At 56.6% G+C, this 41,583-nt stretch carries 45 protein-coding genes, 1 tRNA gene and 1 other RNA gene (1 of these 47 cut by a window edge); 33 read left to right on the plus strand and 14 right to left on the minus strand.

The window, feature by feature from the left end; all coding sequences use genetic code 11:
• Together Q0778_RS15935 and Q0778_RS15940 are read right to left on the minus strand one after the other, a co-directional pair.
• Nucleotides 1-241, minus strand: partial view of a glycosyltransferase gene (locus tag Q0778_RS15935; protein ID WP_298337526.1) — the start only. It extends 956 nt beyond the left edge of the window; the window shows 241 of its 1,197 coding nt (coding positions 1-241); its start codon is at nt 239-241; its stop codon lies off the left edge, out of view.
• 87 nt (nt 242-328) lie between these two features.
• On the minus strand, nt 329-925 hold the full coding sequence (locus Q0778_RS15940; RefSeq protein WP_298337528.1) for a helix-turn-helix transcriptional regulator: 597 nt from the start codon (nt 923-925) through the stop codon (nt 329-331).
• Between the two features lie 125 nt (nt 926-1,050).
• Between Q0778_RS15940 and Q0778_RS15945 the strand changes: the two genes are divergently transcribed.
• The 3 genes from Q0778_RS15945 to Q0778_RS15955 all read left to right on the plus strand — a co-directional run bounded on the left by Q0778_RS15945 (nt 1,051) and on the right by Q0778_RS15955 (nt 2,664).
• Complete coding sequence (locus Q0778_RS15945) at nt 1,051-1,533, plus strand: DUF6456 domain-containing protein (RefSeq protein WP_298337530.1); 483 nt, start codon at nt 1,051-1,053, stop codon at nt 1,531-1,533.
• A gap of 38 nt (nt 1,534-1,571) precedes the next feature.
• Nucleotides 1,572-1,997, plus strand: coding sequence for a LuxR C-terminal-related transcriptional regulator (locus Q0778_RS15950; RefSeq protein WP_298337533.1), 426 nt, complete (start codon nt 1,572-1,574; stop codon nt 1,995-1,997).
• A 121-nt stretch (nt 1,998-2,118) separates the two neighbouring features.
• Nucleotides 2,119-2,664 carry a DUF4199 domain-containing protein gene (locus Q0778_RS15955; protein WP_298337536.1) on the plus strand — a complete coding sequence of 182 codons (546 nt, stop codon included), beginning with the start codon at nt 2,119-2,121 and terminating at the stop codon, nt 2,662-2,664.
• Nucleotides 2,665-2,703: 39 nt separating this feature from the next.
• On the opposite strand, the gene Q0778_RS15960 is transcribed toward Q0778_RS15955, so the two are convergent.
• Together Q0778_RS15960 and Q0778_RS15965 are read right to left on the minus strand one after the other, a co-directional pair.
• Nucleotides 2,704-3,297, minus strand: coding sequence for a uracil-DNA glycosylase family protein (locus Q0778_RS15960; RefSeq protein WP_298337539.1), 594 nt, complete (start codon nt 3,295-3,297; stop codon nt 2,704-2,706).
• A complete protein-coding gene (locus Q0778_RS15965) occupies nt 3,294-5,111 on the minus strand; it encodes an ATP-binding cassette domain-containing protein (protein ID WP_298337542.1) in 1,818 nt (605 codons plus the stop codon). Before Q0778_RS15965 ends, Q0778_RS15960 begins: the two co-directional genes overlap by 4 nt.
• Nucleotides 5,112-5,211: 100 nt before the next feature.
• On the opposite strand from Q0778_RS15965, the gene Q0778_RS15970 reads away from it, so the two are divergent.
• The 5 genes from Q0778_RS15970 to Q0778_RS15990 all read left to right on the plus strand — a co-directional run bounded on the left by Q0778_RS15970 (nt 5,212) and on the right by Q0778_RS15990 (nt 9,127).
• Nucleotides 5,212-5,955, plus strand: a complete 744-nt coding sequence (locus Q0778_RS15970) for an SIMPL domain-containing protein (RefSeq protein ID WP_298337545.1) — start codon at nt 5,212-5,214, stop codon at nt 5,953-5,955.
• Between the two features lie 79 nt (nt 5,956-6,034).
• Nucleotides 6,035-6,382 carry a PepSY domain-containing protein gene (locus Q0778_RS15975; RefSeq protein ID WP_298337548.1) on the plus strand — a complete coding sequence of 116 codons (348 nt, stop codon included), beginning with the start codon at nt 6,035-6,037 and terminating at the stop codon, nt 6,380-6,382.
• A 126-nt stretch (nt 6,383-6,508) separates the two neighbouring features.
• Nucleotides 6,509-7,186, plus strand: a complete 678-nt coding sequence (locus Q0778_RS15980; RefSeq protein ID WP_298302535.1) for a response regulator transcription factor — start codon at nt 6,509-6,511, stop codon at nt 7,184-7,186.
• Between the two features lie 136 nt (nt 7,187-7,322).
• Nucleotides 7,323-8,660: a HAMP domain-containing sensor histidine kinase gene (locus Q0778_RS15985; RefSeq protein WP_298337729.1), complete on the plus strand. Its 1,338-nt coding sequence runs from the start codon at nt 7,323-7,325 to the stop codon at nt 8,658-8,660.
• 59 nt (nt 8,661-8,719) lie between these two features.
• Entirely contained in the window at nt 8,720-9,127 is a 408-nt protein-coding gene (locus Q0778_RS15990) for a hypothetical protein (RefSeq protein WP_298337551.1), read from the plus strand.
• A gap of 5 nt (nt 9,128-9,132) precedes the next feature.
• On the opposite strand, the gene Q0778_RS15995 is transcribed toward Q0778_RS15990, so the two are convergent.
• On the minus strand, nt 9,133-9,417 hold the full coding sequence (locus Q0778_RS15995; protein ID WP_298303378.1) for a chorismate mutase: 285 nt from the start codon (nt 9,415-9,417) through the stop codon (nt 9,133-9,135).
• A gap of 66 nt (nt 9,418-9,483) precedes the next feature.
• Between Q0778_RS15995 and Q0778_RS16000 the strand changes: the two genes are divergently transcribed.
• Genes Q0778_RS16000 through Q0778_RS16010 form a run of 3 tightly spaced genes read left to right on the plus strand, consistent with a single transcriptional unit; the run spans nt 9,484 to nt 13,268 of the window.
• The gene (locus Q0778_RS16000) at nt 9,484-10,494 is read left to right on the plus strand and encodes a polyprenyl synthetase family protein (RefSeq protein WP_298302545.1); all 1,011 of its coding nucleotides are present in this window, start codon (nt 9,484-9,486) and stop codon (nt 10,492-10,494) included.
• Between the two features lie 19 nt (nt 10,495-10,513).
• Nucleotides 10,514-12,952, plus strand: coding sequence for an ATP-dependent helicase HrpB (hrpB, locus tag Q0778_RS16005; RefSeq protein WP_298337554.1), 2,439 nt, complete (start codon nt 10,514-10,516; stop codon nt 12,950-12,952).
• Nucleotides 12,953-12,989: 37 nt separating this feature from the next.
• Entirely contained in the window at nt 12,990-13,268 is a 279-nt protein-coding gene (locus tag Q0778_RS16010; RefSeq protein WP_298302551.1) for an ETC complex I subunit, read from the plus strand.
• A 14-nt stretch (nt 13,269-13,282) separates the two neighbouring features.
• On the opposite strand, the gene Q0778_RS16015 is transcribed toward Q0778_RS16010, so the two are convergent.
• The gene (locus tag Q0778_RS16015; RefSeq protein WP_298337557.1) at nt 13,283-13,495 is read right to left on the minus strand and encodes a hypothetical protein; all 213 of its coding nucleotides are present in this window, start codon (nt 13,493-13,495) and stop codon (nt 13,283-13,285) included.
• A gap of 150 nt (nt 13,496-13,645) precedes the next feature.
• Here Q0778_RS16015 and ffs point away from each other — a divergent pair.
• The 3 genes from ffs to Q0778_RS16030 all read left to right on the plus strand — a co-directional run bounded on the left by ffs (nt 13,646) and on the right by Q0778_RS16030 (nt 16,010).
• Nucleotides 13,646-13,740: signal recognition particle sRNA small type (ffs, locus tag Q0778_RS16020), an RNA gene on the plus strand.
• A 60-nt stretch (nt 13,741-13,800) separates the two neighbouring features.
• Nucleotides 13,801-15,651 (plus strand): DNA polymerase III subunit gamma/tau, encoded by a 1,851-nt coding sequence (locus tag Q0778_RS16025; RefSeq protein ID WP_298337562.1) that lies wholly within the window; start codon nt 13,801-13,803, stop codon nt 15,649-15,651.
• A gap of 17 nt (nt 15,652-15,668) precedes the next feature.
• Nucleotides 15,669-16,010 carry a YbaB/EbfC family nucleoid-associated protein gene (locus Q0778_RS16030; protein ID WP_298337565.1) on the plus strand — a complete coding sequence of 114 codons (342 nt, stop codon included), beginning with the start codon at nt 15,669-15,671 and terminating at the stop codon, nt 16,008-16,010.
• Between the two features lie 14 nt (nt 16,011-16,024).
• On the opposite strand, the gene Q0778_RS16035 is transcribed toward Q0778_RS16030, so the two are convergent.
• Nucleotides 16,025-16,462: a hypothetical protein gene (locus tag Q0778_RS16035; RefSeq protein ID WP_298337568.1), complete on the minus strand. Its 438-nt coding sequence runs from the start codon at nt 16,460-16,462 to the stop codon at nt 16,025-16,027.
• A gap of 166 nt (nt 16,463-16,628) precedes the next feature.
• Here Q0778_RS16035 and lon point away from each other — a divergent pair, with 166 nt between their 5' ends.
• Nucleotides 16,629-19,025: an endopeptidase La gene (gene lon, locus Q0778_RS16040; protein WP_298337571.1), complete on the plus strand. Its 2,397-nt coding sequence runs from the start codon at nt 16,629-16,631 to the stop codon at nt 19,023-19,025.
• Between the two features lie 249 nt (nt 19,026-19,274).
• Nucleotides 19,275-19,547 (plus strand): HU family DNA-binding protein, encoded by a 273-nt coding sequence (locus Q0778_RS16045; RefSeq protein ID WP_298302570.1) that lies wholly within the window; start codon nt 19,275-19,277, stop codon nt 19,545-19,547.
• A 120-nt stretch (nt 19,548-19,667) separates the two neighbouring features.
• Here Q0778_RS16045 and Q0778_RS16050 read toward each other — a convergent pair whose 3' ends face one another.
• Both Q0778_RS16050 and Q0778_RS16055 read right to left on the minus strand, forming a co-directional pair.
• The gene (locus Q0778_RS16050; protein WP_298337574.1) at nt 19,668-20,549 is read right to left on the minus strand and encodes a hypothetical protein; all 882 of its coding nucleotides are present in this window, start codon (nt 20,547-20,549) and stop codon (nt 19,668-19,670) included.
• Nucleotides 20,550-20,574: 25 nt separating this feature from the next.
• Entirely contained in the window at nt 20,575-21,372 is a 798-nt protein-coding gene (locus tag Q0778_RS16055; RefSeq protein WP_298337577.1) for an RNA methyltransferase, read from the minus strand.
• 158 nt (nt 21,373-21,530) lie between these two features.
• Between Q0778_RS16055 and Q0778_RS16060 the strand changes: the two genes are divergently transcribed.
• The 3 genes from Q0778_RS16060 (at nt 21,531) to Q0778_RS16070 (ending at nt 23,006) form a co-directional block, all read left to right on the plus strand.
• Nucleotides 21,531-21,616, plus strand: a tRNA-Tyr gene (locus Q0778_RS16060).
• Nucleotides 21,617-21,813: 197 nt separating this feature from the next.
• On the plus strand, nt 21,814-22,167 hold the full coding sequence (locus Q0778_RS16065) for an Arm DNA-binding domain-containing protein (RefSeq protein ID WP_298337580.1): 354 nt from the start codon (nt 21,814-21,816) through the stop codon (nt 22,165-22,167).
• A 278-nt stretch (nt 22,168-22,445) separates the two neighbouring features.
• Entirely contained in the window at nt 22,446-23,006 is a 561-nt protein-coding gene (locus Q0778_RS16070) for a site-specific integrase (RefSeq protein ID WP_298337583.1), read from the plus strand.
• A gap of 143 nt (nt 23,007-23,149) precedes the next feature.
• Here Q0778_RS16070 and Q0778_RS16075 read toward each other — a convergent pair whose 3' ends face one another.
• Nucleotides 23,150-25,162: an EAL domain-containing protein gene (locus Q0778_RS16075; RefSeq protein ID WP_298337585.1), complete on the minus strand. Its 2,013-nt coding sequence runs from the start codon at nt 25,160-25,162 to the stop codon at nt 23,150-23,152.
• Nucleotides 25,163-25,740: 578 nt separating this feature from the next.
• Between Q0778_RS16075 and Q0778_RS16080 the strand changes: the two genes are divergently transcribed.
• Nucleotides 25,741-26,259: an SET domain-containing protein gene (locus tag Q0778_RS16080; RefSeq protein WP_298337587.1), complete on the plus strand. Its 519-nt coding sequence runs from the start codon at nt 25,741-25,743 to the stop codon at nt 26,257-26,259.
• A gap of 109 nt (nt 26,260-26,368) precedes the next feature.
• Nucleotides 26,369-26,611 carry a hypothetical protein gene (locus Q0778_RS16085; protein ID WP_298337588.1) on the plus strand — a complete coding sequence of 81 codons (243 nt, stop codon included), beginning with the start codon at nt 26,369-26,371 and terminating at the stop codon, nt 26,609-26,611.
• Nucleotides 26,612-27,012: 401 nt separating this feature from the next.
• Here the strand turns inward: Q0778_RS16085 and Q0778_RS16090 are convergent, their stop codons facing one another.
• The 3 genes from Q0778_RS16090 to traA form a co-directional block, all read right to left on the minus strand.
• Complete coding sequence (locus tag Q0778_RS16090; protein ID WP_298301295.1) at nt 27,013-27,267, minus strand: cold-shock protein; 255 nt, start codon at nt 27,265-27,267, stop codon at nt 27,013-27,015.
• Between the two features lie 302 nt (nt 27,268-27,569).
• Complete coding sequence (locus Q0778_RS16095; protein ID WP_298337589.1) at nt 27,570-28,328, minus strand: DUF6118 family protein; 759 nt, start codon at nt 28,326-28,328, stop codon at nt 27,570-27,572.
• 10 nt (nt 28,329-28,338) lie between these two features.
• Complete coding sequence (gene traA, locus Q0778_RS16100; RefSeq protein WP_298337590.1) at nt 28,339-31,248, minus strand: Ti-type conjugative transfer relaxase TraA; 2,910 nt, start codon at nt 31,246-31,248, stop codon at nt 28,339-28,341.
• Between the two features lie 173 nt (nt 31,249-31,421).
• Here traA and Q0778_RS16105 point away from each other — a divergent pair, with 173 nt between their 5' ends.
• From Q0778_RS16105 to Q0778_RS16155, 11 genes are all read left to right on the plus strand, one after another.
• Nucleotides 31,422-31,727, plus strand: coding sequence for a conjugal transfer protein TraD (locus Q0778_RS16105; protein ID WP_298337591.1), 306 nt, complete (start codon nt 31,422-31,424; stop codon nt 31,725-31,727).
• Nucleotides 31,705-31,977: a conjugal transfer protein TraD gene (locus tag Q0778_RS16110; protein WP_298337592.1), complete on the plus strand. Its 273-nt coding sequence runs from the start codon at nt 31,705-31,707 to the stop codon at nt 31,975-31,977. Before Q0778_RS16105 ends, Q0778_RS16110 begins: the two co-directional genes overlap by 23 nt.
• A gap of 147 nt (nt 31,978-32,124) precedes the next feature.
• Nucleotides 32,125-32,757 carry a tyrosine-type recombinase/integrase gene (locus tag Q0778_RS16115; protein ID WP_298337594.1) on the plus strand — a complete coding sequence of 211 codons (633 nt, stop codon included), beginning with the start codon at nt 32,125-32,127 and terminating at the stop codon, nt 32,755-32,757.
• Between the two features lie 144 nt (nt 32,758-32,901).
• Nucleotides 32,902-33,228: a metalloregulator ArsR/SmtB family transcription factor gene (locus tag Q0778_RS16120; RefSeq protein WP_298337598.1), complete on the plus strand. Its 327-nt coding sequence runs from the start codon at nt 32,902-32,904 to the stop codon at nt 33,226-33,228.
• Nucleotides 33,225-33,881, plus strand: coding sequence for an SdpI family protein (locus Q0778_RS16125; protein WP_298337601.1), 657 nt, complete (start codon nt 33,225-33,227; stop codon nt 33,879-33,881). Before Q0778_RS16120 ends, Q0778_RS16125 begins: the two co-directional genes overlap by 4 nt.
• A gap of 32 nt (nt 33,882-33,913) precedes the next feature.
• Complete coding sequence (locus Q0778_RS16130) at nt 33,914-34,858, plus strand: TraB/GumN family protein (RefSeq protein WP_298337604.1); 945 nt, start codon at nt 33,914-33,916, stop codon at nt 34,856-34,858.
• A 121-nt stretch (nt 34,859-34,979) separates the two neighbouring features.
• Nucleotides 34,980-35,351 (plus strand): BlaI/MecI/CopY family transcriptional regulator, encoded by a 372-nt coding sequence (locus Q0778_RS16135; protein WP_298337607.1) that lies wholly within the window; start codon nt 34,980-34,982, stop codon nt 35,349-35,351.
• Nucleotides 35,341-36,621, plus strand: a complete 1,281-nt coding sequence (locus Q0778_RS16140; protein ID WP_298337610.1) for a M56 family metallopeptidase — start codon at nt 35,341-35,343, stop codon at nt 36,619-36,621. Before Q0778_RS16135 ends, Q0778_RS16140 begins: the two co-directional genes overlap by 11 nt.
• Nucleotides 36,622-36,682: 61 nt before the next feature.
• Entirely contained in the window at nt 36,683-37,942 is a 1,260-nt protein-coding gene (locus Q0778_RS16145) for a serine hydrolase (RefSeq protein WP_298337612.1), read from the plus strand.
• Nucleotides 37,943-38,126: 184 nt separating this feature from the next.
• The gene (locus Q0778_RS16150; RefSeq protein ID WP_298337615.1) at nt 38,127-38,918 is read left to right on the plus strand and encodes an alpha/beta hydrolase-fold protein; all 792 of its coding nucleotides are present in this window, start codon (nt 38,127-38,129) and stop codon (nt 38,916-38,918) included.
• A 48-nt stretch (nt 38,919-38,966) separates the two neighbouring features.
• Nucleotides 38,967-39,962: an alpha/beta hydrolase gene (locus Q0778_RS16155; RefSeq protein ID WP_298337618.1), complete on the plus strand. Its 996-nt coding sequence runs from the start codon at nt 38,967-38,969 to the stop codon at nt 39,960-39,962.
• 351 nt (nt 39,963-40,313) lie between these two features.
• Here Q0778_RS16155 and Q0778_RS16160 read toward each other — a convergent pair whose 3' ends face one another.
• Complete coding sequence (locus tag Q0778_RS16160) at nt 40,314-41,246, minus strand: LysR substrate-binding domain-containing protein (protein ID WP_366519556.1); 933 nt, start codon at nt 41,244-41,246, stop codon at nt 40,314-40,316.
• 75 nt (nt 41,247-41,321) lie between these two features.
• Between Q0778_RS16160 and Q0778_RS16165 the strand changes: the two genes are divergently transcribed.
• Nucleotides 41,322-41,583: SDR family NAD(P)-dependent oxidoreductase (locus tag Q0778_RS16165; protein ID WP_298337621.1), on the plus strand; the 262-nt coding region annotated here is incomplete at its 3' end.

Here is a 41,583-nt window from a genome sequence, read left to right on the forward strand (position 1 = left end):
TAAAGCGCGGTCGGTAAACGGTCACGCCATTCTCTTCGTTTTTCGTCGGCAGTTTGGCCAGCGCCCTGTATCGGCCGATAGCTACCGGCGGTAGTCCAATCGGATTGACTACGCTCACCCGCCAATCACCGCGCTCTGCGCCGCGTTTCGCAAGAGCTTCCATCGAGCGCGCCACAAACGTCCCAAAACGCGGGTTCACCGCGTTGGGATAGAGCGTGCTGATGGAAAGAACGTGTTTCACTAGGATGGCTTCTCCAGTTCGTACATCGCCAAAATTAGCTGACGAGAATTAACGCAACTTGATTAACGCGGTTTCCGCAAAAGCGTTTCAAAGCGGACGTACCAACATGCAGACAACCGCGATCCAGTCTGGATTGTCGATCACCTGCTGCTTTTGACCAGCCTGTGCGGGCAATATCGCCACCAACGGTCCTTTGCGGTCGATCAGCCGCCCAAAGGCGAAGCGACCACCGGGGCGGGGTACCAGACAATCGCGGTTCATAGCGGCAAGGAAGTCCTTATCCTTCGCGCTCCAGGCATCCAACTGCCTCAGCCAAACTGTGTCGCCTGGCCGATACTCTCCCACCGGGGAGGTCACCTCAAGCACTAACATAGGCTCATCGCCCTCTTGTGCAGCCATCTCGCTAGGCAAGATCGCATCGCGCGGAGCCTTTAGCGCTTCCAGGTCAGAAAGGCCAAGCTCAGCAATAACTTGCGCGCGCGGGGCATTGTCAGACCGAACCAACACCTCTGGATCGACCCTTAAAGCTGTGCCAATCCGATCCATCCATTTGGTGGAGAGATTGCGCATTCCCGTCTCGAGGCGACCGATTGTCTGCGCGGTTGTGGGCGGCTCGCAGGATGCGCCGAGGTCAGCCAGCGTCATTCCCTTCGCTTTCCTAATCTCGCGGATGCGGTTGATCATGGTGGACTCCAGTTCGATTGACGGATTTCGCAAAAATAACCAATTTGGCAATTTGCGCTTTCCTACATCACCGTAATCGATGCAACTCTTCATTTCGTCGCTGTGGTGACAAAGGGAGATTATTCATGCGCAAACTGGCTGAACGCGAACTTACATCCGAAGGCCCCAAGCGGGCGATCGGTGCCAAAGGTACGCATCGAAGCGTCACGGTTAATCTGGGCGAGTCGCCGATTGCCTGGCTGCACTCGCGCGGACATTTGTCCGATCGATTGTTCGATGCCGGAGAGGCCCTGCGCGCCGATTATGAGCGCGCGCAGCTCTCTCCAAACCTTACAATGCGTTGGGACCCGGTACGGATTAAAACCGGCAATTATGGAAGCAGCGAGGCGGGACTGTCTCCGAGCGAAAAGCAGGTTGCCGCCAAGCAGCGCTTCGACGGCGCTCTCGCCGAAGCGGGAAAGGGTTTGGAAGACGTGCTTTGGCGCGTGGTTTGCGCCGGCGAGGGGGTGCCGCAGGCGGAGAAAGCTCTGGGCTGGCCGGCGCGAAGTGGAAAGCTGGTCTTGCAATTGGCGCTCGAACGCGTGGCTGATTACTATCGTACCCGCTGATCTGGATCATTCGTACCGCTTCTGGCATCCTGAGAGCGATGGCCGGGAACACCTTCAAATACGCGTTGCTTTATGGTTTGCCTCTCGCAGGCCTCGTGTTCGTCTTGCAGTGGATCGAATATCGCTATCTCGTCTTCTCCATGCCGGGTGAGATCTACATTAGCCTTGTAGCTGTGATCTTCATTACGCTTGGCATATGGATGGGAATGCGCCTTACAGCCGCTCCTGCCTCCAGCGAGTTTGAGCCCAATGAAAAAGCGATTCAATCGCTTGGCTTAACCAAACGCGAGTTTGAGATTCTGGGCCACTTGGCCAAAGGTGCAAGCAATAAGGAGATCGCCAGAACGCTTGGCGTGTCTCCCAACACAATCAAGACACATGTCGCCAGTCTATTTCTGAAGCTCGAAGTCTCCGGCCGCGGCAAAGCGGTGGAAGCGGCTCGTGGGCTTTCGCTCATTCCTTGAATCCGCCTCATCAGTCAGGGGGATTTGACGAAAATCACCCGTTTGGGTGATGGCTTTACCTGTGAAATTGGTTTCATCCAGGCGAGCTCTTATGGTGGGCAGGATAAGGGGAGACTTACATATGTTTCGCTATGCAATGATTTACGGCGGGATCATCGGAGTGGTGGTTATCGCGCTGATGGCTTCCACGCTTTTTATCTTTGGGCCCAATGAAGTAGGCAGCTCAGAAGTTGCGGGCTATGCGTTCATGATCGCGGTGCTCAGCCTCGTCTTTATCGGGATCAAAAGATACCGCGACGTTGAGCACGGTGGTGTAATCAAGTTCACGCAAGGTGCGCTGATCGGTATTGGGATCGCTGCGGTGGCCGCCATATTCTACACGCTCAGCTGGGAAGGCGTGCTCTATGCGACGGACTTCGCCTTTGTCGAAAACTACGGTCAAAGCCAGATCGATATGATCAAAGCTGAAGGGCTGGATGCGACCACCGAAGCTGCGCGCATTGCCGAAACGCAGGAGTCGATGGCCTCCTATCGGGACAATCCGTTTTTCCGCCTGCCCATTACTTTCATCGAGATTTTTCCCGTTGGGTTTGTGGTGGCGCTCATTTCAGCGGCCATCTTGCGCAGCCCCAAGGTTTTACCAGCCCGAGGAACGGCCAAGACGTAAATTGTACTCATGAGCAAGGCGGTGCCTGCATCGCCTTGCTTAGATTTGCGCAACCCGCTGTCTTAGCGCGGGCAGCACTTCTTCCTCGTACCAAGGATTGCGCTTCATCCACATGCGGACGCGCCATGAAGGATGGGGCAAGGGGATCACCGGGCCAAGCGCCTCGCTTTGGTGTTGACCCTGGCGCACTCGCTCGGTCAGCGAGAGTTTCTTGGCTTGCGGCAGATATTGGGCTTGAGCAAAGGTTCCAACTAATAGGGTAAGGCGACCCCTTGGTAGTTTGCCAAGAATGCGATCATGCCACGCGGGTGCGCATTCTTTTCGGGGCGGGGCATCTCCACCTTTCGTTTTCCCCGGGTAGCAAAAACCCATCGGCATCAATGCGACTTTGTTTGGATCGTAGAACGCCTCTTCCTCAAGCCCTAACCAATCGCGCAGCCGATCACCGCTGTCATCGTCCCATGGAACACCGCTGGCGTGAACCTTGGTCCCAGGTGCTTGGCCGATGATCAGGATGCGCGACCGCGAAGAGAACTGGACTATGGGGCGCGGACCGAGCGGCAAATGTGTTGAGCAAATGGTGCAGGTTTTGATTTCCGCGTGAAGGCTTTCGGTGCTCGGGCAACCGCTCATCCTTCGACCCGCTCTGCCAAATCAAGCCAGCGCTCTTCGGCTGCGTCTTTTTCGCGGCGCGCGTTCTCCAGTCCCTTCGAGATATTGGCAAAACGCTTTGGATCGCTGGTGAAGAGGTCGGGGTCGGCCAAGATGGTTTCCCCCCTTGTGATTGCGGCCTCAAGCTCTTCGATACGGTCTGGGAGCAGCTCGTAGTCGCGCTGATCCTTGTAGGAAAGTTTGTCGGGTGACTTGGGCTGGGTTGCCGCCGGCTTTTGCGAAAGCTCGGCGCGTGGTGTCTTGGTCTTGCCCACGACTGGTTTGCGCCGCTTGGCCTCCCAATCCTGATAACCGCCTGCCACGATATCCACCCGCCCCGATCCATCAAGGCCAAGCGTCACGGTCACAGTCTTATCGAGAAAATCGCGGTCGTGACTAACGATCAGGACGGTGCCGTCAAAGTCAGCGATGACCTCTTGGAGAAGGTCCAAAGTCTCAAGGTCCAGGTCGTTCGTCGGCTCGTCGAGGACAAGCAGATTGGCGGTGCGAGCAAATTCACGCGCCAAAAGGAGACGCGAACGTTCTCCACCCGACAAAATACCGACCTTGGTGTCGACAATCTTGGGATCGAACAGAAAGTCTTTGAGATACGCCTGAACGTGTTTGCGAGTGCCCCGTACATCAATCCAGTCGCCGCCCTCGGCCAGAATGTCGCGCACGCTCATATTGGGTTCGAGCAAGCGGCGCTGCTGGTCGATCATCACCCCTGTAAGGGTGCGGGCGTGGCTGATGCTACCGCTGTCAGGCTCGATCTCCTTGGTGAGGAGCTTCAATAGTGTGGTCTTACCTGCGCCATTTGCGCCCACAATGCCGATCCGATCCCCGTTTTGGATGCGGAGGGTGAAGGGCTTGATCACCGAGCGGTCATCGTAGGATTTGGAGATATCTTCGGCGACAATAACCGATTTGGATTTAAACTCTTCATCATTGGCAAGCTTCAGCTTGGCCGATCCGGTGTCGGAAATCATCGCAGCACGGGCGGCGCGCATCTGGTGAAGCTTTTCAAGCCGGCCCTGATTGCGCTTTCGCCGCGCCGTGACACCGCGCTCCAACCAATGCGCCTCAATCTTCAGCTTCGCATCCATGCGTTCAGCGGCGCGCGCTTCCTCGGCATAGACCTGTTCCTCCCACGCTTCGTACCCGCCAAAGCCCACTTCCTTGCGGCGCAAAGTCCCCCGGTCGAGCCACAGGGTTGCACGGGTCAGGCGTTTAAGGAACGTCCGGTCGTGGCTGATGGTGATGAACGCACCCTTGTAACGTTTGAGCCAATCTTCGAGCCAATCAATCGCGCTCAGGTCCAAGTGGTTTGTCGGTTCATCAAGGAGCAGCAGGTCGGGGTCTTGCGCTAGGGCGCGAGCAATCGCAGCGCGGCGTTTCTCGCCCCCGCTTGCCGTGGCTGCATCAGTAGCCATGTCGATGCCAAGCTGTCCGGCAATCGCCTCCACTTCGTGCGCGGCTGGCGCATCATCACCTGCAAGCGCGAAGTCCATAAGCGTATCAAAGACACCAAAGTCAGGCTCCTGTTCAAGGAACACGATGCGTGTGCCGGGCTTAACTCGGCGCGTTCCGCGGTCGGCTTCGATGCGGTCTTCGATAAGCTTGAGGAGTGTGGTCTTGCCTGCCCCATTTCTCCCGATCAGTGCGAGGCGGTCTCCGGGAAGGATGTGCAGATCAATAGGCTCCGCACCTTCGCCCGGTTGTGGTCCGCCGAAAAGCCAGCGACCGCCTTGTTGCAGGGAAAGACCTTCCCAAGAGAGGATTGGTGGTTGTGCCATGGGTTTTCGCAAGTAGGGGCTTGCATCAAGCCTGCCAAGTCGGTTCACTGCGCGCTCAGGCAGAAAGCTCTATCAAGCTCTGCAATAGGGAGGTTTTTTCATGATCCGCCACACACTTGCGCTTGTCGCAGCCACAATGCTCGTCGCACCCATTTCCGCATCTGCTCAGCAGGTCCAAATCGAGGCCAATGGGCCGGTCATCGAGCTTTCAGTGTTCGAAAGCGTGACCGCTGAACCTGATCTGGTGACGATTGGCGCAGGAGTTACTAGCCAAGCCCGCACCGCCGTAGAGGCGATGCGCCTCAATGCGCGCGAGATGCAGAGTGTGATCGACCAAGTCCGAGCGTTGGGTGTGCCCGATACAGACATTCAGACGACCGGCATCAGCTTGAATGCGCAATATGACTATGATCGCGCCAACCAACGGCAGGTGTTTCGCGGTTATCAGGTATCCAACCGCGTGAGCGTCAAACTGCGCGATGTGCAGGCAACCGGCGCGGCACTTGACGCTCTGGTGATGGCGGGGGCTACCGATCTGTCTGGCCCGTCATTCAGCATCGAAGACGATACACAGGCCAAGGCGACGGCGCGAGAACGCGCGATCAAACGCGCGCAGCAACGCGCGGAAGCCTATGCCACCATGTTCGGCTACGACGGGATCAAAGTCCTCTCGGTCAGCGAGAGCATCCGAGGCCGCGGACCATCAGGTCCCATAGCGCAGCGGTCGGTTGCTGAGTCAGCCGCCGTTGCCACAGCCCCAGTCCAACCCGGCCAGGTGAGCACGGGTGTTAGCCTCTCGATCAAGTATGAAATGATCCACATTGGCGGCTCGGAAGCTGAATAGATTCGTTACTTGTCTGAACACGGCAAAGACCGCGCATTCAGTACTTGTTCAACGCTGGTGAGCTAGGCATGTAGCTACGATGACAACACGTCGCTTTCTTCTTGCCGGTATGGCCGGTGCCGCCCTCACGGTGATGCTAGGCGCGGGCTCTGCCACGTCGGTGGTGGCCGCGGGTGTAGCTGCGCAAGAACAATCTCGCTCTGACCAAGGCACGGCGCGCCGCGAAATGCGTGCTGGCAACCAGTTGTCGCTGAGCGAGATTGAAGACCGGATCGTGCCACGAATGAAGCGCGGTGGTGCCGAATATCTCGGTCCCTCTTACGATAGCACGGCGCGCGCCTATCGGCTCAAATTCATCCGCAATGGCCGGGTTAGCTATGTCGATGTCGATGCCCGCACGGGCCGCATCATAAGTCGCTCTAGGTAGAGAGGCGGATAACCCAATCATGAACCCTTGGGTCACGAACGGTGCATTGCACGTCGAAGCTTGCTTGACGTTGGGCACGCAAACGCTCACTTCCTCTTGGGTCTACTCACGCAAAAATGGTGGAATATGCGCATCCTGATCGTCGAAGACGAACCCACGCTGGGCCAACAACTCAAATCGACGCTTGAGCAAAATGGCTATGCGGTTGACCTGTCAACCGATGGCGAAGACGGGCACTTCCTTGGCAGCACTGAGGACTACGATGCTTGTATCCTCGATCTCGGTTTGCCAGAGATTGACGGCCTTTCGGTGCTCGGCATGTGGCGCAAAGAGGGCCGGACTTTCCCTGTTCTGGTTTTGACAGCGCGGGACAGCTGGTCCGATAAGGTTGCCGGTCTCGACGCGGGAGCGGATGACTATCTCGCCAAGCCTTTCCAGACCGAAGAACTGATTGCTCGATTGCGTGCGCTTATCCGCCGCGCCTCTGGCAATACCTCATCGGAGCTCACCGCGGGCCAAGTGCGGCTGGACACGCGCTCTGGCCGCGTAACTCTCGATGGAGAGCCGGTCAAACTGACCGCTCAGGAGTACAAGCTCCTCTCCTACCTCATGCACCACAAGGGCAAGGTTGTGAGCCGCACAGAGCTCATCGAGCATATTTACGACCAGGATTTTGATCGCGATTCCAATACGATCGAAGTCTTCGTCACCCGCATCCGCAAAAAACTCGGTAGTGAGGTAATCACAACCATCCGTGGCCTTGGTTACAGCCTCGACGACCCAGCAGACGCACCAAGAGCCTAAGGGTTCGCGCAAGTCTGAGCGTGATGTCTCGCCCAAGAAGGGTGCGCAAGCGCCTGACCCTGAGGTAGAATCCGGAGCACAGGCCGAAGCGGCACAGGCTGCTGTTCCCACTCCTCGCGCCAGTCTTGCGCGGCGGATGGGGCTGATTGCTGCGGGCTGGATCATAGTGCTACTCTTGGGCGGTGGGATAGCCTTGGAGCGCACGCTCACCCGCCAGGTTGTTGCCAATTTTGACGAGCAGCTCGACTATCAGCTTACCTCGATGATCGCCTCGGCGGAAATCGATAGTTTTGGCGAGGTCTGGTTCTACCGCACGCTGGGGGATCAGCGTTTCTTGGAACCCGGAAGCGGGCTCTACTGGCAAATCAGCGGGGAGGGATTTGAGCCGTACCCCTCTCGCAGCCTCTGGGACCGCACGCTCGAACTGCAGGTCGGTGGCAGCATTCGCGGCGCGGACCCCGAGAGCTTCGACAGCGAAGTCAGTATCTACAACTCCGGACAATTCGAGGGTGAGCCTCTGCGCATTGCCGAGCGTACGGTGATTTTGCCGGGAAGCGAGACTCGCTGGACCTTTGCCGTGGCCAGCGCAACCGAGCAGATCGACAATCAGATTCAGCAAGTCCGGCTGATTCTCACTTGGAGTTTCGCTGTGCTGGGCCTTGGCCTTATCGTCATGGCACTCTTGCAGATCCGATATGGGCTCTCGCCGCTTCGCCGGGTCAGGGCAGCGATCCAGAAGCTGCGCACAACGGGCGAAAACCGCATCACCGAGCCGCTCCCTGCTGAGGTGGAGCCTCTGGTCGATGAAGTCAATGCGCTGCTCGATCATACTGAGCGTCAGGCAGAAGAAGCGCGCACCCATGCGGGCAACCTGGCGCATGCTCTGAAAACACCATTGACCGTACTCACCAATGCGGCGACCGCGCGCGATCCCAATCTCAACGAGGCGGTGTTCCGCGAAACGCGAACGATGCAGCGCCATGTGGACCACCACCTTGCAAGAGCCCGCGCTGTCGGCAGGCGCGCCGTTGGGCAGGCCCGGAGCGATTTGAGGGCAAGCGCAGAAGCCGTGCGGCGCGCGGTTGAGCGGCTCTACCCCAATGGCCGATTGGACATAGCTGGCGGCAAGCAAGCCAAGGTTTCCATCGAGCGGCAGGACTTGGATGAAATCCTGGGCAACCTGATTGAAAACGCGGCGAAATATGGCGGCGGTAGTGTGTTTGTTACACTCGACAACGAACCCGATAGCAAGCAGTGTATCATTTGGGTGGAGGACGATGGCACTGGCATCCCACAGGAAGAACGCGACCGCATTTTCGTCCGCGGCGCGCGCCTTGACACTGGCAAACCCGGTACCGGCCTTGGCCTTGCGATTGTGCGCGATGTCGCGGAGATATACGGCGGTTCGGTAACGCTGGGCGAAAGCGAAGACTTGGGCGGGTTGCTGGTCGAACTCAGCCTGCCGAGGGCATAATTCAGCCTCGGTTCAATCTGAAAAGCTGATCTCTTCGCTCACATAAGGGAGGCAGATTAATGCAAATCGCAAGATTGAGTGTATTCTTGGCAGGTGGCCTTTTGTTGACCGGATGCGCGGCATCGGTGGATTCAGAGGAACGCACTGTATTCTACAATCCATACGCTCCACCTGAACTTGCGAACGGCCCCGTTGGCCCAGAGTATTGCGATGGGTGCTCTGGCGAAGAGTGGCTTCCGGGTCTCGTTTACCCCGGCGAAGGCAACATCGCTTATGATCGGGAGGGCAAGCGGGTACCGCTCTCACGGCTCGAGAGGCTCATTTTGCAAGAGCGTGCCGAACGGATTGAAGCAGCCGCGGAACAGGTTCACAGGGCCGAAGAGATTAGGAACCAGTTTGATCGTTCATCGGCATTTTCGCTACCCAATGGAATTCCGTCTGGCGTGAGGTCATCTGATTCCAATTAACGAGCTTAGCCCTCGCGCGCCTTTTCATGGTGTCGGATAACTTCATCGATAATGAAACGCAGGAATTTCTCGCTGAACTCCGGGTCCAAATCCGCTTCTTCAGAAAGCTTGCGTAGCCGGGCGATTTGACGTTCTTCTCGCGCTGGATCGGCAGGCGGAAGCGTGGCTTTGGCTTTATATTCGCCCACGGCCTGCGTAATGCGAAAGCGCTCGGCCAGCATGTGAATGAGCGCGGCATCGATATTGTCGATACTTCTGCGGAACTTTGCGAGTTGAAGATCATCAGCCATATGTTGCAAACCTAACATCAATTCAGCGCTTGCCAAGCGGCTCGCGCAGCCCGTAAGGCCCCTCACATGACCGCAGATGTCATTCCTCTTCCGCGCAAACAGCCAACGCTTGAGCCTATGCTGTCGCTAACCGCGAACGGCATGAATTCAGTCAACACCGTGATCCTTGAACGGATGCAGAGCGAGATTCCGCTGATACCACGGCTGGCTGGGCATCTTATCTCTGGCGGAGGAAAGCGCCTTCGCCCGATGCTGACGCTGGCTGGTGCAGAGCTGGTTGGTTATCAAGGCACACGTCATCATAAGCTTGCCGCAGCAGTTGAGTTCATCCACACCGCCACGCTTCTCCACGACGACGTCGTCGATGGCAGCGAGCTGAGGCGCGGTAAGGCTGCTGCCAATATCATCTTCGGCAACCCGGCAACCGTTCTGGTTGGTGATTTTCTGTTCAGCCGCGCGTTTGAATTGATGACTGAGGATGGTAGCTTGAAGGTTCTCAAGATTCTCAGCCATGCCTCCGCAGTGATTGCTGAAGGCGAGGTCTCTCAGCTGACTGCACAGCGCCAGATCGAAACCAGCGAAGAGCGCTATCTCCATATTATCGGTGCGAAAACCGCCGCCCTGTTTGCGGCGGCCAGTCAGATCAGCGCAGTGGTCGCCGAGTGTAGCGAGGATGAAGAACGCGCTCTTGAAGAGTACGGCCGCAATCTCGGCGTTGCTTTCCAGCTGGTTGACGATGCGATCGACTACGATTCGGACGCAGCCGAGATGGGCAAGGATCAGGGCGACGACTTCCGCGAGGGCAAGATGACCCTGCCAGTGATCCTGGCCCATGCACGCGGGAATGCGGAAGAGCGCAAGTTCTGGAAGGATGCGATCCTTGGCCACCGCACTTCGGATGAAGACCTTGACGAAGCTATCCGGCTTATCGGAAAGCACAACGCGCTCGACGACACGCGCGAGAAAGCGCGGCACTTCGCTCAGCGCGCAATCGATGCGATCTCAATATTCCCGGACAGCAAAGCGCGTGCCGCTATGGGTGAAGCGGCGCAATTTGCTGTCGCCCGTGGGTACTGACCGCGCTAGTTGAACGGGCGTGACGCCTGATCTTCCCATCCATGCAGTGTTGCCCGACGTTCGAGAGGCTTTGTCGTGTCAAGGCGCTGCCGTTCTGATCGCGCCTCCCGGTGCGGGCAAGACCACGGCCGTTGCGCCCGACTTGCTCAGCCAAGACTGGTGTAGTGGCCAGATCATCCTGACCTCACCTCGTCGGGTGGCCGCGCGGGCGGCCGCCGAGCGAATCGCGCAGATGCTGGGCGAGAAGCCGGGTGAGACGATTGGTTATATGACCCGCCTCGATAGTAAGGTGTCTGCCAAGACCCGCGTGCTCGTGGTGACTGAGGCAATATTGGTCAATCGGCTGGTCGAGGACCCTGAGCTTGCCGGCGTTTCCGCCGTGCTATTTGATGAAGCGCATGAGCGGCATCTGGACAGCGACCTGGGGTTGGCGTTGGCACTTGAGACCCGCGAAGTCTTGCGTGAAGATTTGCGCGTCTTGGTGATGTCAGCAACCATCGACGGGGCGAGGTTTGCAAATTTGCTGGGCGATAATGCTGTCGTGATCGAAAGCGAAGGGCGCAGCTATCCGCTGGCAATCAAATGGCTGGGCAGTGATCCTAATGCGCGGGTAGAGGACCAAGTGACACAAGGTGTGATGACCGCATGGCGAGATGGCGCTGAGGGTGAAGGCGGCGATATTCTTGCCTTTCTACCCGGCGTAAGTGAGATCCAACGCACCCGAGAACGGCTTGAATCAAAGCTCCCCAGCGTCCCCGTTTTGCCGCTTCACGGTCAAGTTGAACCCGCAGCTCAGCGCGCAGCGATCCGGCGCGATCCACAGGGACGCAGGCGCATTGTCTTGGCTACTTCGATAGCGGAGACTTCGCTCACCCTCGAAGGTGTCAGTATGGTGGTCGATAGCGGCTTGGCTCGCCTGGCTGAATACGATCGAGCGGCGGGCACAACGCATCTCGTCACCCGGCGAGCGTCCCAAGCGGCTGCGGCGCAGAGGGCTGGACGTGCGGCACGACAAGGGCCGGGCACAGCCTATCGCTTGTGGGAAGAAGCCGGGCACTTGGGCTTGCCCGAGTTTTCACTCCCGGAGATTGAGACCGCTGATCTCACGTCATCGGTGCTTAAGCTTGCCAAATGGGGATCGAGTGATCCGACAAATTTGCGCTGGATTGACCCACCGCCTGTTGCGTCGGTGGCTGCTGCGGTGACAACTTTGACCAGACTTGGAGCGCTTGATGCGGATGGACGGATCACCCTCTGGGGTGAGGCCATTGCCGGAATGCCGATGGCACCGGATCATGCTTCTTGCGTGCTGAATGGAGCGAAGGCTGGATGTGCGGAGGAGGCTTCGCGGTTGGCGATGCTGCTTCAAGAACGCGGGTTGGGCGGCCGCAGTGAGGATTTGACGCAGCGGGTATCGCGATGGAGCGGCGAAAAGGGAAAGCGAGCCACGAGTGCCGCGCGCATCGCCTCCGGCTGGGCCAAATCTGCGGCAAAGCTTATCAAAGGCAGCGAAGATATCGACCGTGATGCAGCGGAGTGCTTGGCTCTTGCGCGGCCTGACTTTGTAGCGCGTCGACGTGATCCTTCGGGTGAGCACTGGCTGAGCGCCGGGGGAAGAGGATTTCAGCTCGATCCAGATTCTCCGCTCGTGCGGGCCGATTGGATTGTGATCGGCGATGCGCAAGGCCAAGCAAAAGGCGCACGGATCACGGCGGCAGCAGAGCTTCCGCAAAGCAGCATCGAGGCGATTTTTGCGGACGAGCTTCAGGAGCGGACCGCGATCCGCTGGAACTCTGAAAAGAAGCGGGCCGAAGCGAGGCGGGAAAGGCGACTGGGTGCGATAGTGCTTTCAAGCGGGCCTGATCCCGATCCTGACCCACAAGCGTTTGTGGACATACTTGTGGAGAATGCTCTGGATGATCTGGGGGCAATTTTCCCGGTAGGGTTCCTCGCAAGGGCGCGATTTGCCGGGGTGGAGGTCCTTTCGCCCAAGAATCTTCAGGCTCAGGCGGGAATCTGGCTTGCACCGCTTCTCGCCGGGCGCAGGGATTTGAGTATCAAGAGCGCAGACGTGGCCGATGCAGCGTTGGGGTTGTTAGATTGGAATGAGCGCCAACGGCTCGACTCCGAAGCGCCAAATCAGTTCATATCGCCAGCCCAAACCAAGCACGCGATCGATTACGCAGGTGATGATGCACCAAGTGTTGAAGTGCGAGTGCAGGCGCTGTTCGGGCTCGACCAGCATCCGATGATCGGCACCACGCCCCTGCTGCTCAAACTTACCAGCCCCGCGGGTAGACCAATTCAGTCGACGCGCGATTTGCCGGGATTCTGGCGAGGTTCCTGGGCCGATGTCGCCAAGGATATGAAGGGCCGTTATCCAAAACATCGCTGGCCAGAGAAACCATGGGTGGAAATCCCTAGTCTGCGGACCAAAAATGCCTTCAATCGGCGATGATATTGAACTAATGATCCGCTCCACAAAGGGATTAGCCATGACAGCGATTATTTATCAGCAACCCAAGAGTGCTATGCAATCAGGCAAAGCCAAAGTGGACACTTGGATTCTGGAATTTGCGCCAAGCGAAGCGCGCCGTGCAGACCCGCTGATGGGCTGGACGGGAAGCGGTGACACGCAGGTTCAGGTCAAACTGAAATTTGAGACCAAAGAAGCCGCGAAAGCTTATGCCGAGGAGCAGGGCCTTGTGGCGCGAGTTCGGGCAACGCCTCCGAAAGGCCTCAAGCTTCAGGCCTACGCTGACAATTTCCGCTAATCGCTCTGCGCTAATCAGGGAATCAGTGCGAGCTCGCCACGCTCATAGGCCGCGCGGCAATCGCTCGCGTCAGCCAACTCATCCTCCTCCATCAAAGGCGTAGATGTCATGCCGGGGCCCTTAAAGCGTGGATCGTCGCATTCATCGTCATTGGTGAAATCACCGCTGTCTTCGCCAAAGTTGATCGTAGAGACATCCGGTCTTTGAGCGATCTCGTTCTCTGACAAAGGGGAGCGGTCTCCTCCTTCGAAGCTGCAGGCGGCGAGGGGCATAAGGGCGAACAATGAGAGTAAACGTCGCATGGAGTCTAATTACCAGAATCGGATTACTCAGTCCTAAAAGGCTTGAAACTCGCGCACGCATCGGCATATGGGGTCTTGGGAGTCGGGTGGACGTTTGCGTTCGCTCACCGGGTCAGGACCGGAAGGTAGCAGCCCAGGTGAATTGCGACGGGTCGCTCGGCTCCTTTTCCTCATATTTCGGCAATAGATCGCCATGACAAAGTGTGCACAAGCGCCTAGCTTGGTGCGCGATGAGTGATTCCGATCCAGACCTTCCTGAGAATGAAGAGGGAAACGGCCCTAAGGACGAGGGACCAACTGCTGCCGAATTAGAGGCTGCGGGTCAGAACTCAATGTTTGGTGGCGATGATATGGGCCAAGCAACGAACGCACCTGAGCCAGCTCTTGCGCCCAAGCCCGCGGCACCAACGTCCGCTCAGGCACCAAAAGTTGCACCCGCCGAGACCAATCAACCTTACCGCGTTCTTGCACGCAAATATCGCCCACAGACTTTCTCCGAACTGATCGGGCAGGAGCCCATGGTGCGCACTCTCGGTAATGCAATTGAGCGAGATCGGTTGGCACATGCCTTTCTTATGACTGGGGTGAGGGGGGTCGGCAAGACCTCGACCGCGCGCCTTATTGCAAAGGCTCTCAACTGCGTGGGCGAGGATGGGCAGGGTGGGCCCACAATCGATCCTTGCGGCAAGTGCGAATACTGCACTGCCATCGCCGAAGGCCGCCATATCGATGTGATCGAGATGGATGCCGCCTCTCACACCGGCGTTGATGATGTTCGCGAGATCATCGAGCAGGTACGCTATGCAGCGGTCTCTGCACGCTACAAAATCTATATTATCGACGAAGTGCATATGCTCTCTCGCAATGCATTCAACGCGCTGCTGAAGACGCTTGAAGAGCCACCTGCACACGTCAAATTCCTCTTCGCTACCACGGAAGTTGAGAAGCTGCCGGTCACAGTGCTGAGCCGGACGCAGCGCTTTGATCTGCGGCGCATTCCCGCGGAGTTGCTCGCGCAGCATTTTGGCAAGGTTTGCTCCTTGGAAGGCGTAGAGGCCGAAGACGAAGCTTTGAACATCATCGCCGCCGCCGCCGAAGGATCGGTGCGCGATGGTCTTTCGATCCTCGATCAGGCGATTGCCCACGCCGATATGGATGCCAGTATGGGTTCGGGCGGCGGCGTGAGCGCTGAACGCGTGCGCGACATGCTGGGCCTTGCTGACAAGGGAGCGCAGCGGCGGATTCTCTCACATCTTCTGGCGGGTGACGCGAAGGGGCTGCTGGCCGGAGTTGATGAACAGTATGCGCTGGGTGTCGAGCCTCTGGCGCTGATGCGCACTCTGATGGATCTGGTCCACCGGATCACTGTGGCGCAGGTGTCTGGCGGTGAACCTGATGCACCCAGCGAAGAAGAGCGAACTGCTTTGAAAGAGTTTGCTGGGAAGCTGGGCGCCGGTGAACTCCATCGCCTTTGGCAATTGATGCTGAAAGGCCACGATGAAGTGCGCCAAGCGCCCGACCCACTAGTGGCCTTGCAAATGGCGCTTCTGAGGGTGCTTCACGCAAGCGAGCTTCCCGATCCCGGGAAGCTTGCCAGGCGGATCGAAGAATTGGCAGCTAATGGTCCAGCGCCTGCTGCCGCTCCATCTGGTGATGGAACACCTGCTCCGGTCGCAAATGCTCCCGCTAGCTCACTCGATTGGCGAGAATTGGTTGAACGGGTCGATGCAGGCGGACAATTGCGCGTCGCCCAGATGATGCGAGATCGTGTGCGGATTATCGCAATCTCTGACGGAAATCTGGTCTTCGAACAGGCAGACAGTTATTCCGATGACCCTGTGCCCGATATCCGCGATGCCTTGTTCAAGCTCACCGGCAAACGCTGGATGGTAGAACGCGGGACGGGTGAGGCTCAGCCCTCGTTGCGCGAAGCAGCTGAGGCCGAAGCAAAGGCGACACAGGATCGCATTCGCGCCCATCCGCTGGTACAAGCAACGCTTGAAGCTTTCCCCGAAAGTGAGCTGATCGACCCCGAAGATAAGGTGACCCGCACTGCAGGTGCTGGGCGCAATTGGAACTAAGAAGAAGGATTTACCCCATGAAAAGCATGGAAGAAATGATGCAGGCTGCTCAACAGGCAGCGGAAACCATCCAAAAGCAGATGGGCGACATGCAGGTCAAACTCGATGCAATTGAGGTCGAAGGCCAGGCAGGCGGCGGCCTTGTCAAAGTGCGCGCATCGGCCAAGGGGCGCATCCTGAGCGTGGCTATCGACGACAGCCTGATGAAGCCAGAAGAGAAGAACATCGTCGAAGACCTCGTCACGGCCGCCTTCAACGACGCGCGCGACAAGGCTGACCGGGTTTCCGAAGAGCAAATGAAGGAAATGCAGGGCGGCATGGGGCTGCCCCCGGGCTTTAACTTGCCTGGCATGGGGTAAGAGCCGGAGGTTCCCTAGTTGATCTTTCGACCGAAGGCGGGACGACCTGATGGTTTAGGATTTGCCGGAGCTATTGGTGTCGGACTGATCTCATTTGGCGGTGCCTCTGGATCGCGTCTGGCCATGTAACGTGCGAGCGCATCATCCGCATCAAACTCTGTGATCGGATTGGCATGTTCGTACTCGCTATCCGCGAGACGCCGAGCCGGCTGCACTTCTTGGTCGGGACCTTCATCTTTAGTCGGTCCATTTCCGAACTGATCTTGCAGAGCCTTCCAGACGCCGCGGCCTGCTTTTATGAAGCAGTATCCGGCCCCCAAAAGCGCACCGAACGCCAAAAAGTACACTGGCAGTCGATCAGCTGAAGTTGCTCCAAAATCGCCAATACGCTCGATAAAGCGAGAGATGCTCAACAATACGAACCCGCCAATAAGCCATCCGAAGTAATGCACAGTCTTGCTCCTGTCCCGAGCTTGGTAACCAGAGAACGTTAAACGTCGGTTTCCACCTTCCACCGCTAACTCAGGATTCCCATTGCAGGTGCGAGCAGCGCTACCCATATTCCAACAAACATAGCACCGCTCGCTTCGGAATTACGGCGCCCATTGGATCGCAAATATGACTCAAACTTTCCCTCTTCTCCCTCTTCGTGACATTGTCGTTTTCCCCGGAATGGTTGTGCCTCTGTTCGTTGGCCGCGATAAGTCGGTTGCTGCTCTTGAAGCCGCGATGGAGGCGAGCAAGGACATCTTCCTTCTCGCTCAGCTTGATCCGGCTTGTGACGATCCGGAAAGCGACGACCTCTATGACGTAGGCGTGGTCGCTCAGGTGCTTCAGATGCTGAAACTTCCTGATGGCACAGTGCGTGTGCTTGTCGAAGGCACAGAGCGGGCTAAGCTGGTCGCCCTTCGAGAGGAAGACGGCCATGTGCTCTCTGAAGTCGAATTGCTCGAGCCTGAAACGGTCGCAGGCACCGAAGTCACGGCTTTGATGCGGCAAGTGACTGAGCAATTCGGCGAATATGCCAAGCTCAACAAGAAGATGGGCGAGGAAAACAATGTCGATCTGACCGACATTGATGACGCTGGCGAACTTGCGGACACTGTCGCCGCGGCGCTGAGCGCAAAGGTCTCGGACAAGCAATCGCTGTTGACTGAGGCGAGCCCATTCAAGCGGCTGGAACTCGTCATGGCCTTTATGGAGGGCGAGCTTTCGGTGCTTCAGGTCGAGCGCAAGATCCGTGGGCGTGTAAAGCGCCAGATGGAGAAGACCCAGCGCGAATACTATCTCAATGAACAGCTCAAGGCGATTCAGTCCGAGCTGGGCGGCTCGGACGATGGCGAGGGCGACGAGATCGCAGAGCTGACCGAGAAAATCGCCAAGACCAAGCTCTCAAAAGAAGCAAAGACGAAAGCCACCGCCGAGCTGAAAAAGCTCAGGGGCATGCAGCCGATGAGCGCTGAGGCGACGGTCGTACGGAATTATCTTGATGTGTTGCTCGGCCTGCCTTGGGGCAAGAAAAGCCGGGTCAAGAAAGACATTGCGAAGGCGCAAGAGATACTCGATTCAGACCACTATGGTCTTGAGAAGGTCAAAGACCGCATCATCGAATATCTTGCCGTGCAGGCACGCACCAATAAGCTCAAAGGCCCGATTCTGTGCCTCGTTGGCCCACCCGGCGTGGGTAAGACTTCCCTGGGCAAATCCATCGCAAAAGCGACGGGCAGGGAGTTTGTGCGCCAGTCTTTGGGTGGCGTGCGCGATGAGGCTGAAATCCGTGGTCATAGGCGGACCTACATCGGCTCGATGCCGGGCAAGATCGTCAACAATCTGAAGAAGGCAGGGACTTCAAATCCGTTGTTCCTTCTCGATGAGATCGATAAGCTTGGACAAGATTTTCGAGGTGATCCTGCATCGGCCCTTCTTGAGGTGCTCGACCCGGAACAGAATGACAAGTTTCAAGACCACTATCTCGAGCTCGATCTGAACCTTTCTGACATCATGTTCGTCACCACCGCGAACAGTCTGGATCTGCCTCAGCCGTTGCTCGACCGGATGGAGATCATTCGGCTCGAAGGCTATACCGAGGATGAAAAGGTCGAGATTGCGAAGCGGCACTTGATCGAGAAGCAGGTCAAAGCGCATGGGCTTAAGAAAGGCGAGTTTGAGCTCACCGAAGATGGTCTGCGCGATCTGATCCGGTACTACACGCGCGAAGCCGGTGTCCGGACATTGGAACGCGAGATCGCTCGACTAGCGCGAAAGAGCTTGCGCAAGATCCTCGAAAAGGAAGTAAGCTCGATCACGATCACGCCTGAAAACCTTGGTGAGTTTGCGGGTGTACGTAAGTTCAAGCATGGCATGAGCGAAGATGAGCCACAGGTCGGTGCTGTCACAGGTCTCGCCTGGACCAGTGTTGGCGGCGAACTCCTTACAATTGAGAGTGTCACCACGCCGGGCAAGGGCGAGATCAAGACCACCGGCAAGATTGGCGATGTGATGCAGGAAAGCGTTTCCGCTGCTTTCTCATTCGTGAAAGCTCGCGCGCCTCAATACGGCATCAAGCCGTCTCTGTTTCACCGCAAGAATATCCACATCCACCTGCCCGAAGGCGCGGTCCCCAAGGATGGGCCAAGCGCAGGAATCGGCATGGTTACCTCGATTGTCTCCACTCTAACTGGCGCGTCGATCAATCCGGACATTGCGATGACCGGCGAAGTGACGCTACGCGGCCGGGTACTCGCCATTGGCGGTCTTAAGGAAAAGCTTCTCGCGGCCCTGCGTGGCGGCATCACAAAAGTGCTGATCCCTGAGGAAAATGTAAAAGACCTTGCCGAGATACCCGAGAACGTCAAAGAAGGACTCGAGATCGTTCCTGTTGCCCATGTCGATCAGGTGCTGGAACAGGCGCTGATTGATCGGCCGGCGCCGATTGAGTGGACAGAAGCGGACGATCTAGCCTCGCAGCCCGGTTCTCAGGCGCGACCTGGAGGGGAAACCCCAACTGCGCATTGAGGTGCGTGGGGCGAGAGTCGGCTTGGATTGGACAAGGCAGATCCGTTGACGAAATGTCAATGGATTGGCACCGATCATCCTTGCTGTGGGGTCTGGGCATCGGTTCATCGCAAAAGAGCAATTCTGGCCGAATTCACAGGCCAATTCGCCCGATTTGTCTTTGACAGCCCGCCAAAAAGCGGCTCAATTCTGAGCTATCAGGGGGCGATTCACTCTAACCAGTTCAAAAAGAATGAGGGGTACTAACTAATGAACAAAAATGATCTGATCAGCGCAGTCGCTGAGACGAGCGGGCTTTCGAAAAGCGATACGGCAAATGCTGTTGAGGGGGTGTTTGACGCAATCCAGAAAGCTCTTGCTGATGGCGATGAAGTCCGTCTGGTCGGATTTGGCACCTTTGCAGTTGCAAAGCGCAAGGCGTCTATGGGCCGCAACCCTCGCACTGGCGAGCCAATGCCGATCAAGGCTTCTAACCAACCGAAGTTCAAAGCGGGCAAGGGTCTCAAAGACGCAGTCAATTGAGCCATGTGGCGCGTTGGGAGCGCGCCTTTGAAGAATAAAATAGGTTAGACGAAGAATTCAATGGGCCCCGTAAGCGAAATGCTTACGGGGCCTTGCTCATTCTTAGGTCCGCAGGCTTCTTTAGCGAGCCAAATCAATCAGAGCAGTTGGAGCGGATGCAGTCCGGGGCGAAATCTCCCACACAAGCTCTTCACCGCGTTCGGTTGAAGCCGACCCGTCGTCCGTGTTTTTGGCCCTGACGTGGCCATTGGTGATGATGGTGAAAGTGCCTTCCAGTGCTGGGAAATCAGGCATTTCCCCGCCGTTGGGGCGCTGATCGGCCATCGCTGCCATTCCGCTAAGTCCCGCCAGGCCGCCCATCATGGCACTTATCGGATTGCTCTCATTCTGCGCCGCAAAGCCCGGAGCATTTACCCGCACAAGATTGGCTTCGCGAAGGATAATCTGAACGAAGGGATTGGTGGTTGGAAAGCCTTCGATCACCGGGAACATGAAATCGTGGCCAAGCTCGCCGCTCACTGCATATCGCACGTCAAAGACACCGTCGCCCTTGTCCTCCACGCGCTCCCAACCTTTTTGCCGGGAAAGGAGCGCCACCAGTTTGGCCGATGCCTCAGGATCGCTGGGATCAATGCCGCCCATCATCGCGCCCATCTGCTGCGCCTGTTCTTCTTGGGCTTTAGCGGCGCGCACCGGCGCGTTCATCTCCCAAACCTCGCGTTGCTCCGCAAGCTCGGCCACAGTGCACTCGCGTGTTTCGAAGCTGTCTTCATCGTAGCATTCGTCTGGCTCAAACTCTTCGCTTGCCGCGCCCATCTGAGCGAAACTGGAGAGGCCGAGGAAGAAAATCTCCCCCTCATAGGTGAAGGTAAAGCGATCATCTTCCAACAAGACCAGTTCGGATGTGAACTTGCCAGGAGTGATGAAGCAGCCTGTCAAAAGCAATGACAGCGCCGCGATTAGAGCGATTGCAAATCCGCGCGTCGATGTTTGAACACTCATATGTTTCCCCCTTGGCAGCGCTCACCTAATCGGGTGAGCGGGTGGCCACAGCATATAATGCAATAGCTGCTGCATTTGAAACGTTAAGACTTTCGATATCGGATGTGATCGGGAGCCGGGCCAAGGCGTCGCAATGCCCGGCTATATTGTGCCGCATACCTTCGCCCTCTGCGCCAAGGACGATCGCAAGCGGGCCGCTGGTAAGGCTCTCGGCAAGCGTCGGCTCTGCTTCGCCCGCAAGTCCGATGCGCCAATAACCAGCCTCGGCAAGCTCATCGAGCGCCCGCGCCAAATTGACGACGCGCACCCACGGCACCGTCTCCAGCGCGCCGGAAGCCGATTTGGCGAGCACGCCGCCTTCTGGCGGGGCATGTCGGTCCTGTGTGACAAGGCAAGCCGCTCCAAAAGCGGCAGCAGACCGCAGGATTGCCCCCACATTGTGCGGATCGGTCACCTGGTCGAGAATCACCACCGGGCGTGAGGGATCTCCGGTCGCAACCTCGTCCAGAAAGACATCGGGCAGCGGCTCACATTCAAGTACCAGGCCTTGATGAGGCGCGTCTTTGGCAACCAGGCGTGCAAGATCGGTGACATCGGCATATTCCACCGGAAAATCGGGCGGCAGTTCGCCGTCCAACGTCTCGATCCCTTCACGGGTGGCCCACAGCTTGCGGTGCTGGCGGTCAGGGTTTTTCAAAGCGGCCTCAACCGGGTGGCGGCCCCACAGGCGCACATGACCCGATGTGCCTTTACCCGATCCGCGCCCGCCCTTCATCCGGCCAGCCCGACCTCTCAGGGCTCGTTTGCGATCACCTTTTGCCATATTATTCTCTGCTTTTGCGTTTTGTGAGTGCGCCTGTGCCAGCACCCCCATTGACAGGCAAGCACAGCTTCGCCAAAGGGGCGCCTCTCGGCAGCGAAGCCTAAGGCTTTGTTTGATGAAGTGGCACCGTCGTTGGTGCGAAATTCAGGCCCAAATGTGGACAGGTGGCCGAGTGGTTAAAGGCAGCAGACTGTAAATCTGCCCGCGCAAGCGTACGCTGGTTCGAATCCAGCCCTGTCCACCACCGGCCTATCTCAACACATCCCCGAAAAGTTCTAGAAATCCCAGAAAACCAAGAGTATTATCGCTCCTACTGTCCGCATTTGACCGCTGCAATTTGCCTGCAGCCGGAACCAAGTGTGGGGGTAATGTGGGGGTAAAGTGGCTTACCCCCACACTTTGGTTTTGAAACCTGGTCCGAAAAAATGTGGGGGTAGAGCAATGGGCAAACTCACGGCGGTGGCGGTAAAGGCTGCCTTGGCGAATCCGGGCACCTATCAGGACGGTGATGGATTATTCCTGAAAGTGGACAAACGCGGAGGTGCCTACTGGAATTTGCGACTCCAACGGGACGGCAAGCGACGGGACATCGGCGTGGGCAGCGCCAAGCTGGTCACGCTCGCCGAAGCGCGTGCCAAGGCGGCGGAGCTGCGGAAGGCCGTAAAGGTCGACAAGCGCGACGTGCTGACGGAAAGGAAGGACGAAGAAGCCGCCAAGGTTACCTTCCGCGAAGCTGCCACCCAATATCATTCGGAGAACGAGGCAGGCTGGAAAAGCGATGTGTACGGTCGCTAATGGCTGGCCAGTCTGGAGAACTACGCCTTCCCAAAGCTGGGCGATATGGCGACAGGCGGAATCGCCGCTGCCGACATTATAAGTGTGCTCACGCCGATCTGGCAGGAAATCCCCGAAACAGCCCGCCAGGTCCGCAACCGATTTGCGCGGTGCTCGACTACTCCCATGCAAAAGGCTGGCGCTCTACGGAAGCTCCATCAGGTAATCGCAGCCTGAAGGCTGGGCGAGGGCTGCCTAGGCAGATCAAGAAACCGGCGAACCGCAAGGCGATGCCATACGTGGCCGTTCCTTCATTCCTGACCGCGCTGCGTCGCAAACCATCCTACTCGCGTTTGGCGCTCAACCTCCTTACTCTGACTGGAGTTCGCTCGCAGGAAGTGCGGCTCGCGAAGTGGGACGAATTCGACCTGGACCAGCGTCTTTGGATAATCCCAGCCGAACACATGAAGCGCAGCAGGGCGCACATCGTGCCGCTGTCAGGGGCAGCTCTGGCGGTGCTTGTAAAGGCGGACGCAATGCGGCTTGAGGGTGCCGAAGTGGTCTTCCCCGGCATGACCGGTAAGCCAATGTCCAACATGACCCTGCTCAAGGTCATGCGCGACATGCAGGAGCCATTCCACGTTCACGGTTTCCGCTCCAGCTTTACCGACTGGGCCGCCAACGAAGGCTTCCCCAATGCGGTGGTCGAAGCGGCGCTGGCGCATAAGACTCCGGACGCGGTCCAAGCAGCATATCGCCGCACCACCTATCTCGGCACGCCGGATAATCCCGGTGCAAGGGTGGAGCTGATGGAAGCTTGGGGCAGATATTGTACTGGGACGAGTTCCCCGAAGCCGTAAGATCGCCAGCCACTCATGCGCACCGACTGCAAGCTCAGATGACCGCTTTGGGGAAGGTTGGTTGCCAAAGCCTTACGACCGAAATTAGGGGTGAAAGCTGACCTCCTGATACAGATAGCGGCAGCCTTCAAATCCGGCTCACTTTAGTTCGCATTTCGGCGCACTTGGTTAGGACGGATGTCAGCTAAGGCTGCAGAAGATCCTTCTTGACCTTCAAATGCTCGGAGGAGTTCACGTTCGCTCATGGGTTTTCCGAAATGGAATCCTTGAACCGTTTCCGCTCCAACGCGCTTCGCGATCAGTAGATCCACCTCATTCTCAACGCCCTCTAACAAGCAGTGAACTCCGAGAGTTCTTGCCATGCCTGCTAGTGAGAAGAGAATCTTTTCTGTCATCGGGTCACCCGGTTTCTCCATGAACGAGCGATCAATCTTGAGTTTGCTTATCGGTAGGTTTCGGAGATAGTTGAAGTTGGAGTAGCCTGTTCCAAAATCGTCGAGTGCTATCAAGAACCCTGCATCCGCTAGACGCTTAAGGTTTCGATTTGCCTTCTCAAAATCCGCCAACATGGCAGTTTCGGTAACCTCGAGCTCGACTAACTCCGGGTTGATCTCCATTGCCCCGGAATATGCGATTATCTGGTCTATCATTACATCTGATGTAACATCGTGACTCGAAAGGTTAATTGAAAGCGGTACGGGTGCTGGCCAAGCCTGCATTGCCCCGAATGCCTTCTTGATTACCGCCAATGTCAGGTCGGTGATCAAGCCAGTTTCTTCTGCGATCTTAATGAATCTGTCTGGTCCGACATTTCCGACTATTGGACTGGACCACCGGACCAGAGCCTCCGCCCTCACGATCTGGCCAGTACCAAGGTCAAGCTGAGGTTGGAATACAAGACATAACTCGCTGCCGAGATCCGCTTCTCGCAGTGCGTTCTCGATCTTATGTCTACTATCTGCCGCCTCGGCATGCGTGCCATCGAATACGACAAAGCGATTCTTCCCTTGATTCTTGGCAACTCTCAGAACGTAGTCGGCCTTGCGAATATCGGATCTAACCGGATTGAGATGATCAACGATTTTGCAGCCAATAGACGCCGAGATCTTTATGCGCCGTCCGGCGATACGATAGTCTTCCGACAACGAACCGAGCAAGCCATGACATAGGCGTTCGATGCCACCTTCGTTCTGGTCGGATTCTAGGATTAGGTTGAACTCGTCACCACCCATCCTGCTGACGAATAGGTCGGCGCTTGCAAATGATCTCAATCGGTCCGCGACCGCCTGAAGCAATCGGTCTCCAACAAGGTGTCCATGTGTGTCATTGACTGCTTTAAACCCGTCGAGATCGATTAGTAGCAACCACGTTGACTTCGGCGGCTCAATGGAATTCCCAATCCGAATTTCTGTACCTTGAATACTCTCCATCTTCTCAAAGAAGGCACGTCGGTTTGGTAGACCGGTCAAACTATCCGAAAGTGACTTCTTCCGCATCTCCTCGCCGGCCTGACGAGCGTTCGATAGTTCGAATTCTACAGCGCGTTTTGCGTTAGCTATTTCGTCTAACTCTTCTTCAGATTTTATCTTAGCAATGGCGATCTGCCAAAGAGCTCTTTTCATCAAATAGGCAATCGATAGTCCGGCAATTGCGGTTCCAAATGCCAGGAACGCGTATGTGACAAAAGTCTGTTGCGGCGTTTGGTTCGCAAAGCTGGCCAATGCAACTGCCGCGAGTCCGATTGAGAACACTGCCTGCTTAAAACTTGAGCTTGCGAGCGCAAACGCGACTGCCATTATTAAGAAGTAGAGAAGTTTCTCTTCGACGTAACTGATGTTTAGGGCGAGCAGGACGTTCAGAACGATCAGGCCATTCATAAGCAACAATAGCGGCGTTGCATTCGTCTTGTTGCCCTTTCGACCTAGCTGCCAAAAGCCACATAAGCCCACGCATGCAGCTGCGGTTGCAACCAGGACCATTGCCGAGCGTTCAATTCCTGAATAGTCCAAGAAGTGGGTTGGCAACATGATGAGGTAATAGAGAGCAAACGCCGCGAAGTACCCTCGCCAGACAGGACGATAGATTTCATCAACGATGGATGCTGCCGCTAGCGCGACTGGACGCCTAACAACCGGCATTTTGACCCCACTTTTCATGGTGAGGCGGTTAAGCTCTCTTCGTAAACAACTTGTTAGGGGTTTCGCCAGTGTCTTCAGAGTCTTACAAGATTTTACAGTTTCAATGACTGGCTTTGGGTCCTGAGCAGACCAGCCGCTTTCGGCTGGTGGCGCAGAGAAACGGTCAGTCCGTTAACGAGACTGTCTCTGAGGCAGTTCTAAGACCGCTGGTGGGGGTGAAAGCGGACGTTGGACCTTGCGGTCCGTAGGGTCGGCTAGATTCGGCTCGCCACCATCTTGTAAAGCGTGGCTACCATCACCATCTTATGGTTATCGAGAGCACACAATAATGCGCCTCTTCGACTGAGAGACAATCGCGCTCCCGCACTAGGGAGAAAGTGAATTGAACTTCAACAGACTTCTTTACAATCACCAAATTGCCTTGATGAATGCTGCATCGGCAGGAGTTGTATCTGCGCAACGTGGCTGCGCCGATCATCATGAGGACTTGCTTCGAAAAGCCCGACAGCAACTTGGTGTCGCGCAGTACCCTTTCGTGAGCCTGAAGACCGATAGCGTGCAATCTTCCCAAACCATTGTTGACTGAGGCTGCTCAGATGACAGCGATTATCGAAGAGCGAACTACACATGGTCGCGGCCAAGGCGTTTTTGCCTTGGGATCATTCAGCAAAGACGACGTGCTCTATGTGGGAGTGCTTGATGATAGATCGACCAGCAACCATTCCCATGCCTCACAAGTCAGCAAGACCAAATTTGGATTCCACACAGGCCTGAGTTCCAAGTTCAACCACTCGTGCAATCCGAACTGCGGCATCATTCTCAATGATTCTGGCGGCCATAACATCGTCGCGATGCGCGACATCGCAGCTGGAGACGAAGCCACGTATGACTATGCCATGCGGAATTACCGGATCGAACACTTCACCGGTTTATGTGCATGTGGACACAAGAACTGTCGCGGGTCGATCACTGGTTGGAGAGATCTGCCGCAGCAGCGCAAGGACGATTACGCGGGCTTCGTAGCGCCCTATCTGATCGAATTAGACCTCGAGGACGCGGCAATCGAAAAACGACAGCTGGATGCAACCAGTCCTGCCGGCGGAAGCTCTGCATGAGTGACGGGACCGCCAAGAGCGTCACTGCATCCCGCTTGGGCCTCAAAAGCAGGCACATGTCTTCCAACTGGGAGACTTCAAACGTTACCTACAAGAGGGATGATACTTCATGACCCCAGACAAATTTCTTCCGCGCTGCCATCCCCATATGCTGGGCGAGGACGGCAGTGTCGATACCTCTCAACGTGAGGCATTGGCACAAGACATGACCGAGCTTCGTGAGATGGGTGTTATTCTTACGCTGGTGGGAAGCCATACCGTTGGTGCCTATAGATATACCAATCTCAGTGATGCGCTTGCACAAGCACGCAACAATCAACCACAGCTACAAAAAGAAACCCCCGCCGACTAGCGACGGGGGCTAAAGTTGGAGATCAAAAGGCAACTTGCCTCAAAATCCCTCGGGTCGCACCATTGCAGGCCTCTCCCACATCTCATAAAAATTTTAGTGCGCTGACGGATTTCCATCCTTGAAAGCACCTCCGCTCAGACGATCAATTGTGCGTTCGTCTCGGAGCCAAGCCGTCTCTGAAACACCATGGTCGCGTTCCCACCTGGCTATTCGCTTGGCGAAATAATCAACTAAATCAAAATAAGTCCGGCGATCGACGCTGGAGCGAGACGCTTTCGCATTCCTCTTTGCGAGCTGGTGACTAAGGATCAGCCGATCCAGGTTCACGATCCCATTCACCTCATGCGCGGAAGGATGGAGGCCCGGTCCACAAGGATGATGAACCGGGCGCATGGGCATCGTCAGCCCTGTTGATTGCGAGCCTGTTCAGCCTGGCTCTGTTCGTTGCTCTGCTGGTGCTGTAAGTTGATTGCGCTCTTCTTGCCGCCATCGACCTCGCTGGTTTCGTAGCTATATCGCTGATCGACTTTTGGCATCTGGCCTTCCTGCTGGAGGTCTGCCTTCTTGAACCGGAGTGTGTCTCCACCGCCTTCAGGAGAGATTGAGCCGGTGCCCACGCTGCTGTCGTAGCTTTTGATCTTGCCGAAATGTGTCATTGATATTTCCTTCAATCGAGCGTGCAGCGCGCCAGAATTGACCCGGCTGCGACTAAGAGGCGAAACTGAAGGAAATGGTTTCTTGCTTAGGAAACCTTAGACCGTCGATTGCGACAGGTAGCTGATAGTTAGATGGCTATGGCTAGGGTCACTTACAACCACGTGGTCGAACTATTATGCGGGTCTGGTCGCCCCTGGAATTTTGTCGAAATCGGCCGCTACTTTGCAATAGCCCGAACGACCGCAACTGGGTCGTTATCAGAATGGCAAGAAAGATGTCTGCAAAGCGTAAAGCGGACGCATTAAGGCGAAATTTCTATTGAGCAACTGACTGACCGTTCCTTCTTGCGCGCCTTCTCCTTGCAACGATCCAGCACCCCGCGGTTCGTGCTCAGCATACTGTGGGCCATCATCAGCTCTTCAAAACCTTCTGGATTTTCTGTTCGGATAAGCCGCATTCCCGCCTCAACAATGGTCGGCTCTCCAACAGCCTTGCGGGCCATCCATTCTGGCCAATGCCAGCTTTCCGGCATGGCGCGGGCAATAGTGCCGGGCAGGATCGACCATAGCAGGATACCGGCACTCAGTCCCGCGACTGCAAAGCGCCAGGTTTGACGCCTTTGCTCGTCCTCGGTGCGAACACGCCCGACAATTGCAGCGAGCCGACCGGTTGCATTGTCCAGGTCTTTGCGGCCTTGGCGAAACAGGTCGCTGCTGTCGCGCTGCATGTCTTGGGAGGCGCGCTTGATCTCAAACGCAATGTCTTCAGGCGTCAGCTCGATGGCAGGCTTGTTGCCAATTGTGTTCATCGTCTTGGAGACCTGCGCCAGCTGATCGGCCATCTGGCCTAGTGTGGTGGTGTAGTCAGGGATCACGATGTCAGCTCTCTCCCTGGCCATGTTCTGGACTGTATGGCGTACCATTGCCATTTCGCCTTCGAGGCGAGCGAACGCCTCCGTCGCCGGATCGGTTTCTTTTGCCGTTTGCGTGCTAGGCTGTGGTACGGTTTCTTCCTCAACTTCGAGGTCCAGTTGCACTTCTTCGATGTGGTCGTCTTCCATGTCGTTTCTCCTAAATGCCCATGTCGAAAGAGCGGGTCCGCTCGCGGGCGAGGGTTGCGGTGAGTTCATTGGCGATGTTGCGTTCGGGCTTCGGATCGATGCCGAGCTCTCGAGTTTTGCCGCGCAACAGGCTTTCAACTTGCGGATCGCGTTCAAGCCCTTTTGCCAGCTGGGTCAGCTTGGCTGAGACGCGGGCCGCGCCTGCGCGATCACCCTGCTGCTCAAGCTGCTTTCGCGCCGTGCTCAACCCATGCCAGTCGCTGACAAAGCGTTCGGTTCGCAGCGCCGGATCGGTGCGCACTGCAGCTTCGTGCCGCATGGCGCGCATGGTCTCTTGGATGCGCCCTCCAGTGGCCTCTGCAATCAGCTCAGGACGCCGCTCCAGCGCCTTAGCGAGATCGGAGGCGGCGTGAGGCCGGATCGCGTCGAGCGCCTTTCCCGCCTTCTCCAGCGCGTCCTTCTGGTGCGGAAGCATGGGCAAGCCCTGGGCCTGCATCGTGCCAATATCGCCAAGCGCACGGGCGTAGCGTTCGACCGCACGGCGCTGTTCGTTTTTCGTGCTGGCCTGCACCGGCAGCTGCTCAAGCTGCCGGGCCTGCGGACGGAAGGTTCCAAAGATCGATTTGGCTTTCTCCGGCACCTGCCGAAACATCTTCACTATCCGCTCGCGGAAGGTGATCCCTCGAAGCTCGGCAAAGGCCTGTTCGGGCTTGTAGTCGCCCGCCATGTCCTTTCCGCGCTCGCGGCTGAGTGTGCGAACAAGCCCCTCGACAACGCTCAGGACAGGCTTAGACTGATCGGCAAAGTCTTCGCGCCCATAGTGGAGGGCCAACCCCTCGCGATGGCGCGACATAGCGACATAGGCGGAATGACTATCCATGCCCGGTGTGGTGAGCACATGGACGCGGTCCACAGTCATGCCCTGCGCCTTGTGGATCGTGGCTGCGTAGCCATGATCGATATGCGCATAATCCTTGGTGTCGAACGCGACTTCGCGGCCATCGTCTGTGCGGACAGCCATGCGTCGTGCGCTCGCTGTTGCGACCGTGCCCAGTGTCCCGTTCTTCACCCCAAGTCCGCGTTCGTTGCGCAGGAAGATGATTCGGTCGCCGCTGGCGAACTGCCGCTCGCCACGCGCGGCCCTGATCGTTGCATCGGGTCCAAGTGCGCCAGCTTCGCGCATCTTTTCGCGCGCCATCTGGTTCAGCTCGCGCACCTCGTCATTGGTGTGGGTAAGGATGATCCGGCTGTCGTCGAGGTTGGTCTGCCGCTCCCGATCCCAACGCTCGATCAGCTCTGTCCGCGCGACTTCACGCGTGTCGGCGGCATGAACCATCCCGCGCTCTTCATAGGTGCGGATCGCTTCGCTGGTCTGGCCCGTGGCAAGGTGCCTGGTCGCATCTTGTTGCCATGCAGAAAGCTGACGGCGGACCTCGCTGATCTCGACACCGCCGTGGCGCTCGTGGATCCCCCTGAAGGCCGAGCCAGCCTCGATGGCCTGAAGCTGCTGCTGGTCGCCGACCAGGACAACCTTCGCCCCGGCTTTGGCGGCATGGTACAGCACGCGCTCCATCTGCCGCGTGCCGACCATGCCTGCTTCATCAATGACGAGCACATCCTTGGCAGTCAGCCGCTCGCGCCCTTTGCCCCATTGGTGCTCAAGGCTGGCGATGGTGCGCGATGCGATGCCGGAGCCGTTTTCCAGACCCTCGGCAGCAATCCCTGACAGGGCTGCACCGCGCACATTGTAGCCTGCGCTTTCCCATGCCTCGCGCGCCACCCCGAGCATCGCGCTTTTGCCGGTTCCGGCATAGCCGACCACGACCGCAAGACTCTTGCTGTTGGCCACATGCTCGAAGGCGGATTTCTGCTCTCTGGACAGGACAAGGCCGCGCTTTGCAGCGCTGGCGAACGCAGCGTTTCGCTGCACGTCTATGACGCCGTGTTCGGTGCGCTGGGCCATTGTGTCAGCGGCGCGGTGTAGCCGCTGTTCGGTCTCGATCATCGCGCGCGAAGTGAACCGATCCTGCCCACGCCCGTCCTTGCCCAATGCGATCATTTCAGACGACGCGCGCACCGCGTTGTAGGCCGTGTCGAACTGCTCCTTCCCGTCGCTATGCCGATGAACAAACGCGGCAAGATCACGCTTCGTAAACGTGGCCTGCTGGTGCGTGATCGCATCAAGTGCAAGCGCAGGATTTGCGATGATGCGCTCGCCATTGCGCTGCGCGATGGCGCGGTGCTCCTCGATCCGCTCGGCTTCAAGTCCGCGTCCGCCAATGCGCGAGGCGGCGGGACCGATCTTGTCCTGCGGCTCCAGCGCAATCCCCTGCGCTTCCAGGCTGCGGTGATCGACCCGCGCGTCGATGTCGCGCTCCGCTAGCGCGCAATTCACATGATTGGCCCAACGCTCGCGCCATTGTTCGATCAGTGTGGTATTGTTCCAGTCGCGGACCTTTGCGCCAAAGCCCTCCTTGGTAACCTTGCGCATGGTCAACATCACATGCGCGTGCGGCTTGGCCTTGCCGTCTTCGCCAATATCCCAATGCACATTGAGATCGGCGATCATGCCTTTCTCGACAAACTCCGCTTTCACGAACTTGCGCGCCAGCCTGATGTTGTCCTTCTTCGACATTTCGCGGGGCAGGGCGAACTCGACCTCGCGGGAGAGCTGGGCATCCTTGCGCTTTTCGGCGGCCTCGACCGCGTTCCACAAAGTGGCGCGGTCGGCGAAGGCTTCGGGCGCGCCGTTGGGCAGCATTACCTCGGAGTGAAGGACGCCTGCCTTGTTGGTGAAGTCATGGTCGCGGTCGATGCGTTCGTCGTGCAGCTGTTCGCCTGCACGATAGGCTGCTGCCGCCACGGCGCTGCGTCCGCTCGACCTTCCGATGACCTTTGCGCTGAAGTGAAAGATTGCCATGACGGCAATCCAGTTACACCGCAAACGCAACGTCGGCACGACGTATAAGCGCGCCCTCTCATGATAAAATCCTGATCGGGACTAGGCCGTATCACACTGTCCCGGCAACCTTACTGCATTGGATTACCGTCCATATTATCATGACTTCATCACACCAACGATGGAGACAACACATGCGCAAACCCCGCGATTTTGATTCGGAACTGAAGGCACTGGCCGAAAAGGCAAAGCAGTTAAAGGAGCGCCGCGTGCGCGACCTCGGCGCGCTGGTCACGGCAACCGGAGCCGACGCGCTCGATGCTGATGTCCTGGCGGGCGCGCTGCTCGATGCAGCGACCAATACAGACAAGGCGACAGGGGAGGGCTGGCGCAAGCGTGGCGCGGCCTTCTTTCAGGGCAAAGGGCGCAACGCTTCGGACGGACCTAACAAGCAGCCGGAAGGCACTCTCGCGCTCGATGGCGGCACGGCATCGGCTTGAGGCAGCAAAGGCACGAACCGACATGCGCGAATGGCAGGTCAAACGCCGCGAACGGACCCGGCAACTGATCGAGCTGGGCGGCCTGGTCGCCAAGGCCGATCTGGTCGAGCTGACTGACGATGATCGCGCCGCGCTATATGGCGCGTTCCTCACCGTCGCTGCCAAACTGCGCGGGCCTGATGGTGCGCAGGCGCTTGTGCTGTTCCGGCGTAAAGGAAAGCGGGCGTTTGAGGCGGAGCAATCAGGCTGATCGGCAGAGGAGAGCGGTTCCAATCTCTGCAAATTGGAGTCGATTGCTTGGGTCAGCTTTGCGCCCCAATCCAAGACGTTGCCATTCGAGATCTTAGCGCCCGAAAGCAGACATTCTCCTAGGCCATTCCGGCCAAGGAGAATAGCAATGACGTACTCACACTTCGATCCCGCTGCGCAGAACAAGGTGCCTTGGAACTTTGGAGCGAAGATTGGTCCCAAGCGTCCATTCAATCAAAAGCAGATCTGGGCAATCCGATTCTTCCTTGATCGCGAAGAGCGCATTCGAGATCGCGCGCTGTTTGACCTGGCAATTGATAGCAAGCTGCGAGGTTGTGATCTCGTTGAGTTGAAGATCGGCGATCTGGTTAGTGGTCCCGAAATTAGAACGCGAGCGACAATTACGCAGCGCAAGACCGGACGACCTGTCCAGTTCGAGATTGCGGCAGACGCGCGCTCAAGCCTTTTCGCCTGGCTGGAGCTCAGAGGTGGTGACGTCGAGGACTTCGTCTTTCCGAGCCGAGTTGATCCCGCTCGCCACTTGAGCACGCGACAATACGCTCGGCTTGTTGATGAGTGGGTTACGGCCATCGGCCTGCGACCGGAGGAGTACGGCACCCACTCGCTGCGCCGAACCAAAGCCTCGATCATCTACAAAGCCACCGGCAACATTCGGGCGATCCAAATCTTGCTGGGTCATTCCAAGATCGAGAACACTGTGCGCTATCTCGGCGTCGATATTGAGGATGCACTCACTCTTGCAGAAAAGACCGAAATCTGACTGCCGCCGGACGTCAGCTCCGAGCAGGCTGGCGTCCGCAATTGGGGGTGGAAACGGACTGTATGCTCCGCCAATTTTTCATCTTTAGATCCGATTTTCTTAATTAGCCTTGACTCTAATTAGACTCGACCCTAACTACGGGCCATGAAGCTTACCGAAGTCCTGAAAGCGCTTAACCATCCGATCCGCCGCGATATTATTGCGCGGCTGAAGGATGGTCCTGCCACCGCTGGAGGCCTCGCTAAGGCGTATCAGGTTTCCAAGCCGACCATGTCGACCCATTTCTCCGCTCTTAAAGAAGCTGATCTCATCCGAGGCGAGAGAGATGGGGTGACCATCACATATCATCTGAACGCAACTGTTGCTGAAGAAGCGATGTCCGCTTTGATGGATTTGCTTGGCCACAATGATGCGGCCGCCAGCAAAAGCAGTGCAACATCTAATTCAAGAAAACCGGAACCAAGCCCATGAGACAATCCCTCTTCACCGCCGCAATCATCGTGGCGCTCACCGCCTGTATCGGCATCACCCTTTGGGCCAATGGATACCCGCCAGAGAAGGTGGGCTTGACTGAAGCTAAGTCACAGATCCGAAGCATTGTAACCTTCCCCCTGTTTTGGGCGGGCTTCGGCCTCTTGCTCACGGGCCTCGCCATTTGGATTAAACGTGAACGCCTTGCTGAGGTATCCGGAAAATCTGCATTGATCCCGGCAATGTCTGTGCAATTTCCGGCCTTGATTGGACTGCTGATGCAAGTTTTGATCCCGCTGGACTTGTACGATTATATCGGATCAGACGGTTCACAAATTGCGTTCTTCTACTTCATCGCGCTCGCATTCGGCCTGATCGGCAATTTTGTCGTAACGGTGCCATTCGGAGGCAAGGTCGGGTTTCGCACTGCCGCTACCCTTTCTGACCATTCGGTTTGGACGAAAACGCATCGCATGCTCGGACGAAGGCTTGTGACAATCGTCCTTGTTACATTGCCGCTGCCGTTTTTGGTCGGCGGGCAAATGGCGCAGTGGATTTTCATCGGACTGGTGTGCGCGCTCAAGGCTGTAACTTGGCTGCAGGCGCATCAGCTTGCTGCCCGCCAGAGCCTCCGCCGTTCAATAACAAACTGACCCCTTAGCCACCTAACATTTGGAGAATTTTCATGGTGCTCTCACCATACAGGACAGCTGCGCTCAAACTTCTAGCCATACCTCTGCTTGCAGGCGCGCTCACAGCCTGCGCGACCGCACGCCCAAGCGAGCCGGCTTCGGCAGTGGAGGACGCGCCAACCGCGGGTCCCGCGCTTTGGACAATCAGCGATGAAGATACGACCATTCATCTGTTTGGATTTGCGCCGGTTCTTAAACCTGGCACTGATTGGCAAAGCAAACTGATCTCGGATTCCCTCACTGACGCCAATCTGTTTGTGATTGAAACCGATAGCAGCTCTCCTGAAGCGCAGGCCGCTGTCCAGTCACTTATTCCGCAGATCGGCCTTAATACGGACGGGCGCAGCCTCAGCTCGCAACTTGATGAGAATGAGCGCGACGAAATCAACGCCATCTCAACCGCAATTGGAGCACCTCTGTCAGCTCTTGATCAGTTAAGGCCTTGGCTTGCTTCCATTCAACTTGGCGTATTGGCGATCTCACAGGGTGGCTATGATCTGGAGAACGTTCCATCGAACCAACTGCTAGGCTTGGCGAAAGATCGTGCCATCGAGGTTAGATCGCTGGAGGGCCCGGCAGATCTGATGCAAGTCATGGCGAGGTTTTCGGAAGAGGAACAAGTGGGCATGCTCCTGCATAACGCGCGGTCCTTGCGCGACAGGCCGGACCAGCAAGCGATGATCGCTGATGCATGGCTTGATGGAGACGTCGAACTGATAGGGCGGCTTTTGCACGGAAAGGAAGGTGCCTGGTCGAGCGAGGCGATTTACAATGCAATGCTGGTTGCCCGCAACGAAGCTTGGCTCAGCGAGTTAGAGAACCTTCTCAAAGAACACGAAGGGACCGCGTTCTTCACGGTGGGTCTTGGTCACTTTGCGGGACCAGATAGCTTAATCAACATGCTCAGGGACAAAGGTATCACCACCAAAAGACGGTGACGGGTCAGACTGATTTCGTTTGGTTTATGGCTGTTTATGCTGGTGGGTGGCGACATTCCTGAGCGGCGGCAAGAAGCTTCAGACTTGACGCGTGTGACATGTGTAACATATATGCTTACACATGTCACAACCCAGCAAATCCGAACTCGCAATCCTAAAAATCCTTTGGGCCGAAGCGCCTTTGTCGGCTCGCGAAATTCAGGAGAAAGTTGGCCCGAAGATGGATTGGTCATTTTCAACGACGCGGACCACTCTGTCGCGGATGTGCGATAAGGCTCTGTTAAAGCAGAGTTCGAAGCATGGAGTTCGCGTTTTTTCTCCTTGCGAAAGCAAGGCGCGGACATTGTCCGGCGTTATGCGCGAGTTCTTCGCCACAGTATTGGAGATTGATGGGCCGCTACCAACCGCAGCCTTTCACGACAGCAAAGTGCTGACGGAAGAAGAGTGGTTGGAATTAGACGACCTTCTCAACGGAAGCGATAATGATGATTGAGGCGTTGGGGCTTGTCCATGTCTGGAGCCTTATCGTCGCTGGCGGTGCCTGGTATCTCCAGCGCGATGGCAATGATGGGACCGGCTCGCGCTTTCCCGGCCCAAATGTTTGGGCAATGCTAATTTGGGTAAGCCTCTTGCCCGGCCTCATCTATCTCATTCCATTCAGCGACTATGTCGTCTTGCCGCAAATTCAGGGTTTCGAAGCTGAAGCGCTGCGAGCCGAAGTAGGATCGCAGGGAGGCATTTGGTTGCCGAGCCTACTGATGCTCTACCTTAGTGGCGCTGGCGTATTGATGGCTCGCACTTTGTGGCGGTGGTTTCGGTTACAACGCCTGCCTTTGCAGCCCACAGCGGAACCCGGTGTCTTTTCGACGTCCGAGCCGCTCCCGCCGTTAACATTATCTTGGCCCAAGAGGGTGGTTGTTATCCCCGAAGGGATGGAGGCCAGCCCCGCATTGATACGGCACGAGCGCGCTCACTTGCAGCACAATGATGGCGAACTCACCTTGCTCTTTCTGCTTTTGCATGACGCGCTTCTGAGAAATCCCGGAATGGGGTTTCTGGTACGGCAATGGCGGTTAGCTATTGAACTGCGCGCTGACCGGGCCGCGACGCAGAAGCTCTCAGCATCGGATCGCAAATCCTATGCAACTCTACTGTTGCAAAGCCATCGTCCGAAGGGCGGCGATGAAACATCTCTGCCATGCCCTACGGCGCAGCTTGGTGCTTCACGTCAAAGAAGAGTCAAAATGCGGTTGCTGGAGATCATCGAGAACAGGTCAGACGTTCCCAAGCGCAGCTGGCGGGCAGCAATAATCTTTGCCCTTTCCGCTGCGGGAGTTGTTGGCCTCACAACGGCTGCGATCTCAGCTGAAAGCAGATCGGATGAGCGGGGGTTAGGAACGGTTGGCTACATCACGCAAACCTCTCCCGAGTTGCCTGCAAGTTGCCCGGACTATGAGATCGAAGATGTCACGTCTGAGAGGGCTATGATCACCGTCAACGGCCAGCGTGTCCCAGGCTACAAGGTAAGGCTCGGCACGGTGCTGTTACTGCATGATGTTCGCCAGAACGGAAGCGTCCATAATCCGCGAGTTCTCGATTCAACTAACCGTTGTTTTGAAGCTGAAGCCGCAAACGCGCTCTTGCAATGGACGACCGGGCCACGGCCCCAGTCACTCAAGAGCGTCGTCGTAAAGATGCATTTCGGGATTTCGGGTGAAGACCTCGATGAACTGAAAGAGCAGATCGCGGACTTTGGCCAGTGACACCGTCAAACGCAGCCCTTGCATCTCAGCGCAAGATTTGTTGCCATTCAAAGGATTAAATATGACGCGTACTCGATATCTTATTGCCCTCCTGACCGCGCCTTTGATGGCCAGCACCATCACGTCTCAAGCTGCTTTTGCAGAAGAAGCTTCGCAAGAGACCAAACACTGGGGCGATCCCAATCTGGACTATGTTTCATCAGCCTGGCCAATTGAGGAAGGCAGCGATCTAATAGACATCCGAGAGGTGCCAGTACTCGGCAGCGGCTTTTTCGAGGTTGCTCCTGAGGACAGAGACGACGGCATCGCCGTTGGCGAATTGGGTGCCGACGGCGGTGATCGAGAGATGATTTTGGGTTTGGCTGAGGCGATTTCTCAAGGTCAGCATGGCGCGATCGACAGTTTGCTCATATCTTACAAAGGCAAGCTCGTTTTTGAGTCCTATTATCAACGAGGCCGGATCAACCTTAGCCACCCACAGGCATCGGCAACAAAAACCTACACCAGCCTCGCGCTGGGGCGCGCGATCCAGCTGGGCTATCTGACCATGGACGATCTGCACAAACCCGTGATCAGCTTCCTGAACGATATTGATCGGTCCGACCTTGTCGAAGGCGCGGACAAAGTCACCTTGCACCAAGCACTGACCATGCGCTCCGGTATTCGCATCGAAGGTGAAAAGGCAGAGGAATTTGAGCGATATCGTGACCTAATCGATGGGCAAAAACTGGTTCAGTCCATACTCGAACAGAGCGATCCGATAACCGATGAGGTGCTGACCGAGTTTGCTTACGGGAACTACAGCAGCATGATCGTGATGCAGGTTATTGATTCCGTTGTGCCCGGCAGTGCCGAGAACTTTATCAAAACCGAACTCCTCCAGAAGATGGGCATTGCGGGTTACGAATGGCGGATTGGTCTGGGCGGCCTACCTGCAGGAGGGTGGAAATCCAGTTTCACTTCGCGCGATATGCTCAAATTTGGCACCCTCGCGATGAGCAAGGGCCAATGGAACGGTGAGCAGCTGATCGCCGAAGCGTATATCGCCAAAGCAACCAGCAGAATTCTCTATAACGGTGATGATCGCATCTTTGGTGGCGGCAAGGATGTCTCTGGTCAGGGTTATGGTTACTTCTGGTGGAGCGGCGACCTGAGAATGGGCGACAAAACCTATTTCGCGTCATCCGCGCAAGGGGGCGGTGGGCAGTTCATCATTCTGATTGAAGAACTCGATCTAGTCGTTGTGACAACAGCAGGCATGCGAGAGCCAACAGCATTGCAGATAGCGGCGGAAAAGATCGTGCCAGCTTTCGCGGACTGAGATGCCAACGTTGGGTCGCAGTGGGCGATGGTCGCAATGATTTGCTCGCGAAGACTGCGGCGCTGTTTCAATACAAAGAAAGGCCAAAGGAATGCAGCAAAATCTGGGGTCTTATACTGCGATAGATTCCCGATCTTCGCTAGCTATCGGCGCTCTGCGAAGTTTGCGGGTTCCGCTCATTGCGATGTTCGCGGTTTTGGTTTCAGCATGCTCGAGTGACTTTTCTGTGGAGCCATCCGACGCGCGCCAAACGCGCTTTGCCATTGAGTCGAGACATTGGGGCACGCCATGGCACGTTACAGTCACACTTCCTGAAGGCTATAATGCCGCAAGTGAAGGTAGATATGCCCTGCTCCTTCACTTTGCGTTTGATCAGGAAAGCTATGAATGGACGCGGGAAGTAGTGGACGAGTTCAACGCCGGCGAAGGTCAGCATGACATCATTCTTGCGTCGCTTGACTATGTTGATGGCTCTGTTGAGGTCGGCGACGAACAGGCGAGCGAAAACGCCAACAAGACTCTGGCGCATATCGAAGATGCAGTGCTTCCGTTTCTGCGTGAAGAATATCGCGTTGATGGGAACGTAATCTTCGCCGGATGGTCACGCTTTGGTCGCTTCGCCACCTACGCTCTGGCGCGAAAGCCGGAATTATTCGACGCAGCTATCGTCAGGAGCAGCGCACCTGATGATAGCGACCTTCATGATCGAGTGCGCGAGATGCTGGAGAGCAAACCCCAACTGGAGATTTTTGTCTATCATTCGATCGGCACCGAAGGGAATGAAGCGGACAGGCGACCAATCTTTGAGCGGTTAAAACAAGTCCTTCAGGGTGCGGCTCCGAACGGGGTTCAGTGGAAATCCGAAGTGATTGAAGGGGCTGATCACGTGGATACCTTTAGCCTTGGCCTCCGTTCCGGTCTCTCGGCCTACTTTGAGGCCTCCGAACAATTGCTCGACCAAGACGGCGAACCCTAGACGTGAGGGCTTTCTGAAGTGGGAAGCGTCGTTCGACCCAAGAAAATAATGGTCGGCCTCGTGATGGCAGTGGTGCTGTTGCTAGGTGTCGGCACACTGACTCAGTCCCATCTTGAACGCAAAGATGCAGCCCAATACCCAGCGCCAGGTGTTTTGATAGATGTGAATGGCACACGGCTGCACCTTCGCTGCATCGGTGAAGGCAGTCCGACGGTTGTAATGATTGCCGGTGCTGGCGCGCCATCGGTTGTGTCGTATGAGTTGCAGGATCGCATCGCGCCGCACACAAGAGTGTGTTCGTATGACCGGGCCGGGCTTGGCTGGAGCGAGCCTGCAAACCGCGAACAAAGCGTCCCCGAGGTGACCCGCGACCTCCATGATCTCGTCGACAAAGCCGGTGAAAAGGGGCCCTTCATTCTCGTCGCTGAATCATCTGGAGGAATGATAGCTTTGCTAGCTGCATTGGACTGGCAAGATAACGTGGCGGGCCTTGTCTTGGTCGACGCCTCGGAACCTGATCTCTGGTTTGAGAAGACAGCCGATACAATGGGTGCGCTTGGGCGGCAGACAGCCTTGATGAAATTTGGATGGCACACCGGCATAGTTCGAGTTGGCCTGGAGTATGGCCAGCCTGATTGGATTGACGAAATGTCAGCCCAGAACAGGGGATGGTTCCAAGCGATCTATTCCCGCAACATGCCCGGTTACGGAGAATACGACTCAGCCTTCAGGCTTACTGATCCGAAGAGTTATGATCGGCTTGAATCGGAAGGATTGGGGAGCCTTCCAATCACCGTTCTGGCGCACGGGAAAGTACCGAGTGGTCTGCCCCCTGAATTTGAGGACGGATGGATGGCCGCGCAGGAAAAGCTGGCAGCATACTCAAACGCGTCCGAGCTGATCATTGCACAAAATTCGGGTCATGCGATCGCTGGTGAAGACCCGGATTTTGTCGCGGCACAGGCCCTGCTCATGATTGAGCACCTCCGGAACCAAGACACGACAGGATTCACCAAACAGCAGGATAGGACAGGAGCATACTAGAACGCCGGGACCCACCTCAACTTCAATTCTGATCTTACTCGGCGCAGTGATCTCGAGTGGCTGCAGCCCTGATCAGAATGGCAACGAGAGCTTATGGAGCCATACGTTGGGCAAAAACCGCCCGACTTGGCCCGCAAGGTATTCGCGCCGGGCGTTGTCTCCATTGGCTGTCTTCGCCCGACTGCGAATGTCGCGAAGGTCAGAATTGGGTCGTTTTCAGAATGTCGGCTTTTCGCTCATGATCGAACAATAACAGACTGACCGCTTACGGCCCAGTTCGAGCCGCCGTTCAACGTCCAATACTGGGGGTGAAAGCGGACATTGAGGCTCAATCAAGAGGCAAAGACAACATCAACTCTGCAAAGCAAGCCGCATTTGGTTTGTCGCGATCTCGATGAATGATCGCACACCGGGGCGCATTAGTTTTGCTGACGGCAATAGTATGTGAACATCACTGCGCCGGACGGCCCAATTTTTTAGGACCCGTTTGAGCTTCCCTTGCCGAACAAATGGCGCTGCCACGAACGTTGGTAAAACCGCGATCCCACGTCCGGAAAGGGCAGGTGGCAACAGTATTTGGGGGTCAGTAGAGAAAAGCTTGGGTTCGAATGTCACACTCGCGACTTCGTTCTTTTCATTCACAAGTTTCATCGGATTGATTTCTGCAACTCTATTCCCGAGAACAAGGATATTAGCCCCGGCTAAAGACGATGGTTCTATGGCTTGCCATTCATCTCTAAATGCTCTGTCAGAGCTCACATATAGAGCGGCTTCAACTTGTCCCATCCGCTTTGCGATCAGTGCAGAGTCGGTCAGCGGGCCAACACGAAATGCCACATCAATGCCTTCTGTTACCAACCCAACCTTCTGATTGGTGAGCGTCAATTCCGGCGTGCAATTGGGATGACTTGTCACGAATTCATCAATAATCTGCCCCAACAAAGCTTGTCCAAGTATGATCGGGGCACTTATGACGACTGGGCCGCTGGGTGTTTCGGACAATTTCTCTAGTGACAATTGCGCGCCGTCGAGCTCGTGCAGAATACGACTTGCATGCTGAAGCAACAGTTCGCCCGCCGAAGTGATTTGCACGCTGCGGGTAGTGCGTTGAAACAGCCTTACACCAACACGCTCTTCAAGCCGCGCTACGCGTCGACTGACGGTTGCCCTCGGCATTCGCAATCTTCTGGACGCTTTGACGAAGCTCGACCGCGTCGCAACTTCGACAAACGCCTTCACATCCAGCATGTCGGAAAAGATTATCTCACTTGGAACACCAGTCATTCCTGCAGATGCTACCTAGTTGATGATATCAGATCAATTATATTCTCCTGAGCGAACACAAACTGGAGATTGATTATGAACGGTCTGAATGAAAAAGTAGCTCTTATCTTCGCAGGATCACGCGGCATTGGCCGGGCAACAGCTCTGGGTCTGGCCAAAGAGAAAGCGATCGTAGGCGTTGGCTACGTATCGAACAAAGAGGCGGCCAATGAAGTGGTGAGCGCCATCGAGCTAGCAGGCGGTACAGCATATGCCTTTCATAGCGGTGGCATCACGAATGACTCGGCATCGCAGGTTGAATCGACTCACGGCGGCCTTCCAGACTCCATGAAGAGGC

The sequence above is a fragment of the uncultured Erythrobacter sp. genome, assembly GCF_947502395.1.
Lineage (GTDB): Bacteria > Pseudomonadota > Alphaproteobacteria > Sphingomonadales > Sphingomonadaceae > Erythrobacter.

Excerpts from the sequence above, each read along its gene's own strand:
- Q0778_RS15940 (WP_298337528.1), bottom strand. The coding sequence starts at position 925 with ATGATCAACCGCATCCGCGAGATTAGGAAAGCGAAGGGAATGACGCTG.
- Q0778_RS15945 (WP_298337530.1), top strand. The coding sequence starts at position 1,051 with ATGCGCAAACTGGCTGAACGCGAACTTACATCCGAAGGCCCCAAGCGG.
- Q0778_RS15950 (WP_298337533.1), top strand. The coding sequence starts at position 1,572 with ATGGCCGGGAACACCTTCAAATACGCGTTGCTTTATGGTTTGCCTCTC.
- Q0778_RS15955 (WP_298337536.1), top strand. The coding sequence starts at position 2,119 with ATGTTTCGCTATGCAATGATTTACGGCGGGATCATCGGAGTGGTGGTT.
- Q0778_RS15960 (WP_298337539.1), bottom strand. The coding sequence starts at position 3,297 with ATGAGCGGTTGCCCGAGCACCGAAAGCCTTCACGCGGAAATCAAAACC.
- Q0778_RS15965 (WP_298337542.1), bottom strand. The coding sequence starts at position 5,111 with ATGGCACAACCACCAATCCTCTCTTGGGAAGGTCTTTCCCTGCAACAA.
- Q0778_RS15970 (WP_298337545.1), top strand. The coding sequence starts at position 5,212 with ATGATCCGCCACACACTTGCGCTTGTCGCAGCCACAATGCTCGTCGCA.
- Q0778_RS15975 (WP_298337548.1), top strand. The coding sequence starts at position 6,035 with ATGACAACACGTCGCTTTCTTCTTGCCGGTATGGCCGGTGCCGCCCTC.
- Q0778_RS15980 (WP_298302535.1), top strand. The coding sequence starts at position 6,509 with ATGCGCATCCTGATCGTCGAAGACGAACCCACGCTGGGCCAACAACTC.
- Q0778_RS15985 (WP_298337729.1), top strand. The coding sequence starts at position 7,323 with ATGGGGCTGATTGCTGCGGGCTGGATCATAGTGCTACTCTTGGGCGGT.
- Q0778_RS15990 (WP_298337551.1), top strand. The coding sequence starts at position 8,720 with ATGCAAATCGCAAGATTGAGTGTATTCTTGGCAGGTGGCCTTTTGTTG.
- Q0778_RS15995 (WP_298303378.1), bottom strand. The coding sequence starts at position 9,417 with ATGGCTGATGATCTTCAACTCGCAAAGTTCCGCAGAAGTATCGACAAT.
- Q0778_RS16000 (WP_298302545.1), top strand. The coding sequence starts at position 9,484 with ATGACCGCAGATGTCATTCCTCTTCCGCGCAAACAGCCAACGCTTGAG.
- Q0778_RS16010 (WP_298302551.1), top strand. The coding sequence starts at position 12,990 with ATGACAGCGATTATTTATCAGCAACCCAAGAGTGCTATGCAATCAGGC.
- Q0778_RS16025 (WP_298337562.1), top strand. The coding sequence starts at position 13,801 with ATGAGTGATTCCGATCCAGACCTTCCTGAGAATGAAGAGGGAAACGGC.
- Q0778_RS16030 (WP_298337565.1), top strand. The coding sequence starts at position 15,669 with ATGAAAAGCATGGAAGAAATGATGCAGGCTGCTCAACAGGCAGCGGAA.
- lon (WP_298337571.1), top strand. The coding sequence starts at position 16,629 with ATGACTCAAACTTTCCCTCTTCTCCCTCTTCGTGACATTGTCGTTTTC.
- Q0778_RS16045 (WP_298302570.1), top strand. The coding sequence starts at position 19,275 with ATGAACAAAAATGATCTGATCAGCGCAGTCGCTGAGACGAGCGGGCTT.
- Q0778_RS16050 (WP_298337574.1), bottom strand. The coding sequence starts at position 20,549 with ATGAGTGTTCAAACATCGACGCGCGGATTTGCAATCGCTCTAATCGCG.
- Q0778_RS16055 (WP_298337577.1), bottom strand. The coding sequence starts at position 21,372 with ATGGCAAAAGGTGATCGCAAACGAGCCCTGAGAGGTCGGGCTGGCCGG.
- Q0778_RS16065 (WP_298337580.1), top strand. The coding sequence starts at position 21,814 with ATGGGCAAACTCACGGCGGTGGCGGTAAAGGCTGCCTTGGCGAATCCG.
- Q0778_RS16075 (WP_298337585.1), bottom strand. The coding sequence starts at position 25,162 with ATGAAAAGTGGGGTCAAAATGCCGGTTGTTAGGCGTCCAGTCGCGCTA.
- Q0778_RS16080 (WP_298337587.1), top strand. The coding sequence starts at position 25,741 with ATGACAGCGATTATCGAAGAGCGAACTACACATGGTCGCGGCCAAGGC.
- Q0778_RS16085 (WP_298337588.1), top strand. The coding sequence starts at position 26,369 with ATGACCCCAGACAAATTTCTTCCGCGCTGCCATCCCCATATGCTGGGC.
- Q0778_RS16090 (WP_298301295.1), bottom strand. The coding sequence starts at position 27,267 with ATGACACATTTCGGCAAGATCAAAAGCTACGACAGCAGCGTGGGCACC.
- Q0778_RS16095 (WP_298337589.1), bottom strand. The coding sequence starts at position 28,328 with ATGGAAGACGACCACATCGAAGAAGTGCAACTGGACCTCGAAGTTGAG.
- traA (WP_298337590.1), bottom strand. The coding sequence starts at position 31,248 with ATGGCAATCTTTCACTTCAGCGCAAAGGTCATCGGAAGGTCGAGCGGA.
- Q0778_RS16105 (WP_298337591.1), top strand. The coding sequence starts at position 31,422 with ATGCGCAAACCCCGCGATTTTGATTCGGAACTGAAGGCACTGGCCGAA.
- Q0778_RS16110 (WP_298337592.1), top strand. The coding sequence starts at position 31,705 with ATGGCGGCACGGCATCGGCTTGAGGCAGCAAAGGCACGAACCGACATG.
- Q0778_RS16115 (WP_298337594.1), top strand. The coding sequence starts at position 32,125 with ATGACGTACTCACACTTCGATCCCGCTGCGCAGAACAAGGTGCCTTGG.
- Q0778_RS16120 (WP_298337598.1), top strand. The coding sequence starts at position 32,902 with ATGAAGCTTACCGAAGTCCTGAAAGCGCTTAACCATCCGATCCGCCGC.
- Q0778_RS16125 (WP_298337601.1), top strand. The coding sequence starts at position 33,225 with ATGAGACAATCCCTCTTCACCGCCGCAATCATCGTGGCGCTCACCGCC.
- Q0778_RS16130 (WP_298337604.1), top strand. The coding sequence starts at position 33,914 with ATGGTGCTCTCACCATACAGGACAGCTGCGCTCAAACTTCTAGCCATA.
- Q0778_RS16135 (WP_298337607.1), top strand. The coding sequence starts at position 34,980 with ATGTCACAACCCAGCAAATCCGAACTCGCAATCCTAAAAATCCTTTGG.
- Q0778_RS16140 (WP_298337610.1), top strand. The coding sequence starts at position 35,341 with ATGATGATTGAGGCGTTGGGGCTTGTCCATGTCTGGAGCCTTATCGTC.
- Q0778_RS16145 (WP_298337612.1), top strand. The coding sequence starts at position 36,683 with ATGACGCGTACTCGATATCTTATTGCCCTCCTGACCGCGCCTTTGATG.
- Q0778_RS16150 (WP_298337615.1), top strand. The coding sequence starts at position 38,127 with ATGTTCGCGGTTTTGGTTTCAGCATGCTCGAGTGACTTTTCTGTGGAG.
- Q0778_RS16155 (WP_298337618.1), top strand. The coding sequence starts at position 38,967 with ATGGTCGGCCTCGTGATGGCAGTGGTGCTGTTGCTAGGTGTCGGCACA.
- Q0778_RS16160 (WP_366519556.1), bottom strand. The coding sequence starts at position 41,246 with ATGACTGGTGTTCCAAGTGAGATAATCTTTTCCGACATGCTGGATGTG.